We start from the raw sequence: 57671 nt of genomic DNA, 5'->3' as shown, positions 1-57671 counted from the left end.
ACAGCACCAATAACCTCACCTTCTCTAATGATGGGTAAAGTCGTGTTCAGTGCATGTATGGTCTTGCCTTTATATGTTGAATAGTCCTGCTCAAAGTCGTAAATTGCCTGCCCTGAGTTTAAAACCCTTAACAAGGTCGATGTTTTAGCTGTTAAGGAAGGATACACTTCTAAGAGGTGTTTGCCTAAGGAATCCTTGATATTGATATCGTCCAGCATAGCAACAATTCGATTTGAAAATATGAGTTGTCCATCCCTGTTAATGGCCTGGACACCACTCGATATATTATCTAATACAATATCTATTATGGCTGGTTCGTAAATTGATTTCATTTTTCTCTCCCAAGTGCAATAAGCATTTGACCTAGTAGCTCTGATATGCCGCCTAATTCTTTTTCATCATTTTCCCTATATATATAAGCATGGTCCAGTAATTTAAACACTTCTACTACAGCCTGGTCTAAATCAAAGGCATCACCTAAAGTATCTAATGAATGATTCAGTTCATTGACCTTCTTAACAAGGGGCAACCAATAATCATTTAGTATACCCGATTGATAACCTTCATGGACCAGACGATTGTAGATCACAAGAGCCCTATAAGGTTGATCACATACTTTTCCTGAATAAATCTTCAGTTCATTTGTTAAATAGATGTTTACATGGCCAGTCACTAACTTGACCTCAGAAATCAAAGGATGTGCCATTAAGTGCTCTATCAGATTCTCTGGATTCATTTTTTTCTTTAACAGAATATTGGTCGTGTAGTCACCAAAGTTCTTCTTAGGAACAGAGACCTCAACTTTATCAGAAATGTAATCTTCTAAGTAAGATTTTAGCCACATCATTTGATATTGATCTCCAAGTGATTTTTACTGCTTGATACCTGCTCTAGAACCATTTGATACTTAATATCAATGTGTCCTTTAAGCTTGTCTACATCAACTGAGTGCTCAAGAGATTCGGTCTCCACGTGCATATCAAAAGCACCATAAGGTGTGTGATAAACAGATTCCATAGGATGACCCACTTCAAATACAATCTTAGATTTAGTTCCCCCAAATCTTGTCATGGTAATCACATCATGATCTATCTTTAACATGGTTCTTGACCCTTCCATACCAGATACTTCCGATTCATGATACATCAAATAAATGGATCCATTTTTCTCAAACAACTCACCTTCAGTAAGCATTTCAATAACTTGCTCTTCACCATCAATCTGCTCAATGGTTGATTTTATATCTATCATTATTTTACTCATACAAACTCCTTTTTCACTTACTCTTAATCATAACCCATATTGCCTAACTATTCAATTTTGCTCATTATTATTTCTTTATCTTTATAAGTAGATTAAATAACTTTTCATATGCAATTTATTTTATTATGGTGTACAATCGACTTAGGAGGTAATAAGCATATGCCAGAAGAATTTAAAGTAGGCTGTGTAAGACCTACAAGTGAAGACCAAGTAGAAGTTGAAAAAGTAGTTATGAAAGAAGAAGAGGTGAAAAGATCTATGTTGCAAGTTGGTAAAAAAGCACCTGATTTCACTTTATCAGGTTATCAGAATGGCGGGTTCTACAATTTTAAATTATCAGATTATCTAGGTAAATGGGTAGTTCTATGTTTCTATCCAGGTGACTTTACTTTTGTCTGAGCGACCGAAGTATCAGCAGTTGCTGATTCTTATCCTGCATTTAGAGAACTAGGTGCAGAAGTTTTGTCTGTCAGCGTCGACTCAGTATTTGTACATAAAATGTGGAATGACAAGGAGCTGTCTAAAATGGTTGAGGGCGGTGTACCATTTCCTATGTTATCGGATGGTGGTGGAAAAGTCGGTTCACTCTACGGCGTTTATGATGAAATCGGCGGTGTAGAAAATCGTGGTCGATTCTTAATTGATCCAGACGGTAATATCCAGGGCTTTGAGGTATTAACACCTCCAGTTGGAAGAAATGTATCAGAAACACTTCGACAAATTCAAGCTTTCCAACATGTAAGAAACTCTGGTGGTACAGAGGCAACGCCTTCTGGTTGGAGACCAGGCAAGAAAACATTAAAACCAGGTCCAGACCTAGTAGGAAAAGTATATGAAGAGTGGTCAGTAGAAGATGCTAAAGAATAATATTTAAAAAAGTGCACGTCATGTGCACTTTTTATTATGTTTATTCATATCTTAAAGCATCAATTGTGTTGAGTTTAGCTGCCTTATTGGCTGGATACATACCAAAGAATACCCCGATAAGCGCTGAGAAACCAACTGCTATTAAAACGACTTTAGGATCTACTGCCAGTGGTACCTTCATAAGCTTGGTGCCTACATAAGCAAGACCAATACCGCATATGATACCAATAATACCGCCAATGCCAGATACAATAATCGACTCAATCATAAACTGCGACAGTATGTCTTTCTTTTTAGCACCAATTGCCTTTCTGATACCGATTTCACGAGTTCTCTCAGTAACAGAAACCAACATGATGTTCATGATACCAATACCGCCTACTAAAAGGGAGATACCTGCTATGGCTGATACAAAGAGAGTAATGGTACCTGTAAACTTGTTCATCATTTTCATCTGGCTTTCCATACTGTACATTTGGTACATGTTCTTACCTACTGCATCATGTTTTCTAGCCAGTATCTGTACAATCTTGTTCATGGTTGTTTTAACATCATGACCTTTTTTAACATTGGCTTCTAAACTTTCATAGCCATCCATTTCATTGATCCTCGTGCCTACAGAAAGTGGTGTATAAAGGGTAAAACTATTGCCACTTGATCTTTCCATAGAAGAAGCTTGTTTTGTATAGATACCGATGATCCTAAAAACTTCAGTCTGACCGTTTACATCCACTTGAATCATTTGTCCTATTGGTGATTGACCCTTATAGTAATCATCAACCATTTTCTGGTCAACTACTGCCACTTGTCTCTCACCTTCAACGTCATCCTTAGAAAAGAATCTACCACCTGTTATGGTCATGTTTTCAATTTTATTATAAGACTCAGCAACACTCTTAAATGATAATGTATATGTTTTTCTCCCCTGTACAAGAGAGCCTGCAAAGTTGGCAGAAGGAGAAATACCTTCTAACTTATCACCATAAATCCTGTTAATCATATCCAAATCCTGATTGGTAATCATATAAGGATCCATGTCCATGTTTTCCATTTCTTCAGAATAGTTACCTACATAAATAGTTGCTCTATTGGCACCCACTTGAGAAAACTCCTTGGTCATCATAGACTTTTGGCCATTACCCAAAGTAACAAGAGCTATAACTGAAGAAATACCAATAATAATCCCCAGCATGGTCAATAAAGATCTCATCTTATTTGATTTTATCGATGATACTGCCATTTTAATTGATTCTGAGATATTCATTAACTCACCTGCCTTTTATCACTTACAATCAGGCCATCCTTTACAGTAATCACACGGCTTGTTTGATCAGCAATTTCTGGCTCATGCGTGACGACTACAATGGTATTGCCCATCTCATTTAAGTCTTTAAGTATTTTCATAACTTCATCTGTTGTCTTAGAATCTAAGTTGCCCGTCGGCTCATCTGCCAGTATAATCGATGGTTCTGCAACCAAGGCTCTTGCTATGGCAACACGCTGACGTTGACCTCCCGACATCTCATTGGGTCTGTTGTTAAAACGATCTCCAAGTCCAACGAGGGTCAATGCTTTTTCTGCTTTTTTTCTTCTTTCACTCTTAGAATCTTTACCATAAATAAGAGGCAATTCTACATTTTCAACTGCAGATAGCTTGGGCAGTAGATTAAAAGACTGAAAAATAAAGCCAATTTTTTCATTTCTCAGCTCAGATAACTGGTCATCATTCATCTCCTTGGTCAATGAACCATCAAGGATATATTCTCCATCTGATGCATTGTCTAAGCAGCCTAATATATTCATTAATGTAGATTTACCAGAACCTGACGGTCCTATAATTGATACAAATTCACCCTTTTCAATGGCCAAATCTACGCCCTTTAAAGCTTCAAAGACAATTTCACCTGTCCGATAAACTTTTCTCATGTCTTTTACTTGAATCATGATGCCTCCTAGAATATACCCATATCTTCTTCAACGACTCCAAAGCTATTGTTTAGAATTATCACATCACCAACATTGATTTCATCACTGATGACTTCTACATATAAATCATTTGATAAGCCTGTCAAAATCATCACTTGTTTTGTAGTACCATCTGGATTTTGAACACTTAAGTATTCTTCCCCACCAGGACCTGTTTGAATGGCTTCAAATTTTACAGACTTCACCTGACTACGTGAATCTACAAGTAACTGCATGTTTACTGAGAAGTTCGGTCTTAACTCAGGTGCTTTTTCATCCAACATAACCTTAATTTCTACATATGCTTGTTTCTTGCCATCAATCTTTTTAGATCCTGGTGCTATAAATGAAACCTTGCCAGTGTAAGTTTTACCTTTAGAAGAATTTGCTGTTACTGTTACAGCCTGTCCTATTTCAATTTTATTGATGTCTGCTTCAGATACATTGGCTACGATCACGTTTTTATCAAAGTTTTCTATAATCATTAAGTTGTTTGAAACAGCCTCACCAACAATAGAGTTGATGCTTGTTACTGTACCATCAATAGGTGCTTTTATAAGGTTCTTTTCTATACTTTTCTTTAAGTTTTCAATCTCTAGCTCCAAAGATTCTATGGTCTTTTCTTGTGAAAACAAATCAAAGTCTCTACTTGAATTCTGTAAGTTAAAAGTTGCATTTTCATAAGCTATCTTTGCAGATTCATATGCTGATATGGATTGATCATAAGTTTGCTTTGTAATAACGCCTGCATCCAATAAAGCTTTATCATTGTTCATTTTTGTTTGCGCTTCATTTAGAGACTGCTTAGACGACTTCAAACCGTTTACCAAAGACACATCACCGTTCTTTTGCATTCTTTGCAGTTTAACATTTTCAATTTCTAATTGGTTTTCCTTTGATTTTAAGTTCTTGATCAAAGTATCAGAATCCATTTCTGCAATAACTGTACCTTTTTTGATAACATCACCAACATTTACAAAGATCGATTCAATTCTTTCTTGAGAAGCTGGCTTTACATTTCTTACTTCTTCAGTTTTGATAGAACCATTTAGGTATATTTTACTTTCTATATCCGTTGTCTCAATTTGTGTTGTTGGCATAACCATAGCTGTTTCTGCATTAGAACCACCCTTTAAAAAGAAATATCCTCCAACCAACAAAATTGGTATTAAAATCAGTGCTAATTTTTTCATTTTCTCCTCCAGTCTTTTGATACTCTTAGTCTAATGAACTTTTGTATCGAAAATGTATCCATCGTGTACAAGTCATGTAAATCGTTCTTATTGGTCATGTTTTTACTTGAAATACTGGTATAATAAAAATAGGAGGTAGATATGAATCAAATACTTATAGTAGAAGACGAAAGCCATATCAGAGAATTTATTGGCTTATATTATAAAGCAGAAGGCTATCAGATTACTGAAGCAGAAGATGGTGAAGAGGCTTTAGACCTTTTTAAGAAAGGTAACTTTGATTTGATTGTTTTAGATATCATGATGCCCAAATTAGATGGTTATGCCGTTTGTAAAGAAATAAGAAGTCAATCCGATGTACCCATCATCATTCTTACTGCCATCACTACAGAGGAAAGCGAACTCAAATGTTATGAACTTGGAGCAGATGACTATGTCACAAAACCACTTAAAGGCAAAACTCTAATTGCAAAATCTAAGAGAATGCTCGATCGATACAAAGCATCAGACATTTTCACCTACGAGTCTTTATCCTTAGACTTTAAGAGTAGATTACTAAAACTAGACGGCAACAACATCGATTTAACACCAAAGGAGTATGAGCTTTTACATCATTTAATTGAAAATAAAAACATCGCCCTTTCAAGAGAGAGTCTTTTAGATGCCGTTTGGGGTTACTCTTTCTATGGTCAAACCAGGGTTGTTGATAATCATGTGAAAAAGCTTAGAAAGAAACTTGGAGATTATGCACATTTGATACAAACCGTCTCAAAAGTCGGTTATAGATTTCAGTTGTAGGTGACTATGCTTAAGAAAATACAAGAAATGGTACATTCGAAAATAGCCAACAAAATATTTGTCACATCTATACTTTTGGTTTCAATCATACTCTTGATACAGGCTTTCCTTTATCTTTTTGTCATTGATGATGCCCAAATCATCAGTTCACAAGTTAAATTAAGTACCACCTTTGAATCCTTTATGAAAGAGCTAAAAGAAAGCAATTATGACAGAGAATATGCCAATATATTAACAGAGGATTTTTTTATCGATTCAGGACATGCCATCGCTATTATCGATGAAGATTACACAATTTATAACGAAGCTTATATTAAATCCACTTCTCATATGCTCACTTTAGAGAAAGATAATGTCGTCTACGATGTGGCAATCAACAACTCCCAATTCGATGCCTTGCAAAATGATAAGGTATCATTACTGGCTACAAAAGTATCTGAAAATATATATGTGACTCATATGATTGGAGACGATCTAAAAGATGTCATGGATGACGACGTTTTATCTTATTATGATACTCCTGAAGGCCTTATTCTAATTGATGCAGAAATTAGAGATATCACAATTAGTCAATGGGATAGCAATGATTCATTGTATAACCTTTACACCGCAGATGACTTCATAAAAAAATATGATTTTAACAGTCAAAAGAACAATCAAGCATTTGTTTATGACCACGAAAACCTCGATGCCAATACCTTTTATATCATCAGCCACTTTAAACTAGAAGGCAAACTTTACTATGTTATTGGCTACAAAACCATTATAGGTCTTAGAGATCAGCTAGATTTTATTACCCAGTTTAATGTTTTTGTTTTCGTCATCGGCATGATAGCTGCTATCATCATATCAAGGATATTTTCTAAATCTCTTTCAAAGCCTATGGTGGAATTAGAATCGATCGCCAATCAAATGGCCGATTTGGATTTTACTAAAAAAGCCATTGTTGAAAGTCCCGATGAACTGGGTTCACTGGCCAGATCTTTAAACAAGATGTCATCTGAACTCGATCAAAACATCAAAGATCTTCAAGAGAATTACGAACTAAAGGCAAAGGAAGAACAGAGAGCCAAAGATTTGATACTCCACTTGTCTCATGAACTTAATACGCCACTTGGTATTGTATCAGGCTTTACAGAAATCCTGTCGGATGGCATCAATGACAAGCCGCCTGAATATTATTATGAAACCATGACCTACGAGCTTGAACGTATGAAGACTTTGGTATCAGATATGTTGGAACTTTCGGTCCTTGAAAGTGGATCCTATGAAATGAAGCTTGAACCAGCTAGACTCAGTGACTTGATTAATAAGAGCATCAGAGACCATGCAGAAACATTTGAATCAAAAAACATTCGTATCACCAACCATGTCTCAGATGATTTGGTAGATGCCAACAATTCAAAAATAGCCCAGGTTATAGACAACTTCGTTTCTAATGCCTGTAAGTACACCCAGGAAAATGGTCACTTTAGAGTCAGCTCTATCAGACAGATAGACCATATTATTTATAGGTTTGAAAACTCGTGTGACCTAGAAGAAGATAACTTAAATCTTTTATGGGAAAAGTTCTACAGGACTAAAAAGTCTAATACAAGAAAAGAAAAAGGCAGTGGTATCGGTTTATCTATCGCCAAGGAAATACTAGAACTTCATGGAAGTCCTTACGACATAAAAAGGACACCTGATGGTATCGCCTTTGAATTTAGTCTAAAAACAAGCAGCTGATGATTCAGCTGCTTTTAAAATGTGCTTATTGATTTTGGCTTGTCAAAATAAAAATGTTTATCTAATGACCTTAAATCATCATAAGATGTATCTAGTCTTCCAAGCTCGTCAAGTTCAGATAGTGTGATGGCCCCTGTTACCCATGAAGAGAAGTCATTGATTGTAAGACCAATATCAAGCTTCTTTCCTTTACCAATCTTAGCAAGCTCAGTTTCTTTCTTTAAATGACTGATATGAAAGACAATGCATTTATCTGGTGCTTCTAGTCTATCTAATAAGTTTTGCGGATTGAGCGCAAGTGGCATGAGTCCAATAGACTTATCAGCTACCTTTAAAGATATGAAATCTTGAGTCTCTGCTTTTCTTGCAAAATAAGTATCAGCAAGTATATGGTGAAGTCTGTCGTCGTGACTTGGAAGTTGTATATATGAAACTTGATCCTTTTGTGCATAAAAGAAGGACGCAAAAGCTTTTAATGCCTTCTGGTTATAAAGCATTTCATGAACATGAATCTTCTGTGCTTGATGATTGTCTACATCAATACCATTGATGGTAAAAACCATGTAACCGATGATGGTATCATTGTCTCTTGCAATGAGCAGCTTGCCCTTTTTCTTTTTGTTGATTCGTCTTTTACAACCTGATGTTAACAAGCTCATACCATTATGTTTACTGGCAAAGTCATTGTAATAGTTAAATATCAATTCATAATCTTCCTCATAACCATAAGCTAACAAACTGCGATCACCTTGATCCATGAAGTCTTCAGGTCTTATGCAGTAGGTATAAACTGGTGAACCATAACCAAAGCCAAACTTTCTATAAAACCTGGTGTTAAAAGGATACAGATAAAACAAGTCAGCCCCTTCTGATTTTGCCTTTTCTAGAGATGCAGTAATCAGCTCATAAGCTACATGTTTTTTCTTGTGCAATAGATCAACTGCTAAAGAGCCAATCCCCCCTGTATGAATCATATTTCCATGAAAGTTTGTTTGAAAGTTATAATAAAGTAAACATCCCAACAAGTCCTTTTCATAAGCGCCATAGGCTATAATGTCACCTTCAGCTACCAATTCCTTATAGATTTCTTTTACCTTGTCGATTTCTTCTTTAGAACCATCAAAACTACTGGCATAAGCCATTTGCTGAATTCTTGTCATTTCTTTAAAATCTTCTATTTTTCTAATCTCCATATGAGTCCCCCCAAACCATTGTACAAGAAAATAAGAGTCATCGCAAAATGGCTCTTACTAAAGATGCTTCCACATCATCAATTTTTAGTGGCAGTCCTACAAACTCGTAAACTCCTTCTTCCACTTGACTTAAATCCAAACCTTCATATATCAAAATATCTTTAGAGAGCAAAAGTTTATGAGTCGGATGACCTGCTTGCTCTCTTTCAATACCTAAACCATCAATGCCAACACCTTTTATATCGGACTTAGACAAGTAGTCAGCAGCTTCTTCAGATAAGTAGACAAACTCAGGATTGAATGCTTCACTGAAAGAGTTTTTTGTCTTAAAAATTATAAAATCATAAGTGGATAAATTAATAGATGTGATGTCTTTCTTTAAAATACGACGGTTTAAAAATGTGACATCAACCACATAAGCCTTACCAACAAAATGATCAATACCATAGTCTTTTGATGTTTTACCATCAGGTATCATATGTTTTGGAAAATCAATATGAGTCCCTGTGTGTAAGTTTATAGAAAGGTCTGTTTCATAAACAGGTTTATCAGAGACTACTGTAAACTTAGGTTTCTTTTCTGCTTTGTTCTTATATACTTTCATGGACTCTTTGACGGTCATTGTAATATCAATCATATTTGTACCATCCTTTCTTAATGAGTAGATTTTCATGCCAATCACTATGTTTTTCGTAGATAAGAGGCTGAGGTTTAATTTTTTCTATTTTATCAATGGCGTGCCATGACGATTCTATTTCATCCCATGATGCAAACAAGGACTTATCACCTAAAATGACATCCAAAAGGAGTCTGCCGTAAGCCGAAGGTTCATCTCCATATTTTAAACATGAATGACAGTAGTCCATGGTCACATTGTCAATTTCATTAGACACACCTGGCTTTTTTGAGTTAATTTTCAACTTGATGCCTTCGTCAGGCTGAATTTGAATGATCAAGAGGTTTTCTGATACAGAAGACATCTTCTTAAAATGAACAACAACTTGGGCATACTTGTCTTTTAACGCCTTGCCTGTTTTCAAGTAAAAAGGGGTATCTTTCCACCGTCTGTTGTCTACATGTACTTCCATGGCCACAAAAGTTTCAGTTTCAGAGTCTGCCTTAACACCTTTTTCATCAAGATAACCCTGGTACTGGCCTACAACCAGATTGTGCATGACTTTAATCTGCTTAAGAATCTTAGACTTTTCTTCCTGGATAACCTCAGGTATCAAACTTTCTGGCAAGTCCATACTCAAAAGGGCAACAATCTGGAACATATGGTTTTGTACCATATCCTTTAAAGCACCTGACCCGTCATAATAACCTGCACGATTATGAACACCTGATTCTTCCGAAATAACAATTTCAAAATAATCGATGGCATCCTTATGCCATAACATCTCAATAAATGAATTGTAGGCTCTTGTTAACAAAATATTCTGAATCATTTCTTTGCCCAAATAGTGGTCTATTCTAAAAATCTGTGATTCATCTAATATCTTACTTATATGTTTGTTGATTTTCTTTGCATCTGAAAAATTAATACCAAATGGTTTTTCAAAAACAATTCTCCTAAAGCCAGCAGATTCATCAAGATAGCCATAATGGTCTAAGTGACTGGAAATCACCTCAAAGAACCTTGGAGCTGTCGCCAAGTAAAATACCCAGTTTTCCTTTGAAAGATAGTGATTTAAGGCTTCATAATCTTCCTGCTTAGAAAAATCCATCTGATGATAAGTCAAGTGGTCTTTAAAATTGTGAAAGGCTAATTGCTTGGTTACTTCCACATCAAGATCTTTTAAGTAATCTTCTAAAGTTAAAGACCTGCGGCCTATTAGAATCAACTTAAACTTATCGCACAACTCTCCTTCTTTATAGAGAGAGAATATAGCCGGTAAAAGTTTCTTATAAGTTAAATCGCCAGTCGCACCAAAAATCATGAACTGACATTTTTTAACCATTTGAACCTTCTTTCTTATAAAGGGCATGTCCGCCAAACTCATTTCTCATGGCAGCTACCATCTTTTCAGAATATTTCAAGTCATCTTTTGACTTAAAACGCATGCCAAGAGCCGTTGAAATGACTGGTGCGTATACCTTAAGATCCAAGGCTTCTCTTACAGTCCACTCGCCTTCACCAGAAGCATCTACAATGCCTTGAATATCTTTTAAATCTGGTGATTTCTCAAGTGCATTTAAGACCATGTTCATCAGAAGCCCCTCAATAATAGAGCCATTTGCCCAAACTTTTGCCACTTCCTTTTGGTTGATCATAAGTCTTGAATGTTCTAATATTTCAAAGCCCTCACCGATGGCCTGCATCATGCCATATTCAATGCCGTTGTGAATCATTTTTACATAGTGACCTGTTCCTGGTGCACCAACATGTGCAAAGCCATTTTCTACAGAAGTATCTTCTAAGATTTTTTCAACTCGCTTCATGTAAGTTTCTTCTCCACCAGCCATAAAGCATGCACCATAACGCGCACCCTTTACACCGCCACTTGTACCTACATCGATATAACCAATACCTTCTTCCTTTAACATTTCAAATCTTCTTAATGTATCCTTATAAAAGGAATTGCCACCATCCACGATTAAATCGTCATGTTCTAAATATCTTAGAAGTTCTTGAATCAAATGGTCTACAGTCTCACCACTAGGTACCATCAACCAAATGGTCCTGGGCTTTTCAAGTGATTCAACAAGAGCCTTTAAAGAATCCACGGTCTTAACGCCTTCTCTTTCAATAAGACGTCTTTTTTCAGGGCTTCTGTTATAGGCAATCACATCATGTCCGTGATCTTTCATATTTAATGCAAGTGGATAACCCATTTTTCCTAATCCAACTAAACCTAGTTTCATGTTAACCTCCTTTTAAATTCTAAATAAGGTTTGCGAAAACGCAAACCCAATCTAATTATTTCATTGATTCGACCACTCTCTCTACTTGTTCCCTAGTAACATTCAGGAAATCAAATACAGACTGGTCCAGTAAATTGTGAGTCCCATCAGGTGATAAGACTTTTGTTGCATAGTAATCTGCCAGATGAACAACTGACACCAACTCCTTGTTGATCACACGTTCATCCATAGGACGGTGATGGAACATTGCCGCTTCTACATAAGCATAAGGCAGTCCCCAGGAGTTCAGCAAGTAAGCACCAATGTCTTGGTGTGTGGTATGAAAATTCTCAAGTTCCAAGTTAACCAAGGTATATTCAGTCGATTCAGCTTCTTTAATCAAGTCATTGTAGTCATCATTATGGAACATGTAAAGAATCACACGACCCACATCATGTAAAAGTCCTGCCGATCCAAATAAAGATGGCATCCTCTTATTCAAACACTTTTCATAAAGCGCCAAACAAAGCCTGTTGGTGTCCATTGTATGTTGCCAAAGTTTGTCCATAGAATCTGACGACGTGGTAAAAAATGAATTGGTTAAAACTATATTTTTTACATTGTTCAGTCCTAGTGTCATCATGGCCTGAATGATGTTGCCCGTTTTTCGACCATAAAATGCTGAGTTCACCATCTTTAGTATTTTAGATGTAATGGCCTGGTCTCTTGAAATCAATTCAGCCACATCATCCATGTCAGCATCTTTATCTAGAAGGTCTGTTAACTCCATATACAAGCTTGGAAGTGATGGCAATTCCTCAAGGTTGTTTATTTTACCCAGATTTTCTTCATCCATCAAATAGACATTCATCTCTAATATATTTTTTATACTTAACTTCATTTCATAGTTGTTCCAAGGCTTGAACAAGTATTGTGTCGCTAGACCTCTTTCTATCAGCCTTGTAATTCTCTTGTTTTCATTTAAGTGGCTAAGAGCTACTCGAATAACTTTTGGATGGTCTGCCTTGACTGTTGCAAGCAGGGTTTCACCATCCATCTCAGGCATGGCGACATCAGAAATAATCATGTCCACATTCTGATTAGCCATATACTCTAGAGCGTCATGTCCTTTATTAAAACATGTGACTTTATAAGGTTCCTTCTTAAGTAATTTTTCGAAGTTTCTGAGGACGGTTCTTTCATCGTCAACTATTATTATTTGCTTTGTCATGTATCCTCCATTTAAACTCATCACATAACATTTTCTCTACATGATCTTTTTCCAGCTTTAAGAATGTGTATACTTTTAAATCTGCACTGTACTCTTCTTCTCTTCTATAACAGTTGGCATAATAATTTGCCAAATGAACTACTGCAACCAATTCCTTGTTAATGATCCTATGATCCATGGGTTTGTCATGGTGCATAGATGATTCAACGTAGGCAAAGGGTAAACCCCATAAGTTCAGTAAATATGCACCTAGATCCTGGTGGGTCACACCAAATAAAACTTTTTCGTATTCATTAATGGAAATACCTGTTTCACTTGCAAGGTCTATAATATTTCTATAGTCTTCATAATTATGGTAAAGCACAACTTTACCAATGTCATGTAAAAGACCTGCTGAAGCAAATATGCCTGGTATTGGTTTTTTCAAGCATTCAGAGTAAATAGCTGTCACCAGTTTGTTGACAAGAGTTGAATGCTGCCACATATCCATTAACATACCCATATCATCTGTCAACTCTTCAAATACAGAGTTAGCGATGATAATAGACTTTAAATTGTTGAGTCCAATATTCATAACCGCTTGATGTATGCTACCCGTTTTTCTACCATAATACGCAGAATTTGCAACTCTTAAAATAACTGATGCCGTCGACTGATCTTCTTCTATAAGTGCGGCAATGTCATCTACAGGTGCATCCATCGAAACCATTTCAACCAATGTTTCATAAATATCAGGTAGTGTCGGCAAAGAGTCTAAGGCCTGCAACATCTTCATCATCTCTTCTGTGTGAAGAGCCGTTTGCATCTTCATTATCTTTATGATGTTTGCCTTTAAATCTGTGTCGTTCCAAGGTTTAAATACATGAAGTTGTGCCAGATTTTCTAGCGATAACTTTCTTACTAAGTTCGGATGGCCGATATCTGTTAAAGCTATTCTCATGATCTTTGGATAATGCTTTTTTACATAATCCAATAGTTGAAAGCCATCCATGTCAGGCATGATAATATCTGTACAAAGCAAATCCACAGGATGTGCTTTTATATATTCGAGTGCATCGACGCCACTATTCTTAAAAACATACTCATACATATTGTCATCAAATATGTTTTTTAGGTTTCTAATTATTAAGTTTTCATCATCAACAAATAGTATTACCTTCATAGCGCCTCCTACCCCATTATCATACCCTTTTATTGGATATATTAAAACTGTAAAAGAAAAAAATCACGGCAAAAACCATGATTTTTTAACGTATATATTGATTTAATTCCATAGATTTTTCCAAATTTACTTCATCAGCCCTTAAATGATGGTGAATCAAAGCTTCAATGGTCATTGTATCATCACCATTTAAGTAATTTAAAAGTGATTTATGTTCTTCTAAGAGATCCTCTAGTTTTTTATAATCTCGCATATGAAGCGATCGGTATCTTAGATAATGTACATTGAACTGCTGAATCACATCCCATAAAAACAAACGGCCTGCAAACTCAAAGCATGTTCGGTGAAACTCATCATCGTAATCCAAAAAGCCTTTTAAAGATTTTTCTTGTATACAAGAAGCCTGTTCATTCAAAATCTTCATCAAATCATGTTTTTGAGAGATGGTAATCCGTTTTCTTAAGTCTCTGAAAATCTCCTTTTCAAGAGAATTTCTAAGATAAACAATCTGTTCCACAGATTCTAAATCAATGTAAGAAACCAAAGAACCTCTCTGTGGATATATTTTTACATAACCTTCTGAAGCCAACTGTTTTAGAATATCTCTTATAGGTGTTCTAGATAAGCCAAAGCGTTCCGTCAAAGTAGCTTCACTCAGCATGTCACCTGGCTTTAAGGTAAGTTCAAGTATTTCCTTTTTCAACTGACTGATTATATCTTTCTTGCTTAATTTCATAATGCCTCCAAATGTAAGATTAGTATACAACAGAATTATAGTGTTGACAAGGCTTTTATAGGCGTGTATTATTAAGAAAAACACAACTTGTATACAAGTTAAGAAAGGATAGACTATGAAAATGACATGGAGATGGTATGGCGAGAACAATGATTCCATTACACTGGATCATATCCGTCAAATACCTGGAGTAGAAGGCATCGTTTGGTCATTGCATGATAAAGTGGCTGGCGAAGTTTGGGAAGAGGATCGTATCAAGTCAGAGGTTGAATTAATTAGAAGCAGGGGTTTTAATGCAGATGTAGTTGAAAGTGTTAATGTCCATGATGATATTAAAATTGGACTTGATTCAAGAGACCATTATATTGATATCTACATTGATACCATTAGAAAACTTGCCAAATATGGCGTAAAGGTCATCTGTTATAACTTTATGCCGGTATTTGACTGGACAAGAACAGACTTGTATAGAGAGCTGCCTGATGGCTCGAATGCTTTATTTTATGAAAAAGATGCCATTGTAACAGATCCAAAGGAAATGGCAGCTAAAATATTAAAAGGTGCTGGCAACTTTACAATGCCTGGTTGGGAACCTGAACGTATGGCCAAATTAGATGAGCTTTTTGATAGCTATAAAAACGTTGACGATCAAGTGCTTACTGATAATCTAAAGTACTTCTTAGAAAGAATCATACCGGTTTGTGAGGAAGTAGACATAAAAATGGCTATTCATCCGGATGATCCACCATGGCCAATCTTTGGTCTACCAAGAATCATACGTTCTAAAGAACACATCGAAAGATTCTTAAAACTTGTAGACAGCCCATACAATGGTTTAACACTTTGTACAGGTTCACTGGGTCCCAACTTAAAAAATGATATCCCTGATATGATTCATTCATTTGCAGACAGAATTCACTTTGCCCACATTAGAAATGTTAAAGTTTATGACAATGGTGATTTCTCTGAAGTATCTCATCGTGGCAAAGATGGCCATGTAGATGTTTATGAAGTTTTAAAGGCCTATCATCAAAATGACTTTAAGGGGTATATCAGGCCCGATCATGGCCGTCACCTATGGGGTGAAGAAAAAGAATGCAGACCAGGTTATGGTCTTTATGACCGCGCACTGGGCGCTATGTACATGACAGGAATCATTGACAGTCTTGATAAAAGAAAGGCGGAACAATCATGAAACTGAATTACAATAGTCTAGAAGATAAAAGCTTTTTCGATAAAGCTGGCATTACCCTACCTGCTTACGATGTGGCAAAAGTAAAAGCAGAAAAGCCTAAATGGATTCATTTTGGCGCAGGTAATATTTTTAGAGCCTTTATTGGAAACGCAGTACAAAAGCTTCTTAATGAAGGTTTGATGACCTCAGGTATTCTTGCCGTTGACTCATTTGACTATGATGTCATCAACAAAATCTATAAGCCCTATGACAACTTAAGTCTTTTGGTGCTTATGAACTCCAATGGCAACTTTGATACTTCTGTTGTAGCCAGTATTACAGACAGTATTGCAACCAACACGGACTATGACAAATTAGAAGCTTTATTTACAAATGACGACTTACAAATGGTCTCGTTCACAATCACTGAAAAAGGCTATGGCTTGAGATTACCATCAGGTGATTATTTACCTGTAATCAAAAGTGATTTTAAAAAAGGGCCAAAAGACTGCATCCATACAATGAGTATGGTGACAGCACTTTTATACACGCGTTTTCAAAATGGACAGGCACCATTAACACTTGTCTCAATGGACAACTGTTCTCACAATGGAGACAAACTTAAGGCAAGTATTTTAGAGATCTCAGAATCATGGGTAAAAGCAGGTTTTGTTGATGAGGACTTCATAAGCTATTTAACTAATAAAATCTCTTATCCTTTAAGCATGATTGATAAAATCACACCAAGACCTTCTGATCATGTAAAGTCTTACTTACAAGGACTCGACTTAGAAGACATGGATATTGTTATCACAGATAAGAATTCCTATGTTGCACCTTTTGTAAATGCTGAGGTTTCAGAGTATCTTGTCATTGAAGACACCTTTATACATGGACGACCTCCTCTTGAAAAGGCAGGCATTATTTTTACAGATAGAGAGACTGTTAATCAAGTAGAGACCATGAAGGTAACAACTTGCTTAAATCCACTTCATACTGCACTTGCGGTATCAGGTTGCCTTCTGGATTATCAATTAATCGCAGATCAAATGAAAGATCCTGAACTTAATAAACTGGTTCATACAATTGGATATGAAGAAGGTTTAAAAGTTGTGGTTGATCCCAAGATCATTGACCCGAAGGCATTTATTGATGAAGTCATCAATGAAAGATTTTCGAATCCATTTATTCCGGATACACCTCAAAGAATTGCCACAGACACATCTCAAAAGGTGGCCATCAGATTTGGAGAAACCATTAAATCATATGACCGTCATCCAGATTTAAATCCAAGGGATTTAACAGGTATTCCACTTGCCATAGCCCTATGGTTAAGATATCTAACAGGTACAAACGACAAGGGCCTCCACATGCCTTTAAGTCCAGATCCTCTCATGGCAGCACTAAAAGAGACATTAGGTGATATCAAACTAGGTGACCAGTCTGTTGAAAGTATAAGAAAAATCATTTCTAATGAAAATATTTTTGGCTTAGACCTCTATGAGGTTGGATTAGGTGAAAAGATTGAAGACATGTTTGTTTCGTCTAATCAAGGTGTTGGTGCTGTCAGAGAGACACTCAAATCATACTTAGGAGTTTAAATGAGAAAATTTTTAGATAAGGACTTTTTACTGACTAATGAAACAGGAAAGTTTCTATACCATGACCATGCTCAGACACCAATCTATGATTACCACTGTCATTTATCTCCAAAGGAGATATTTGAAAACAAGCACTACAAAAATATGACTGAATTATGGCTTTCAGGCGACCATTACAAGTGGCGTCTTATGAGAAGTCACGGCATACAAGAAACCTTTATCACAGGTGATGGTGATGACTATATGAAGTTTTACCATTTTGCTTCTGTACTTGAAACAGCCATAGGCAATCCCATGTATCACTGGTGTCATCTGGAGCTGCAGAGATACTTTGGCATCTACGATACTATAAGTAGAAAAACAGCACCAGCTATCTGGAAGGCCTGTAATGAAAAGCTTAAGGAAGATGACTTCAGACCAAGAGGTTTAATCGTAAAGTCAAATGTTAAGGTCATCTGTACAACAGATGACCCTCTAGATGATCTTATTTACCATAGAAAACTAAAAGATGTCTTTGATGTAAAGGTTCTACCTACATTCAGACCAGATAAAGGCAACTATATTGAAAGGGATACTTTTCTACCATGGATTGATGATTTATCTAAATCACTTGGTTCTCCAGTAGAATCCTTTGATCAACTTCTTGACGCTTTAAAAGTGAGGATTGAATACTTCCATAAGCTTGGTTGTCGTCTAGCTGATCATGGATTAGACACAGTATCCTATAGGTCTGATTACACCCTTGATCAAGCTGATATCATCTTTAGGAAAAAATTAAATGGTCAAAATCTGACAGATGAAGATATTACAATCTATAAGTCTGCATTCTTTCATGAGCTGGGTAAAATGTACCACAAATTGGACTGGACCTTGCAGATTCACATCGGAGCTCTTAGGAATAACAACAAGAGAATGCTGAAGCTTATTGGACCAGATACTGGCTTTGATTCTATTTCAGATGAGACTTTTGCAGGACAGCTTTCAAACATGTTGTCTGATTTAGACGAACACAATCTTTTGCCAAGGGTCATCCTTTACGTTTTGAATCCTAGAGATAATTATGTTATTGGAACGATGATTGGCAACTTCCAGGGTCAGGATATCAGGGGTAAAATCCAGTTCGGTTCAGGCTGGTGGTTCAATGACCAAAAGGATGGCATGACCATGCAGTTATCGGCCCTAGCCAATTTAGGACTTCTAGGTAACTTTGTAGGCATGTTGACGGATTCAAGATCTTTCTTATCTTATACACGTCATGAATACTTTAGGCGCATCCTTTGCAACTTAATTGGTTGCTGGGTTGAAAATGGTGAGTTTCCTAATGATAGAAAATTATTAGGTTCAATTGTTGAAAACATCTGTTATAACAATGCAAATGATTATTTCAAGTTATAACCTTCAGAATAATATCCAAAATGAAAGGACTGCTTTTGCAGTCCTTTTAACGTATTCTAAATCCTTCTGGCAGTGGATCTTGTGGATCAAGTAATAACTTATTGATTCCCATAATATGAGCCGTTCCAGAAACTTCAGTAATAACACCTTTATAACCTGCTACTTCTGTTTCTTCTAGAACCTTACCACACATCAAGGTATCAATGATACTTAGGTTTTTAAGTGTGTCGCCTTTTTTCATTTCACCCTTATGGTAATGAAGTGCCACTCGACCACCAGTACCTGTACCAGTAGGTGACCTATCCACTTGGCCTTCTGCAAATATACAGACATTCTTGGTATCTAAAATCTGACCGTCTCTTACAACATCTTCATAGAAGATGGTACCGTAGATGCCAGTAATACCAGTATCAACAGGATGCATGATCTCCATTCTTGCTTCTACATCGTATTTCATTTTCATGCCTATTTCAGTTAAGATTTTACCATACTCAGGTAAAACAGATAAGTTAACTTTGTTGACATTCACATAGATGTAAAAAGCACCACAATAAACGATGTCACAAACAATATCACCGTATCCTTCTAAATGGATGCTGATATCTTCTTTATACATAAAACATGGTACATTTCTAAAACGTACTTGTTTAACTTCACCCTTTTCTACATCGGCAAAAGCTGTAATCCTACCTGCTGGTGAATCTATTCTTACGACATTTTCACCTTCTACAGATGGTATTCTTCCTAGTTCAATCATGGTTTTTGTCACCGCTATAATACCATGTCCACACATAGTTGATAGACCCTCATTATGGGTAAATAGCACGCCAAAATCACCATCGTCTGTCACTGGATCAACCATGATACAACCATACATATCATCATGACCTCTTGGCTCTAACATCATAAGTTTTCTCAAATGATCCAAATTTTCCTTAACGTAAGACCTTTTCTTTAAAATCGTATCACCTGGAATAGGTGGTAAGCCTGAAGTAATAATTCTAAGTGGTTCTCCACCAGTATGAGCATCAATACAATCAATCATCCATTTTGTGTTAAACATCTAAGCCTCCAATTCAATCCCTTTCTTTAACTCTACTGCCTTTAAATACAATTTTTCTGCTACAACATTATCAAACAATGCCATGCCCACCGATTTAAAAAATACAGTACCCTCTAGAAATTTAGGACTAAATAATTGAATGTCAGATTCTGAAATGATGCCGTCTTCTAAAGGCAACTTTAAATCTCCTGTCTCATCTTTAGCAAATGGCGTATCTACTAAAATATGATCCATATGTTTTAAGAAAGCATCTGAATACTCTCTCATATTTGGTTTAAACGAACCGATTCCTACAAATGTTTTACCTTTTACCTTGTCAGTATCAAAGATTGGATCATGCGACGTTGTTGCTGTTATGATAACATCCGCTTTTTCAACAAGTTCATTGGGTGAACCTGCTATAGATAGATTATCAAATGTTTCCTTAAAAAGCGGGTTGTAGCCATATGCATCATAGACTATTACTTCATCAAAATCTCTTACTTGACTGGCAAAAAGTGCTTGATAATAGCCTTGTACACCACATCCAATGACCCCTAATACTTTTACATCTTCTTTTGCCAAATGTTTAACAGCAGTCCCACCTACTGCACCTGTTCTAATGGCTGTCAGTACCTGACCATCGATCATGGCATTGACGACACCCGTGTGTTTGTCATTTAAAACAACAATACCATCTACAACTGGTAGATTCTTATCCTTGTTGCCTGGAAACACACTAACAAGTTTTGTTGCATAAGAACTTTCTATCACACAAGGCATATACAAAAGCGTATTATCATCATAATGTATATGCATTCTGTCAGGCATAATAAAGTTGCCTTTGTCTTGGATATCATATGCACGCTCTATGGCTGATATAATATCATTGCAGTCTAAAAGATCTAGCAAGTCCTTTTTACTTAAATATAACATACATCCTCCTAAGTTTAGTAATAGTACAATTATTCTTTGTATTACACTAAACACCACCCAATATTATTGTATTACTTAAACAATGTAATGTAAAGCGATTCCGATTAAATATGTGCTATACTTGTTGTAGGAGGTGGCAAATGATTCGTGGAAAATTAGTAGAACTAAGATTAATGAAAAAAGAAGATATTGAGCTATTTGTACAATTAACCAATGATACATCACATACAGGCCAGCACTTTCCTTACATAGTCAGAACATTATCTGACACCATCAAACACTACAATGAAGATGGCTTTTTTTCTCCAAGTGGTGGTAGATTGCTGATATTTGATTTAGAAGACAACCTAGTCGGTGCAATTTCTTACTTTAAAAATGCCCATTATGTAGAAGGTTATGAGCTAGGCTATCAGATCTTTAGACAGGAAAACCGAGGCAAAGGTTATGTTTCAGAAGCCTTGAAGTTATTCTCAGCATTTTTATTTGAACACTATCCAATCAACAGACTGCAAATATGCATGGAAAAAGATAATCTAGCAAGTGAGGCGGTTGCAAAGAAGTGTGGATTTGTGTATGAAGGCACGATGAGAGATGCTTGGACAGTCGGTGGTAGAAAAATATCCAATCTAACTTACAGTATGATACGTGATGAAGCACCTAAACTAAAGGATTTACTATAAAAATAGCACTTTCCATAATCGGAAAGTGCTATATATTTTCTATGATAACTTCAATTTGATCGAACATCTTGTTGTAAGCCTTCAACAAGGTTTTTTCATCCTTATTTTCTAAAGCGTCAACAATTTCGCTATGATAATCCAAGCCTTCTCTAAATGCTTTTCCAGCATCTAATGGATTGGACCACATTTCATTAAACCAACCTTCTAAATAACTTGTTGCATCTATAAGTACCTGATTGTGCGACGCTTCAAAAATACCGTAATGAAAAGCTTTATCTTCCTTTGCATGGGGCTCACCACTAATTTCTTTTTCTTTCATCAATTTGATAGCATGGCGTAGTCCCTCTATATCCTCATTCGTTGCTTCCCGAACAGCATTCTGTGCTGCTAAGATCTCAAGAGAGCGCCTAACACTTAGGATATCTTTCAAATGCTTTTTTCTGTCACTCACTACAGATTCATCGAAGTGGAAGTTGTTGTTGTGAACATACATCCCCTTTCCATTAATAATCTCTACAATTTTTAAAGCCTGTAAGGTCCTAAATGCCTCTCGCATGGAATTCTTACTTAAACCATACATCTTAACAAACTCTTGTTGAGAAGGTAACTTGTCTCCAATCTTTAATTGATTCTCTATTATGTATCTTTTTACTTCTTTAACGATTTTATCATGTACAACGATTCTTTCAAACATTTGCCACCTCTAGTTCATATCATTCTAAGAACATTATACATGAATCTTTCATCAAATGTAATTAACTTGCTTTTTTTAGACCTTTATCTTCTTTGGCAGACACACCAATACCTAAATATGCAATTACCATAGCCACAATGATTGTACCGTAGTTCATAACTGCCCACGGTGCAAATTTTGAAATAGGTACACCAAGCGTTGATGCAAAGAATATACCCGCAGGTGTCCATCCGTATAAAGGATTTAACATGGTGCCTGCATCTTCAATAGATCTTGATAATACTTTTCTAGGAATATTGTTTTCATCGTACTTCTTCTTGAATATATCAGCAGTTACAAATGTACATGCTATACCATTTGAAGCGACACCTAAGATTATTGCAGCAGTCCATAGCGTTGACGTGATAATCATAAACCTTGATTTAGCAAAGCTAAAGAGTCTAGTTACAACCTCTGTTATGGCATCTACAGTACCTATGGCTGAAACAAACATCAAAGTGGTAATAATCTTTGGAACCAATCTACCTAAAGACCAGAAACCACCTCTTTCAATGAACTTAACAACAGACATAGCCTGTTCATCGACAACATACCAGTCGATCATATTCACTTTAAAACCTGTTCCTAAAGACTCAAAAAGTGCATTTAAGGAAAATGGTTGAAAAATTATAGCCAGTAAATAGCCTGAAAGAGCTGCACCCATCATTGTTGTAACAGCTGATTTTTTCCTATATGACCCATAGACAACTACTGCGATAGGCAGTAATAAAAGTGGGTTAAATGAAAACATACTCTTTAAACTAGTCAGCGTCGAAGTAATTGCAGGACTATCTATACTTGTAATAGCAGGAGGATACATAAAGCCTGCTACTATATAAACAGTTAAGGCAATAACTGCAGTCGGAACAGTTGTCCATAACATGGACTTAACGTGGTCATACAAATCAACTTCTGCAGCAAGTGCAGCAAGATTTGTTGTATCTGAAATCGGTGATAATTTATCACCAAAGTATGAACCTGATACAACAGCACCCGCTGTGATAGCCAAGTTGGCATCTATAGTTGTTGCAATACTCATTAAGACCACACCTATTGTTGCGGCAGATCCCCATGAGGTACCTGTGCACAAAGAAAATACAATCGGTAGTATAAAGGCAATCGCATAAATAAATGATGGATTGATCATTTTAACACCATAATATATGAGCATTGGTAATGTGCCAGCCATGATCAAGGCTGCAATTAAAATACCTATTGCAAGAAGTATGGCAAGTGTTGGCACTGCTGAACCGATTCTCTGCTTCATGGCTTCTTCAATATCTTCCCATTTAACTTTTGCAAATATCATTAAGTACATAGATGTGAAGGTCGTCAATATCACCATCATAACCTCAATAGATATACCCGGCTGATCAAATACAACTGGTCTTACACCAAAGCCATAAATAATCATAACCATAAAGAATATAACTGGTATCAGTTTATGTATGTATTTTACATCTGTATATTTCCTCTCCATTTTTCCCCCTCTTTTAATTGTTTATTCTATCATCTTCAACTGAAGAAAACCAATCATCTAGCTTTTCTTCTAACATTTTATCTCTAAGTTTGTTCCTGCCGTATAAGTTGACTTTTTCGTGTGGGTCGTCTTTCAAATTAAATACATGTGTATCTGGACATGGTGTTTGTAATTTAGGTGTTTCTAAATCAAGTATGTCTGTGTATTTTTCAGGAAATGCTTTAACATCATCATCTAAATCAGAATCTAACTTAAGACACTTGATATGAAGTGCTTCTATGGCTGGATTTAAAAGTTTATAGCCATCACTTCTGACAGCAGCATTACCTTCTACAATTGGATGATATCTTGACCACTGCCAAAACATATCTACATCTTTTAGAAGATCTCCTTTCATACATGAAGAAATGTTTCTACCATCAATGTCTTTTTTGAAATCAAATTCAATCTCTGCCATAGACATGAAAGTTGGCAACCAGTCCATATGGTTCACTAAAGAATGATTTGTATGACCTTGAAGCGTCTTACCTTTCCAGTAAACAAGAGCCGGTACCTTAATGCCACCTTCCCAAACAAGATTTTTATAACCTCTTAAATCAGCATTGTATCTGTTTGTGTTTGACTCTCCTTCACCCCATAATTCGGGGCCATTATCACTGGCAAATACAACAATGGTATCTTCTAGTTTCCCAGATTCTCTAAGTGCATCTACTACCTTTCCAATACCCTTGTCCATCACTTCAATCATGGCATAAATGGTGCTAACTGCCCTTGTATACTTACCTGTCGAATGATATTTCTCAATCAAGTCTTCTGGTGCTTGAAAAGGAAAATGTGGCGCATTGTATGCCAAATGAAGCAAGAAAGGTTTATCTCTTTTAGCTTTAACATATTCTATAGCCTCTTGTGTAAAGAGGTCTGTCATATAGTCACCTCTACATGGTAAAGTCTCACCGTTTCTCTGAAGTGTCTTATAATCATAAAAGTCGCTCCATCCGCCTGTAAAGCCATAGAAGTAATCAAAACCTCTTTTGTTTGGATGGTAAGACTTATCAAAACATCCTAAATGCCACTTTCCAATTAATGCTGTATCATAGCCATTTGCCTTAAATACATCACCCATCGTCACTTCATTAAGTTTTAACCTGTCTGTACCTCTATATTCTAATGTATCGATAACACCAGTTCTTTGAGGATATCTTCCTGTCATAATGCTTGCTCTTGCAGGCGCACACACTGGAGAAGACGAGTAACAATTTGAAAATGTCACGCCTTCTTTAACCAACTCGTCTAAGCAAGGAGTACAAGTCATTTGATCATTAAAGGTGCCAAAATCTCCATAACCCATGTCATCGGCGAGTATAAAAAGTATATTTGGTTTCTTCATATTACCTACTTTCTTACTTGTGATATGTCGACCTATCACCTATCACCTATCCTATAGGTAGAATATCATTCAAAAAATATTCTGTCAATTCAATAAAAAACGATTTCCCGTAAATGTCGGTTTTTCATAAAAAAAGGTTCAAAAAAATAAAATCCTTTGTTTTCAAGGAAAAAAAATAACTGCCTGAGCAGTTATCTTAAAACATTATTTATCATTTTATCAATTAATGTACCGTAGTCTATGCCTGTTTGTTCAAACAAACATGGGTACATAGAAAACTGTGTCATACCAGGTAAGGTGTTTATTTCATTTAATATAACATTACCTGATTTCTTTTCCACAAAGAAATCGATTCTAGCAAGGCCATTACAACCATGTTCTAAAAATGCCTTATGAGCATAAGCTCTAATGGTCTCTACTGTTTCATCTGAAATATTTTTAGCTGGTACAGCCATCTTTTCCTGGCCATCGTCAACGTATTTGGCATCATAATCATAGAAATCATCACCAGCGATGACCTCACCAACACCAGAAACCAAAATACCATCTGATTCTAAAACAGCGCATTCAATCTCTCTTGCATCTACACCAACTTCTATTAGAACACGTCTATCATATTTAAGTGCAAGCTTTAAGCCGTCAAGGAGTTCATCTTCATTATGTACCTTTGAAATCCCAACACTAGACCCCATATTGGAAGGCTTTACAAACAAAGGATAACCTTTTATCCATGACTTAAGTGCTTTCATATTATCATCTGTGACCGCTTCATATAGTTCAAAGAAATCAACGGTTGGAATACCAGCCCTATTTAAAATCTTTTTAGAAATGATCTTATCCATGCAAACAGCAGAACCTAAAACCTTTGAACCCACATATGGTATTTCAAGGGTTTCGAATAAACCTTGAATAGAACCATCTTCCCCATGAGGTCCGTGAAGAATTGGAAAAACGACATCCTGTTTATACAAGGCATCTAAAACATGAGCTGAAATAGCCTGTTTAGACAAACTCTTATTTATTTCATCTGGACCTTCGACGATTTCCCAAATACCTTCTTTAGAGATAAAAAACAATGTAATATTGTACTTATCATGGTGAAGCTTATCAAGTGCCGATTTAGTCGACATAACAGATACTTCATGTTCTGCAGACTGGCCACCAAATATAATACCTAAATTAATTTTCATGAAAAAACCTACTTATTCTTATTTAAAGTTACAACAGCTTTTTCTATTAATTCTACATGTCTTTTGGCAACTTCTCCAGCTTTTTTTGCATCTTTCTTTTCAATAGCATCGTAAATCTTCTTATGCCATTCTCTTAACTCATCAAAGTTGTTGACTTCTGTGAAATAAGACAATCTATATCTTTGCACTTGTTCTGTCAGTGCAGTTGCAATCTCAATCAGTTTAGAATTGTCTGAAGCCTGTAAGATCATATCATGGAATTCATTGTCCAAACTCACCATTGACTCTGTATCCCCATCATCTAAAGCTTTTAAAAACGCCTTATGTGTTCTTAAGAGTGAAACCAAAGCTTCATCTGTCATACGTTCAGCAGCAAGTTCAGTTGCAAAACCTTCTAACAACTTTCTTACTTCTAATACATCTAACATGTCCTTTAGAGATGTAGATGAAACATAGGCACCTTTTCTTGGTACCATTTCAATAAACTTCTCTTTTTCAAGTTTTCTGATTGCCTCTCTTACAGGTGTTCTAGATACACCTAACTGCTCTGCAATGGCGATTTCCATTAAACGCTCACCAGGCTTTAATTCGCCTGAAATAATTGCATTTTTTAAGTAGTCAAAAACAATCTCCCCTAATGGTTTATAATTCCTAATGTCAATCTTATTCATGCCTTCCCCCATCATACGCTTGTACTAGAAACACATCTTTATATTTCCGCCTCAAGTGTTTACTAGCCGTTTCTGCTTTTTTATAATTTTTAAAAATGCCGAAGACAGTTGGACCACTCCCACTCATCATGGTGCCAAGAGCTCCATATTCACGCATTTTACTTTCAATTTGCCCTATAATTGAATGTCTTTTAGATGTTACTTCTTCTAAAACATTGTACATATTTTTTGCAATAAACCTATAGTCGTTTTTGTGCATGGCTTCTATAAGCTTTTCATTATCTGGATGCTTTTCAACTTTATCTAAATCAAAGTTCTTATAAACTGATTGAGTTGAAACACCAATTGGTGGTTTAACCAGTACCATCCAAGTATTTTTCAAACTTGGAATCACTTCAAGTTCTTCACCAATGCCTCTGGCAACGGCAGCACCACCCTCAATACAAAATGGTATATCTGCACCATGTTTAACTGCAATCTCTTTCATCTCCTCTAAAGACATGTTTAAGTCAAACAAGATGTTTAAACCCATGATAACACCTGCTGCATCGGCACTACCGCCTGCAAGGCCAGCTGCTACTGGGATGACCTTCTTAATCTCAATATGAATACCCGATTCAATATGCTTCATCTCCAAAACATCCTTTGCAATCTTATAGGCTATGTTTCTAGAATCACTTGGAACATAATAACAGTCGGTATGAATGGTTATGTCCTGATCGGTCTTTCTAATTTCTATGTCATCATATAATGTAATTTGCTGCATAATCATTTCAACATCATGATAGCCATTGGGCCTTTTACCAAGTATATCTAGAGATAGATTTACCTTGGCATATGCCTTCATTTTTATTGTGTCCATTCTCACCTCATGTTTTTAGTATACATAATACATTGTGCAATTTAATTATAATCAAAAACGGCAAAAAAAGCCACAAAAAAGCACCTAATACTCCATAAATATAACAATCTATCGTATTTAAAAGGTCAAAAAAGAGTACTTGCTAAGAAGTACTCTTTACAACCACTTTTTTTAGATGTTTTTGAGGAACTTTTTCATCAACTTTTTTGCTGGTCAGTTTAAGTAAAAGAGGTGTCAAAACGGATGATACAATCACTAAAAGAATGATTCCTGTGAAGATACCTTCTCCAATAAAACCTGATTTTAAGCCTATATTGGCAATGATTAAGGCAACTTCTGCACGAGGCACCATACTGATGCCTATCTGTAAGGCATCTCTTTTATCAAAGTCAGACAAACGACCGCCTATATATGATCCAATGACTTTACTAACTATACCTATAGTGGTTACAAATAAAGCCATCCATATATGTTCTCCTATAATCTTTAAGTTGACGCTCATACCGATATTTACAAAGAATATTGGAATAAAAAAGCCAGTACCGAACTTTTCGATTTCACCAAAAACTTTGTGTTTAATTGGCGTTGTAGAAATAATCAAACCTACAAAGTAAGCACCAATTATTGCAGCCATACCAAACTCACTGGCTGTAATGGCAAATAACAAAGTCAGAAGAAATGATCCTGCTAATAAGTGGCTAGAAGATATTTTGTTAAACCACTTCTTGTTCTTAAAGATAAACTTTGAAATTAAGCCACCTACAAGGGATATCAAAACAAAGAACAAGATGATTTTACCTACTAAAAGCGCAATGCTAGATTGTGATTTTCCAAATATACCAAGGGCTATGGCAAGTATCAAAACACCCGCCACATCATCTATAATAGCAGCACCTAAAATGCTCATGCCAAATCTGGACTTTAGCCTGCCCATTTCAGATAAGGTTTGAATGGCAATCCCCATACTGGTTGCTGTTAGAATTACACCTAAGAAGACACCCTCTTGCACCACAAAAGTATCGCTAACAAGATAAAGACCTAAAAAGCCCATACCAAATGGGACGATAATGCCGCCTAGAGCGATTTTGGATGAATTCTCGAAGGATGACTTCAGTTCTTCTAAATCTGTCTCTAGACCCGCTAAAAACATGAGGAGAATGACCCCTAACTCTGCTAGGTGACTGATAAAGTCACTTTGTTCTACAAAACCTAAAAGTGACGGTCCTATCAATACACCTGCCAGTATCTGACCCAATATTCTGGGTTGACCTAAATGTTTGCTTATCATACCTCCTGCTATGGCAGCAAATAATATGATGAGTAACTGAATCATAAAGCCTGTATCCGCGTGCATAATGCCTCCTTTTTTATTTAGTTAGAATAAAACTAAATAATATAATAAAAAATTTATTTAAGTGCTTTTTCTAACAAAGCTATTAAAGTCTCTTGTTCCTTTTTATCTAAGTTATCCAACAGTTCTTCTGTGGCTCTATAAAATGCATCTCTTTCAATTGAAATCACATCATTACCAAGTCTTGTTAATCTAACATGGAAAATACGCTTATCATGGTTATCCTGAACCTTTTCAACAAGTCCTTCTTTTATAAATTTATTGACCATCACTGTTACAGAAGGATTGGATAACTTCATTTCTTCTGCTAGTTGAGACAGTGTCGGCTCGTCCATTTCAGATATACGATGCAAATATTCATAGTGGTTGAATGTTAAATGACTCAGTGACGTATGAGATAATCTAGATTTTAAATACTCTATACAATATGCATCATAACGCTTGTATAACTTCTCAAATGCTTTCATGGGGCTCCTTAATTAGTTTTAAACTAACTAATATTTTATAGACCAAAGGCCTTTTCGTCAAGTTCTTTTATAGATTGATAAGAAAAGGCAGCCTAAGCTGCCCGTAACTACATCTTAATTAATGTACCTGTCTTACCTGCAATACCATCTGCAGCTTTTTCTAATGAAGTGATTAATGCTCTTCTACCTGGCTTTGACTCAGCAAATGCCATACAAGCCTTAACTTTAGGAAGCATTGATCCTGGTGCAAAGTGACCTTCTTCAATGTACTGGTTACACTCTTCCATATTAAGCTCTGCTAGCCATTTTTCATTTTCTTTACCGAAGTTGATTGCTACTTGCTCAACAGCAGTTAAAATGATTAAGTAATCTGCATCAACGATTTCAGCTAATTTTGAAGAAGCGAAATCTTTATCGATTACTGCTGGTACACCTACAAGCTTGTTGCCTTCTTGTACAACTGGAATACCACCACCACCAACAGAGATAACCACGTGGTTCTTCTCTACTAATGCCATTACTGTATCTTTTTCTGCTACATCAACTGGCTTTGGTGAAGGTACAACTCTTCTCCAACCTCTACCTGCATCTTCAACCATGTCATAACCTTTAGTCTCGATTAAAACATCAGCTTCTTCTTTTGAATAGAAAGCACCAATTGGCTTTGTAGGGTTTTCAAATGCTGGATCGTCTTTATCAACGATTACTTGTGTGATTACTGTTGCTACAGGGATTTGCATGTCTCTGTTTAATAATTCTTCTCTGATAGCATTTTGTAGATGGTAACCGATGTAACCCTGGCTCATTGCACCACACTCTGGGAATGGCATATCTGGTGTACCCGAATCTGAACCTGCTGATGTTGCCATCGCTAAGTTGATCATACCAACTTGTGGACCGTTACCATGTGCTAAAACAACTTCATGACCTTCAGCGATAAGATCAACGATTGGCTTAGCTGTCCTTTTAACTAACTCTAACTGCTCTACTGGCGTTTTACCTAAAGCGTTACCACCAAGAGCAACAACGATTTTATCTTTCATATTTTCCTCCATACAAAAACAACAAAAACAACCCTAATAAAACTTAATAGAATTGATCATGATGCTCTCGTCAAAATGTCAATTTTATAAATATGACAGCCCATAAGGGCTGTCATAATGTTTAAAGGTTGTTTCTTATAAGTTACCCATAGTTGCACACATAACAGCCTTGATTGTATGCATTCTGTTTTCAGCTTCATCAAATACCACTGAGTTAGGCATTCTGAATACTTCATCAGTAACTTCCATTTCCTTAATACCAAATTTCTCTTCGATTTCAGCACCAACACCTGTTAAGTTGTCATGGAATGCTGGTAAACAGTGCATGAAGATTACATCTGGGTTTTCAGTTTTCTTAACCATATCCATGTTTACTTGGTATGGAGATAATTGCTTGATTCTTTCTTCAAACATATGCTCTTCACCCATAGATACCCAAACGTCAGTGTAAAGTACGTCAGCACCTTTAACATCATCAACGTTTTCAGTTAAAGTGATTGTACCACCTGTAGTTTTACAAACTTCTAACATTTCTTCAACTAATGCTTCTTCTGGGAATAATTCTTTTGGCGCTAAAGCAACAAAGTCCATACCTAATTTAGCAGCACCAATCATTAATGAGTTACCCATGTTGTTTCTTGCATCACCAGCGTATACAAACTTAACTTTGTTAAGTGGCTTAGCTACGTGCTCTGTAACAGTTAAGAAGTCAGCTAAAATTTGAGTTGGGTGGTAAAGGTCAGTTAAACCATTCCATACTGGAACACCTGCATGCTCAGCTAATTCTTCTACAGTTTTTTGAGCAAAACCTCTGAACTCGATACCATCATAGAATCTACCTAATACTTTAGCAGTATCTTCGATAGTCTCTTTTTTACCCATTTGGCTACCTGTTAAGAAAGTTACATTTGCACCTTCATCAAAACAAGCTACTTCAAATGCACATCTAGTTCTTGTTGAGTTCTTTTCAAAGATTAAAACAACGTTTTTACCTGATAAAAGGTCACCTTTGATTCCAGCTCTCTTCTTTGCTTTAAGATCAGCTGATAAGTTTAACATGTACTTGATTTCCTCTGTTGTGAAATCTTTTAAAGTTACAAAATTTCTTCCTCTTAAATTTACTGGCATTTTGGATCCTCCTTAAATTTATAAAACTCATTTAATTTATTTTTATAATCCTTAGATTATTTGTTAATAGGTTCTCTTTCTAGTGGCATTGACATACATCTAGGGCCACCTCTACCTCTTGATAACTCAGAAGAAGGCATGATGTGTAATTTAACGCCCTTCTCTTCAAGAAGTTTATTCGTTACGTGGTTTCTTGAATAAACGATTACTTCACCCGGTGCAATAGCAAGTGTGTTTGAACCATCGTTCCACTGCTCACGACCTGCATCAATACCAGGACCGCCACCACATCTGATTAAGTCTACTTTTTCTAGACCTAAATGTTTAGCAAGTACATCTTCAAGAATCATTGTTTCTTTTTCTATTGTATATTCACCATTATCTCCAGCCTTTTTAATCGCAAATACAGTTAAAGGACCTTCGATTGCTGGATGAATTGTGAATTTGTCGTAGTCTACCATTGTGAAAACAGTATCTAAGTGCATAAATGCTCTTGTTTTAGGAATATCAAACGCTAATATTGTATCAAATGATTGACCATCTGAGAATAGTCTCTTAGCAATTGTATCAATAGCAGCCGCTTGAGTTCTTTGAGATACACCAATAGCAATGACTTTGTCAGATAAGACTAATTCGTCCCCACCTTCGATTGAGTACTCATAATCTCTTTCATACCACTTCTTCACTTCTTCATTTTCAAAGTTTGGGTGGTAAGAGAAAATATACTTAGCGAAAATAGTTTCTCTGTTTCTAGTAACAGTTGCCATATGGTTTAATGAGATACCCGTACCAATTGTTGCAAATGGGTCTCTTGTGAAATATAAGTTTGGCATTGGGTCAATGATAAATGGATAATCACTTTCACACATATCTGCTAAAGTGTTATGCGCTGTAAAAGTTACTTCTTCTTTTCTAACACCAGCCATCATCTTGTCTACCATATCTCTCAGATTATCAAATCCTAAGAAATATTCTTTCATCGCAGCTTTTTTAGCATCACTTTCAATGCTAGTTTCTGATAAAAATTCATCGATGAACTGATGCTTAATTGTTTCATTTTCCAAAGTTTCTGCAATGAGATCTTCTAAATAAAATACTTCTACACCATTGTCTCTGAAAATCTTAGCAAAAGCATCATGCTCTTGTCTTGCGATTTCTAGATATGGAATATCATCAAATAACAATCTTTCCATTAAATCTGGTGTTAAGTTTTCAATCTCATAACCTGGTCTATGAAGTAATACTTTCTTCAACCGACCAATTTCAGAGTTTACCTGTAGCTTGATCTTGCTCATTTTACACCTACCTTTTATCCCTCTATTAACACCATGCATAAATTGACATAAAATGTTAATATATTCACTTTCCGTGTCTTCCATTCAAGTATACAAAATGATTAAAATCTTTGCAAGCCTTTATTTTGCAATATTTACACAGTTTTTATCAAACTTATGCAAAGTACGGATATTCATGCAATGCATACGTTGACATATTATACCAGTTATTCTGAAATCCGTGTATAGCAAAGGGAAAACATTTTCCTCTAAGGGTATAGATGTATTTTTATTCAGCCATGCTAATAAATATTACACAACTTTCTGAAAATTTAATATATTATAACCATAAATGATTCAAACAACCTCACCAATACTCATAAATTCTCAAGTAAAGGCTAATAACTTATGCATTTAATTATTTTGTGCTATATTAATACAGAAGCGAGGTGATTATAATGATACTATTCTATATACTTACACATTTACCTTTACAAATGAACAACATCCATCAAAATATATACCTTATATTAGGTGAAGTTTCTACATTACTTCTTTTAATATACATGATTTTTCAATCAAAAAAAATCATCCATAGAGATGATGGCTACAAACTTATCAGCTGTCTCTTTATTATATACGGTATCATGACCTTTCTAGGCAATATAGATCATATACTAAGACCAACACATATACTAGGCTTAGTTGTTAGTAAATATACCCTTATCAATCAGCAACCTTTGATTGTCATCATACTTATTCTCAATCTGACTGCCAAAGACAGTCGAAGGGCATCTAATTGGATTCCTCTTGCAACATGTTCTTTATATCTATTAATGATTCTTTTCATGCAAAATCCTTTTGTAAATATTAGTCTAAAGTATTTTCAAGAAAGTAGATTCATTCTTTCCATATACAATCTTTCTATTGGTATAACCTCTTATCAAACGTTAAAAAGCAGAGCCTGAGCTCTGCTTATTTAAACCATTTAATTGCTTGCGTCATAACCAAGCTCATTTCTTCTTCTTGATCGTAGAAATTGAATTGGTGCATTGGAGCTGGTAAAAGTTCTGTATCTAACCAGATAAGCTTCTTATCTTCTGTTTGAATCTCATCAAAGTAAATCTTAGTATAATCAGGTAATACACAACCATCTGAGTGAATCATAAGTGTTGGTGCTGTTAATGATTTAGCTGATTTTCTTGGGTTAAATGTTAACCAATCTTCCCAAGTCATTACTGCAAACTTATCGTTTGACCACTCTTTGATACCACCTCTTTCAGGATTTAAGTAGTAGTCGTATGGACCATACATAGCAGCACCTTCATTTGTTGTAGAAATTGTTTCAATGTAGTCAATCTTTCCAGTTTCAGAGTATTTTTCTTTAGCCTTTCTAGCTTTAGAGATTTTATCCTGAACACCTTCCTCACCACCGTAGAAAAGTCTTACGGCTTCTTCATCGTGAATCCAAGATGCTGCAGTTGCAACCTTCTTGATTCTATCGTCCTGTGATGCAGCAACTAATGTATAACCTGCACCTGCACAAACACCAAATGCTACAACTTCATTTACTTCTGAAAGTGACGATATAAAAGTTACAGCACTTTTTACGTCTTCAATCTTCATATCAGGACTTTCAAAGTACATGATGTCTCCTTCACTTTCACCATAACCTCTTGGGTCATAAGCCAAAGCGATAAAACCATTATCAGCAAATCTCTTTGCATAACCGCCTGCCATTTGCTCTTTTACGGTAGTCCATGAACCGGTCACTACAACACCTGTGTATGTTCTTGATGCATCATAGTCTTCTGGTAAATATAAGTTACCTACTAAATTTTTTCCCTTTGAATCAAACGATACTTTTTTAATCATATTATGCCTCCTTTAAAGCTTCCATCGCCGCTTGCGGTAAATTTGTATTGCCATCTTGATACTTGAAGTTAAACTTCATTTTAGAAATTCTCCAAGTACCTTTTTCTTCTACTAAATCTAAATCATATGTGCCAACAACAGTCCAGATGTTGCCTGCTTCATTTTCTAAGTAGTGTGTCGCTGTTCCATAACAAAATACTGACGCCAAACCGTCTTTTTCAACAGATAAGATGTTACCAATCTGGTGATGTGTATGTGTAAATCCTGGTAATAAACCCTTCCATGAGTCAATGATATCACTTGCCTTTAACTCTGCAGCAGGCTGACCACTCAGGGATGAATAATCAAGTTCTACTTTGTCACAAAATACCTCTTTAACAGTTTCCCAATCGCAAGAATCTGTTGCAATAAATAACCTCTTTACCTGACTCTCAAACTTCATAATGTCTCCTTTCATTTATCTATCTTATGCCTTAATTCTACTCTTATTTATATGTAATAAATTGAAGATTCTTGTCCTGGTGTTGTAGATTCTTGTTAAGAATGTCTCGCTTTATTGTTAAAAGCCTACTAGATGGATATAATACTTATAAGAACGGAGGTCATATGAAAACATCAATCCCCTTTTATCACAAGGTCACAGGTATAAAGTCAGACTGTGGTAATCCTTTAGACATTTCCTTATCCAGTAAAGATTTGAACTGGGAAGGCATCCTATTAGAAAGAGGCACATCACCTCACTTTTATCCAAAGGATGTTGTTACACCAAACTTTTATTTTGCCATTGAAATGGAAAACACCTATTCTTGGCGAGCTCTTAAAGATGGCGAACAAATCAACATTTCAACTGAACCAGGTGATATTTGGATCAATCCTCCTAATACACCTTTTACCCATAACATCGACGTGCCGTGTAACTTCTTGATACTTAATATCTCTGAAAAAGTCATGCTTGATAACTTCGATGGACATTTACCGGAAAAGCTTGAGTTTCTTAACAACTACAGTATCCAGGATAAAACACTTGAAAACTTAATCCATCTCTTATTTATAGAAATGGAGTCGAGAGGTCAAAATGGCAAATGGTTTATAGACCATGCCATCAAGCTTTTCTCTAATTACTTTATTAGGCATTACTCCAATTATTACGATCTAATAGACAAGGTTTCTAGATCTTCTATTATTGGACCTAGTGAAATGGATCAAATTGATGAGTATATTGAAGAAAACATCTCACTGCCTATAGCCATAGAAGACCTTGCTAATGTCTTGAATGTCAGTAAGTTTCATTTCTTAAATGAGTTCAAAAAATACAAGGGCATAACACCTTATCAGTACATCTTAAATAGAAGAATTGATAGAGCTAAAGACATGTTAAGAAATCCTGAAAATAAAATAACCACCATCGCATTTGAATTGGGGTTCAGCGACAGCAGTCATTTTTCTAGAACCTTTAAAAAGGTTGTCGGACTTTCTCCAAAGTCATTTAGAGAAGACTATTGATTATTCAAAAGAGGTATTACCGTCCATTATCTTAAGGTTGAAAGAGAAAGCATCAACTTTCCACATATCATCAGCCTTAATTAAGCCTACTTGGTAGGTTCCGATAAATGTACGTGTATTATTGCCCGACTCTGTTGTTTGGTATTGAGTGGCTGTACCATATTGGAATACAGTCGCTCTATCACCATCTACTTCAATTTGCAAATTACCTGATTGGTGATGAACAGATTCTATACTAGAGAAACCTTGTTCCCAACCTTCTACAATTGATTGTGACGTCACATCACCTGCTGAACCGCCAACTGATGTCATGTCAAAGTAAACAGTTTCAGTAAAAACATCATTTACTAGTGCATCCCAATCCATATTATCTGTTTGAATAAATAAGTTATTCACTACTTTTTCTACAGCATTTGTATCTTCAAGAAGCGTAATTCTTTGAGATAAAGCTTCATTCTGACTTAATACAGCATTTAAATCTGACTTTTCAACAAAATCTTCATTTGATCCACATCCCACAAACATAAGCATACTTACAACCACTAATCCTAAAATAAACTTTTTCATCTTTTTCTCCTAAACTAATTCTGTTTTATAATCCTCTATAATAAAGGTCTCGTCATCTCTGACTAACCATCTTTCATGAATCAAATCATCAATTTTCTGACCATTTTTTGTTGATGCTATAAAACGCACATCAAAATCTACTTGATACAGTTCACCTAATTTTTTCACATCAAAATTGGTCACATGATGTTGTATGCCTTCCTTAAGAAGCTGTTTATTCACACCTTGATACCAAGTTTTAAATCCTTCTATACCTTCAAACACTTGGCCTGCAAAATCAAATTTTGACGAATCGCTTACATGCTTTAAGTAAGTATCTATATCAGCCAATACATCAAAACCTTTGAAAATCTCTAAGACAAATGATTTAAGATGCTCATATTTAAGGCCATCTCTCCAGCCACTACCTACTTGGTCTCCAATTCTAAAATACTTGTTTTCATACATTGAAAAGACCAGTGGGTTGATTTTTTCAATATCAGGAAACTTGCCAGTCATCACGGTTTCTTTGGCGTGGACTTCTTTTATCTCAGAAATGATTATATTGTCTACACCACCAAGATCTAAGACTTTGATTATTTCAAGTTCTAAGTTGATAGGTGCCTCTTCAATTAACTCTGCACCATAATCTCCAGTAAATGTTTTAAAAACATCACTTTTGTCAACTTTATGACCGGATCTTAAACCGACATAATCTGCCTTTATTAGCATGCTTTCGTCTGCTAGTGATAAGCCGATCACATTGCCTTCCTCTAGACCATTTGTTGTAAAGTGTGTCTTTGAAATACCAAGTGACACCATACCGGGATTGGCATTGACTATGCCTGAAAAACCAACCTGCATAAAGTTCTTTTTACCTTCAATGACTGTTGTCACTATCGTCACTGGATAAGGATACAACATAGATTGATTACCTAATTTAACTCTTTTCATAGCCACCTACTTAATCTGATCAATTAATCCGAAGCCTCTAGCAGCCACAATTGGATTAAATATTTCTACATACTCGATAATTTCGTGATTGTCGTCAAACTTAAATGTTGAATAGTAATCATTTGAATAAACACCGCCATCTTTTAAGTTGATGTTTCCTGTAAACTTTACAAAGACAATTTTCTCATCTTCCATTGCATAAATTTCATCAATTGGAAATGTCATGCCATCAAAGTTTTCTATTGGACCTTCCCAATACTTCTTGATAGCATCTCTGCCTTTTACACCTTCTGGAAATAAACCAGATGCATAGGGATTGATATGAAGGCCATCTTCTGCAAACAGATTAGCAACACCTTCAGCACTGCCTTCTTCTAAGTTCATAAAAAACTCTCTTACCAACCTTTTATTAATATCTTTAATACTCATGTTTTCCTCCTCGTCTTTTGTTACATTCATCATATCAATCTTTTAGAAACGAGACATGAACATTCTTGGCTAGTAAATGTAGATAATTGAAAAAACTTCACCGAAGTGAAGTTTCTCTTATCTTATTACTATTTCAAATATTTTTGCAACATCAGAACCGTATGTTTCACGCGGCCTAAAAACAACTTTATCAGCATCAATACTTAACTCATGTTTGTTCATTCTATAATGGTTATTATTTATCTTAATTGATTTTATAAGTTCACCTTTACAGTAAAAATCCAAGTCATAAGATTTGATAATTTCATGTGACAAACCTTCTAATTGATCTTCACTACCATTTCTAAAATGGGTAATCATTATCTGCCTAGATAAGTTGGTATCCATGTATAAATAGATTTCTTTCATAAACTTAGGCCCATCCCATTTGGCTTCAATAAAGGCATCAGAAAGCTTGTCTTGCCATCCATGATTTTCATCAAAGGCATCCCTTAAAACACCATCTCTGATATTTTCTAGATTTTCCATCTTAGAAGCATTTAACTGAGCTGATCGTATCAAATTATCTCTTAAATCTAATTTCATTTTTGGAAGAAAGGCATCATCTAACATCAATGTCTCTTGTAAATCACGAACATCCAAATCTCTAATTGAAATATTTTTCATTTTACTCATACCTGCTGCAGTACCTGCTGCTTGTCCAACTACAGCACATGTTGCCATAAGTCTTGTTGAGCCAAAAGCCATTCTGCTGACACTAATGGCACGTCCACCTATTAAAAGATTCTTGTGCACTTTCGAGATCAAAGATCTATAAGGTATACCATAAATTTCTGGTACATCAATAAACTCAGTCGGTTCATGTTTAGAAAATATACCGCCAACAGCATGCATGTCCATAGGCCAGCCACCATAGGCAACAAGATCTTCAAAGTGGGTCGTTTCCTTTAGATCATTTTCTGTAAGAATATAATCACCAACAACTCTTCTAGATTCACGCTTACCTGGCAAAAAACCCACCCAGTCCAAGGCATAATTTTCTGCACCATGGTCACCCTTATTTTTTATATGGTCCCATACGCCATATACACACTTAAGGAGTTCATCTCGAATGGTCTCACCGTCAAAGATTGTATGAAGTTTATCACCACCCAGTTCAATCCACCAGTAGTTACTACCATAGGCACTGTGGCCGCGCCCTTTCAATTCCTCTTCTGTAAACTCATAAGCCCAATCCGGCTTTTCAAAGGGTGCTGGTTTACCAAGATCTTTTGTTGTAAACATCAGTGTCAATCCCATGGTTATATCATCTGCTAAATCTGGTGCATGTTCTTCATTGAAGCTTGCCTTATCATCACGACCATACATGATTTCAGCCCCAGCTAAAGAGGCTACAGTCGCATCACCTGTGGTATCAATAAAAATATCACCTTCGAAAGTCATGATTTTTTCTGTCGTGTTTTGGATACCTATAACTTGCTTTACTGAACCATTCTCTGTCAGTACTTCATGTATATTTGTATTTAAGTGAAGTTCCAAATTATCTTGGAATCTTGTTTTTTCCCATAAGACTCTGTCAAATTCCGAATAAGATTTTTGTGGATTCACTTTTTTATTATCCAGTAGTATTTCCTCTATAATACCTGTTTCTCTCGAATTGGTCCTAGACGAATGAAAATCTGCCCCACCAATATGCATTCTAACTTCAGAACTGGCATTACCACCGAGTACTGAACGATTTTGTATAAGTGCTGTCTTTGCACCCTGTCTAGCAGCAGAGATAGCAGCACATACACCAGACATACCACCGCCAACAACAACAACATCATACTTATAACTTTGAGTTTTCATAAGCCCTCCTTGTTTTCTTACATCAAGTATACGGACTCATAAATGTAAATAAAATGGCTTTAGAATACCTCTTTACCGTCAAAATGTGACACGAGTATATTCTACATCACATTTTCACATCAAAAAAAATCTCTGACAAAACGTCAGAGATTACTCTATAATTCGTTACCAGTTTCTTGCATCTCCTTTAGAATTCTTTTCAACTCTACTTGAGGATCAAGTTCAGGATCTGTGATGTGCTTTACATAATCCTCAGCAGATTTTTCTAAATCCTCATCAGATATAACAACTGCTGAATGAATTTTAAATGCTGGTAAAAAGTTCATACCTGCTAGGTTTGCTGTTTGCTGCATAGGTTTTAAAAACTCACTTACTGTAAAAGTATTGTAACCACCTGCCTGGTAAGACACTTCCGGTCCACCGATAGAAGTTGCTACTACATAATCTTTACCGGAAAGCTTGGTACCACCTGGACCAAAGGCAAAACCATATTCTAATACAGTGTCTTGCCACTTTCTTAGTAGAGGTGGCATGTTGTACCAATACCAAGGGTATTGAAATACAATTCTGTCATGTGAAAGAAGAAGTTCCTGTTCTGCTTCTTTATCAATAACTTCATCTGGATACTTGACGTTTAAGTTATTAACTGTAATGCTTCCCTCTTTTTCTAGTTCTTCAATCCATCTTCTGTTCACTCTTGATTCAGCGTAGTTTGGATGCGCTGTTACAACCATAATCTTCATAATCAAATTCCTTTCTTATCTTTTAGCTGTCTATAGCTTAACAATTATAGAAGAAAAAAAAATGAAGATAGTTGCTTATAACATGTATAAAATTGAAAGTTATTCTCTAGTCCACATATTCTTAAATCCCTCACCAAACATCATATTGAAGACGTCTCTTAAGAGTTTTTTTGTTTCATCATCCAAACCGGAATAAGCCTTGGTCATGGCAAATAAACTCTTGAAGTGACCACCTTGAATATCTAATAAATTTTTCTGATTGTTTGTAGAAAGCACATCAAAGAAGGCGTTTGTAAACTGTTCTCTTTGTTCAATGGTCATAGAGTTTAAGACACCTTTGATGGTTTTACTCATAAGCTTGCTTTCACCATCTACATCAGGCATATGAATAAAAGAAGTGCCAACGACATGCCAGGTAAAACCATCATGCTGTAACAGTCCAGAACGTTTATATCTACACTCTACCACTTCATAGGATTCCTCATGTTCTAAAAGCATGCCGACAACAGATGATTTTGGAACCAGGGTATGAAATCTGTCAGCCACCATATGATACTTTTCAGATTGAGTCATCGACTCTTTAAAGCCCGGACCATCATTGTTAAAAATGCCAAGAATTTGATCCTTATAGTCTGTATGAACGGAAGCATAAACAGCCAGATTACCGCCCTTAGAATGACCACCCACATAAAACTTGCTTGATGGGTTGTTCTTTATGACCATATCTATATACTTCAAACTTTCTATCTGGGCAGGCACAGTTTCTAAAAAGCTCATCATAAAGTCTTCTTTCCATCCAACAAGTGTATCGTCTGTCCCCCTAAAAGCGATATAGCTGATATGATCACTTATTTTAAATGTCATGGCGGCAAACTGTATGGTTGTTTCTTCACAGGTATACTCAACAAGACGGCTTACACTTACGTTTTTAAAACGATTGCTCTGTCCTGCTATCATCAAAAGCTTTACGAAATTCTCATTTAATAAGGCACCTAGTTTTTTTATGCCTTTGCTTTCGTGATATAAATCAGCAATTTGGCCTATGGTCATTTCCCCTTCAGCTACGATATCATCTATGTCTAAATAAACCAGTTTTGAAAAAATCAAATTGTCTACTTCATTCAAAGGTGAAAGGTCAAATGATAAATCACCACGCCACTTTATATAATCAATAATATTGGTCATAATACCTCCGTCATCTTTTATAGTAGCATTATATCACTCACTCCAAAAAAAATAAAAGATGTTTTCAATTAAGAAAACACCTTATAATTTTAATTACCGTCTAACATATCACCAAGGGCGCCTAGTAAAGAACCTTCACCCTGTCTAGAACCACCTGTAGCCGGTGCATTCTTGTAAATTCTATCAGCTAGTCTAGAGAAAGGTAATGATTGTAACCATACTTTACCTGGACCAGTTAATACAGCAAAGAATAAACCTTCACCACCAAAGAATGCAGACTTTATGCCTTTAACCATTTCGATATCATAATCTACCGTTTGCTCTAAAGCAACTAAACAACCTGTATCTACTTTAAGTTTTTCTCCTGCCATCAATTCTCTCTCAATGATTGTACCACTGGCATGAACAAATGCCTTGCCATCACCTTCTAGCTTTTGCATGATAAAGCCTTCACCACCGAAGAAACCAACGCCAACTCTTTTTTGGAATTCAATGCCGATGCTGATACCTTTGGCACAACATAAGAAAGCATCTTTTTGACAAATAATCTTTTCACCGTGTTCTGCTAAATCAAGTGGCACAATTTTACCTGGGAATGGTGCTGCAAAAGATACGTTTCTTTTACCATTACCACCATTGGTAAATGCCGTCATAAATAATGATTCACCAGTCATCATTCTTTTACCAGCTCCCATAAGTTTACCCATTAAACCAGAACCTTGATTGCCTGAACCGTCACCAAAGATAGATTCCATTTGAATTGGATAATCCATGTACATCATAGCACCTGCTTCTGCGATAACCGTTTCACCTGGATCCAACTCAATTTCTACAAACTGCATATCATCGCCGTACAGTGTGTAATCAATTTCATGTGATTTCATTAATAAATCTCCTCTCATATGTAATAGTCAATGTCTTCATACCCAATCTAAGTAGTTTCTATCATACCAAACAAATCTTAACAGAACCTTAAATAAAAAGAAAAAGAGCAGAATTAAATCTACTCTTTAAACCTTATATATGTTTCTGTAACATCACCTTGCACAAATGTAAGGGTGTCTCCTTTAATCTTATACTTAAAAGATTTTCTACCTTCCATATCATTGATGTATATGGTATCGCCTTCTATTTCATAGGGAATTGGAATATCCATAATGATAATTGCCTCTTCAGTGATGACCATATCAGGCACATCAGATTCAAGGTTCTCTAAAGACCATTTACCTATGATACTTTCCTGGCTGCACGAAACAAGTATAATGACCAATAATATAAGTACACTCACTTTTTTCATTGACTCAACCTTTCTAAAACTAGATCGGAATCCTCTAAAAACAATATCAGCTTGTCATCTTCTAACTTATACTTAAACTTAACGACTTCTGTACCTAGCGTCATTTCAATCTTGGAAGCTCCAGCTTTATAAGTACCTTCTACACCAAAGAAGACAACTTTTTCATCTTCAAAGGTCATCTCCACAAGACCGTTCTTATCTATCCAAGTACCAGTAATATCATTTGTGCATCCTACCAGCATAAGAAGCAGTAGGAGGAGTATCATTTTTTTAATCATTTTGCTTATTAAAATAGAGTACTTCATTTAATTCAGGAATGCTGATTACTAGAATATCCTCATCGAATTGATAATAGTATACTTGTTCTATCCCATCTACTGTCATAATTATCTTATCATCCTCAATCCTATATGGATGAGTTTGACCAACAAATGAACACTCATCACCTTCAAAAATCATTTCAATACCTGCGGTGTCTTCCTTCCAAGACCCCTCTAATGGATTTTCCGAACAACCTACTAAAAGTATAACCACCATCATGATCAATAAAACTTTCTTCATATGCCCTCCTTAAGTTCAGTTAATCCATTATATCATATAAATTATTAGATTACTTATTTAGTAGTGAATAAGCTTTGGCAATTTGTCCCCCCACTCTTGCATTGTTATAAACAAGGGCGATATTGGTCTCTAAAGATCGACCCTCAGTCACTTCTTTGATTCTTCCAAGTAAAAACGGTGTGATGTCTTTTCCCTTGATGCCTTTTTCATCACATTCCTTTAAAGAAGCTTCAATGGCCTCATTAATAGAAGCATCCATCGCTTCAGCTTCAGGCACTGGATTGGCAATTACAAGACCACCCTTTAAATCCATATCCCACTTAACCTTTAAAGTTTTAGCCGCTACCTCAGCATCGTCTAAACTGTATAAAACTTGGTAACCACTTTCACGTGTGTAAAAAGCGGGGAAATCTTTAGTTTGATAACCCAAAACAGGTACACCCTGAGTTTCTAAGTATTCAAGTGTTAAACCTATGTCGAGTATAGACTTTACACCAGCGCAAACAACAGCAACATCTGTCTTAGCAAGTTCCTGTAAGTCTGCAGAAATATCAAAGGTTTCACTCGCACCTCTATGAACACCACCGATGCCACCAGTTACAAAAACTTTGATGCCTGCCATTTGAGCAATGATCATGGTTGTCGCTACAGTTGTTGCCCCATGTAGGCCACCTGCCACAATAAAAGGTAAGTCTCTTCTGCTTGCTTTTAAAATATCGCTTGATTGGCCAAAAAATTCTAATTCCTCATCTGTTAAACCAACCTTTAACTTACCTCCAATAACAGCAATCGTTGCAGGTACTGCCCCTTGCTCTCTTACAATCTCTTCTACACGTCTTGCTGTTTGAACATTTTGCGGATAAGGCATGCCGTGACTGATTATAGTCGATTCTAAAGCCACAACCGCTTGATTATTTTTAAGTGCTTCTTTTACTTCTTCATTAATCTCTAAATATTGATTCATGATGCCTCCAATGTATTCTCATTTAATGTTTGACTCACCGTTGTTAAACTTTCAACAGTAAGTTTTGATAGTTTTAGTCCGTCATTAACAGAATCAGCAAATGATTTATTCTTTACAAAACCATATACCAAGCCTGCTACAAAAGCATCACCTGCACCTGTAACATTTATTAGGGATGCTTTTAAGGCTGGCGTTTGATGAAGTCTCTTATCATAGAAAACAACACCCTTTTCACCTAAGGTAACCACAACATGGGCAGCACCTTTTTGAACCACATTCGTTAGCTTTTCTTCTAAGTTTTCACCAGAACCTATAACATCTAGTTCATAGGCATTCGGTGTGATGCAGTATGCTTGATTTAAAGCTTCATTGATCTTATCTGCTTTAGTTATAGATACAGGATCAATAAATAATTTGTCACTATAGTTATCAGATAAATATCGAATAATAGGTCCGCTAACATTGCAGTCGACAACGATGGCCTTGGCTGCACTCAAATAATGGTGATAATCCATAATGGTTTCCTGTGTCAACTTGTCTAAGACAGCCATATCTGAAACTGCCACATCCAACTCACCAATTTCATTTAAAACCTGCATGTATATCGATGTGCGTTCACCACTGTATTTTTTAGCGAGCGACATATCAATACCCACGTTTTCACAGTATTTTATCATACGGTCACCATGGTAATCGTCACCAAGGGCTGTGATCAACTTAACTCTTAAACCAAGTCTTGCTAAATTTTCTGCTATATTTCTACCAACACCGCCATAGGTGGTGTTGATTTTACCAGGATTGGAGTCGTATCTTTTAACATCGTTCGATACATGACCAGACATATCGACATTTGCCCCACCAATCACAACAATATCATCTACACCCTCTGTTAGAACATAGCCCTTGCCCTTGATAAAACCCTTCCTTATCAAGTTGGAAATATGGACTGCAACAGATGAACGGGTAATGTTCAGTTCTTTGGCTAAATCATTTTGTGAAATAAGGGGATTTCTTCTGATGAGATTCAGTATTTCTTTTTCTCTATCCGTCATATAAGTCTCCTCTTAACAATTGTTTATTCCTTTAACATGTGTTTATGGTATCATAATCGCAAAAAAAAAGAAAGGTTACCACCTTTCTCATAGAAACTATTTGTCAAGTTCTACTAATACACACGCATGGAAGACAACTTCTAGCCCGTTTGATTCTGCATAGTCAATCACTTCTTCATCAAAAGCGCCTGGTTGGAACCATATATACTTAACACCCATTTCAATGGCTTCTATTACAACAACCATAGCACGTTTAGGTGATACAACTACATTGACACAATCAAAAGGCTCTGTCACTTCCTTTAATGATGGTACAGTTTTAACGCCTTCAACCTCTTCATAAACAGGATTTACTGGAATCACATGATGACCATGTTTTAGTAATTTATTGTATATCTTGTTGCCAAACTTTTCTGGGTTAGGATGCGCACCTACAACAACCCAATTCTTTTTATCTAACATTGTTTTAATTAATTTTTCCATATTTCCTCCTACCCCCTCTGCTTGGGGTATTTTCATTGTAGCCAATCTCTTCAATTTATACAATACCCAATACATGAATCTTTATGCTTCCTTAATGCAAAATAGGTTGATTCGTGGTAAAATAATGTGATAAGAACTTAGGAGGTTTCCCTTGAAAAACAAAGCAGTTATACTCGGTGCAAACTATTATATCGGTTTAAGTGTTATTCGTTGTTTAGGAAGAAATGGCATCACAACAGTAGCCATTGAATACCAAGAACAAGGCACTTATGGCTTTAAGTCTAAATACCTTAGTGAAAAACATATTGCACCTCATTATAGAAAAGATACACAAGGCTTTATCAAGTATTTAATAGATTATGCAAAAAAACAAACAGAAAAACCTGTACTATTTCCATGTGCAGATCCCTATGTAGAGATCATTGACGAGCATTTAGATGAACTGAGAAACTACTATCTGATCAACCAGACTCAACAAGGTTTGTTTACAAAACTGATGGACAAGAACTCACTTTATGATATTGCTTTAGAGCATGGGGTTAAGGTACCTGAAACCATCAAAACAAGCGATCCTGAATTTGAGAGTAAAATCTCTGACTTTCAATACCCATGTATTGTAAAGCCTTCTGATTCACCTGCCTTTGTAGATGTTTTCAGAAAAAAAATGTTCAAGGTAAACAATAAAACTGAGCTTTTAGAAGCTGTTAGGAAGGCAAATGATAAAAACTTAGAAGTATTTGTACAGAGAATCATTCCAGGATTTGATAATCATATGTATACTTACGACTGCTATTTAGATCAAAATTCTAAGGTCACACATTATACAACTGCTAATAAAAACAGACAATATCCAATCAACTTTGGTGCTTCTGTTTATACATGGCAAATTCATGTACCATCACTTCATGAAATAGGCAAGCCATTCTTAGAAGCTGTTGGTTTTAAAGGCTTCGCTGAAATTGAGTTTAAAAAAGATGCAGTTACTGGTGATTTTTATCTGATAGAAATCAATGTCAGAACCACCAACTTCAATGTCCTTCTTGAAAAGGTAGGCCTTAACTTCCCTTGGATAGCCTATAAGGAACTAACAGGACAAGAAATTGGCAGTCAGGCATTGGTAGATTCAACTAAAAGAACCTTTGTATATGCCTTTGAAGATATACTGGCTATAAAGGGTTACTTGCAGACAAGACAATTGACTTTAGGTCAGGTCTTTAAGTCTTTCTTTAGAAAAAAGGCTTATGCTATTTGGGCTTTTGATGACCCAAAACCTTATTTCAATGTGATTGGTATACTCATTGGTAAGGTATTTAAGAAATTAACAGGAAAATAAATATAAAGGAAGTGGTCTTATGAACATACATACATTGTTACAAGCTATAGATGTCATTGACTCAAGAAATGAAGCATCTATCGACATAAAAAACATTCAGTATCATTCTAAGAAAGTTACAGAAGGCAGTCTCTTTGTGTGTGTAAAAGGCTACAAAGTTGACGGTCATGATTATCTGAAGTCTGCTAAAGACTCAGGTGCTCTCGCAGCCATCGTTGAAGACTATATGGATATAGATATCATGCAGTTTAGAGTCAAGGATTCTAGACTTGCCCTTGCCCTTCTTGCAGATAAGTTTTACAATCATCCATCTTCTGAAATGAAGTTGATTGGTATTACAGCAAGTAATGGTAAAACATCTACATCTTTCATGCTTAACTCAATACTTGAGGCCCATCAGTTAAAAACAGGCCTTATTGGTACTGTTATTGTAAAAATAGATGATGAACAAATACCATCTGTTTTAACGACACCTGAATCATTGGATTTGCATCATTACTTTAGAATGATGAGAGACAAGGGTGTTAGCCATGCAACCATGGAGGTTTCTTCTTCTGCACTAGAACTTAAACGATCTGCTGGTGCTGATTTTGATATTGTTACTCTTAACAATATCACTAGAGAACATATAGATAATCATGGTTCATTTGAAGCTTATTATAACTTCAAGGCTGGCCTCATTCGAGATGCTAAAGCAGATGCTGTGGCTATTTTAAATCTTGATGATCCAATGAGCATTCAATTAAAAGACCAAACCCAGGCACAAGTTATTACCTATGGTGTTAATGACAAGTCTGGCCATGTTTGGATTGAAAATCTTGATTTATCTACAGGACGTGCAAGGTTTACACTGCATAATAAGCTAGGCTATCAGCCTTTTGATATTCATGTATCTATACCAGGTTTCCACTGCGTCTATAACTCTTTGGTAGCTATTTCAGCTGCTATGATATTAAAGATTCCAACAGAAGACATTCAAAAGGGCATTTCAAGTCTTGAAGGTGTTGAAAGAAGATTTGAATACATCTTTGAAGATAACTTTAAAATTATTGATGACCACTTTGCAAATGCAGGTAATATTGATGTTACCTTAGAAACACTGGATTATATGACCTACAAGGATTTGCATTTTGTTTATGCCATAAGAGGCTCAAGGGGGGTCACTGTTAACAAGGAAAATGCAGAGGCCATTGTTAAATGGTCTAAAAAGCTCGGTGTTAATGAAATTATTGCGACCAAATCCATTGGCCATGTCATTTGGAAAGACGAAGTCACAGATGAAGAAGAAAAAGTCTTTTTAGATGTCATGAAAGAAGCAAATATCAAAGTACATCTTTATGATAAACTAGAAGATGCCATCTCAAAAGCACTCAATGAAGTGAATGATGATGATTTGATACTTTTAGCTGGTTGTCAAGGTATGGACTACGGCTGTAACATCGCGCTGAATCAAATAGAAAAAATGAGACCTGACATACCAAGAGATGTTTTAAGGAGACCTTTAAAACACCGTGTAGCTGGTCTATTGGAAGGTGAAATAAATGAATGATAGAATATTGGGGATCATCGGTGGTATGGGCCCGGAGGCAACGGTAAGTTTTTATAGACGTATCATTGCACTAACTGAGGTCACATGTGATCAAGACCATTATAGAGTAATTATAGACAGCAATCCGAAAATCCCTGATCGAACGTCTTCTATATTAAAAGGTACACAGTCACCGCTTCCAGCACTCATAGATACAGCAAAAAATCTTGAAAAACTTGGTGTTGTCACAGCTGGTATTCCTTGCATCACTGCACACTATTATATAGATGAACTCAGAAAGCACACATCTATTGATATCGTATCAGCCATAGAAGCAGTAGACTATAAACTGAGAACAAAACACAAGGGAAAAACCGTTGGTATTCTAGCCACAACGGGTACAGTCAAAACTGGACTCTTTAGCAAACAACTAGAAAATCCAATCATCTATCCTACAGATGACAGTCAGGAAAAGAAAGTAATGGAGGCCATTTACGGCAAAGAAGGTATCAAAAATGTTGGCATCACCAAAAGGAGTCTAAATCTTTTAATTGCTGCCGGCAATGAACTTATTGAAAGAGGTGCAGAAGTGATCATCGCAGGCTGTACTGAAATAGGTGTCATTTTAAATCAAGATCATGTCAATTGTGCTTTTATAGATCCTATGGATGTATTGGCAGAAGAAATGTTAAAAGACGAGTAGAAATACTCGTCTTTATTTATCACTATTCATAACAGCACCTATATATAGAAGCATAGGTGATAAAAGTATCATAAGTGTCATGCCAAGCAAGTCTGGAATATTCATTGTCAAAAGCGCATAGAAACCGTAATTAAAATAAATACCAGCTGATAATATCCATGAGCCAAGGGCCTCGCTTATATTATGTATGAAAAATCCAGAGCCCAACAAGAGGATATTCATCCCTAATATGACGCGCGATGAAAACATGAGCCTGTCACGGTTGATGCCTCTCATCAGCCTGAATAAAATGACATAGGAAACAATGGTCACCACCAGTACTGTCGGCAGCCATGTTAAAGAATGACCTATTGCCAACCAAAACAAGGTGCCTATTATATGTGAAACAATATGAATGGTATAACCGCTAATAAGATATTTCCTCATAGTCCCCCTAGATATAATACATATACTCAGAATTCGTTTTTAATTTATAAGCCTCTATTAACTTAGATAGTTTAATTGAAGACAAGTGTTCTTTGATGCTTTCATCTAATGGTTTAAAGACCAACTCATCAAGAACTGTTTCTAAAGCTTCAGAAAAACTATGGTCACCATCTATGGCTACTACAACATCATAAACACTTATTTGATCTGTAGAGCCTATAATGGCATAACCGCCACTTGCCCCCTTGACACTATCCACCATGCCGTGCTTCTTTAAGCTTGCTATGATCTGTTCAAGGTATCTTACTGACAAGTCGTCTTTCTCTGCTATTTCACGTACAGACAGTCTCTTATCTTCTGCACCTAATATGATGAGACATTTAATGGCTACTTTTGATTTGCTTGTAATCTTCACTAAGTCCTCACTTTATATTTTGTTTGGCATCCTTTACACGTTAATAATATGGTGCCCTTGTCTTTAGGTACACGCATTTTCGTCTGACATTTTTCACATGTAAAAATTTTAAAGTCAATATGCTTTAAGAGAGCCTGTTTATCAAAGCCTACAATGACTTCACCATCTATATAAAAAGATGGGACGCCTCTCATATTGTATTTCATCATCTCTTGTTGATTAGATGGATCATTGGCATCTTTAATTTTGTACTTAAAACCATGACTGTTAAGGAACTCCTTAGCCGTATGACAATGTGGTCATGTTGTACTTGAATACATAATAATTTCTTTCATAATTTACCTCTTATAGTGAATCACTTGATCTATTCGTTTAAAGCCTAAGCTTTCATATAATTTTCCTGCACCCTTATCATCATACTGAAGATAAACTGAGTCTTCTGTCTCAAACATGGTTTTCATGAGTGCCATCATACAAGCTCTAGCATAGCCCATACGCTGACAAGCTGGATCTGTTGCCACACCAACTATCAAACGTTTGAAATCACTTTGAGCAACGGAGCAAATTTTTTCTTTTACGATTTTATAGCCTGTGCCTCTATTTGATATCAACTTGTCTTTCATATAAGAAACCTTTGGATAACCAGAAAAAACTTTCTTATACAAGCCTTCAATATCTTCCAAGTCATCTAGACCTATAATGGATGCTGACGTGTCTTCATAAACAAAGTCATCTTTTTTTAGTTCTGATATATAAGCACCCTCATGATCAATGTCCAAACCAAGTACATGACACATGGTTTTCGAACCAATGAGATATTTAAAATCTAGAGTCTTGATCAAATCCTTAAAACCACCATCATCTTCCCTATAGTTGGCAAACTGTAAATTACCTGATGCTCTATGAAATAAGATGGCTTCATCACCCATATAGATATCTTTAAAGGTAGAGTAACCCTTTTCTAGACCTAAGGCAATAAAATAGTTTCTTGCATAGTCTCTTGATACAAATGACTTTATATAAGATAGATCATCAATTGTTGCTTTTCTAATCATAATTTATCTCCTCAGATAAATTATATCATATGCTGAGCTTCTTTAGTTTTGCCCCTTCTAAAAATTTTGAAATTGCCACATGATCTTTGTTGATGATATGGTCTTCAAGTTCAGAAAGTACCTTTTTAAACTCATTAATTTCATTTAAAACAGGTTGGCGATTGTCCATAATCAACTCTGTCCATAGACCTGCGTTGATATCAGACACTCTTGTTATATCTCTAAAGGAACCAGCTACACAGTGTTTTGTTTTTTCAAAACGGTCGCATGTCATATAAGCAGTAGAAAGTATATGAGGCATATGACTTGTATAGGCTATAATATCATCATGACTTTTGGCATCTAACACTTCAATATGGCCACAACCCAAGTCTGATATGATGGCTTTTAAAAGATGAACTTCCTCACATGCTTTATCAATGACCAATAAATAATTGGCGCCATAAAAAATGCTCTCTGTAGACTGTGAAAAACCACTACCTTCTCTACCCGCCATTGGATGTCCACCTATAAAACAGACATCCTCTCTGATAAAGTCTTGAATGGAAGTCATCATAAATTCCTTTAATCCCACAACATCTGTTATAATGGCACCTTTTTTAAAAAGGTGCATATGGTCTTTTAAGTAGTCAATTGTCTTCTCTGGGTACAAACATACAAATACAACATCCATCTGATCTAAGGAAACTGGCCCCTGATTGATTATAATATTTTCTTTATAACATAGTTCAACAACATCCTTATTTATATCATGTCCATAAATCTTATGGCCCTTATTTTTTAAACCCTTTACAATTGATCCACCAATTAATCCTAAACCCACAACCAAAATGTTCATAATGCCTCCAAAATATAAAAAAAGGACCTAAAGGTCCTTTTTAAGATTCTTAACCTATTAGATAAAATGTGTACATGAAATTAGCCAGCGTTATAATAACCCCAGTAATAATACGTATACACATTTTTTGTCCAATTTGATTTCATAATATTCACCTATTTGTATTTTTATACATTAAACCATAATTCGATTGCTTTGTCAATCTTCTATTCGATATAATCTACCAACTCTATCTCTATAAGCCAAATCCAAACTGATATCATCATCTAAGCTCAGACCGCCCTCTTCTAAAATGGACTTAACCGTTTCAAAGGCAAGCTCAGGTGTGTTGTTATCCTTACTTAAATGGCCCAGTATAACATGGCCTAGACGGTCACTATAAGACCTAACTCTTAAGATGGTTTCTGCACAAACTTCATTGGAAATATGACCTTTAGTTGATAGTATCCTCTGTTTTAATACATATGGATATGGACCTGATTTTAGCATTTCCACATCATGGTTTGACTCTAACATAATTAAATTTGAATCGATCAAATTTGAAAGCAAATCAAGTGGTACATGACCTAAGTCTGTTACAACACTTACTTTCAAAGCATCCTTTTTAAAAGCATAGGCAACCGGATCTGTTGCATCATGAGAAATTGAAAATGGTCTAACCACAATATCACCAACAGCAATATCTTTTTCCTTTTCTATAAAAACAACCTTGTCCATAGAATATTTGCCCAGCTTACTTTCTATCTTTTCAAATGTCTTCTTTGTTATATAAAGGGTTAATCCGAATTTACGCATCAATATGCCGGCACTTTTTACATGATCACTGTGTTCATGGGTAATAAAAAGTGCTTTTAAATTTTCCAAATTTGCATCTATGTGCATCAAGCTATTTTGTATGTATTTGCCGCTTAAACCAGCGTCTAATAAAATACCAGTGGTATCACTAGCTATATATTGACAATTACCGCTACTACCACTGGCTAAAGAACAAAAATAAATCATTGAACCTCTTTCTATTTTGCTATGGCATTAACCAGATAGGTCTCACCATCAGATGTTGTTATTTCATAGAATATATTGGCTTCACCTTCAACAACTGCTGCACCATCATCATCAGAATTTAATTGATATACCAATTGAAAATCAATGATCTCTAGTGCTCTTTCACGATTTGGATTTCTATTATAAAGAATCCTAACAAAATCATAAAGAGCATACTCAGGCGAATTAAACGTTTCTTCAACTTTGCCAGTACCTTCTACATCGTACCACACCCTGCTAAAACTAAGCAAGTTTTCATTGTTGTAGATAAGGATCATATGAGAGTCTCTGATAACCCTGTCTTGAAATTTTTGTCCAAACTCCAAAATAGTCTTTTTACCGGTGTAACCTACATCTTTAAGATAGACATCATCTCTTGAAATCTTTAAATCATCCATAAGTCCATAAGCCTGACTTATTATTTTATCATCCGATAAAACAGTGGCTTCTAGAATGCCATCTTCTAATGCCTCATATAAAAGTTCGCCTTGTCTAGGAAACTCTAGTGGCTGAAAGGCAAGTCTATCATCTGGATAGTCACTATGAGAGGTAAAAACACTTGTCATAAACTCTTCGTCATAACTTTGCATGTTGAGCTTAATGTTGTCAATATCCTGATTAATAGAAATAATATCAGGATCAAGGCTAACAGATTTATCTTCAAGCAAATCAAGAATTAAGTTACGATCGATGCTTGCAGTTTCTATTATTTTATTTTCACTATACAAGGTCCATGCCAGTAGGCCGTTGATAAAAATTAGGGCTACTATTAGAATCAACTTTATTCTTTTCCAATCCATTAATTTTCGACCTCTCCATCGATTGTCATTATTTTTCTATTTAAGAGGTTGATTACATAATCAGTCTCTGCAATTCGTATATGCCAAGTTGGAATCAAAAGTTGATCAACAACTGTATAACGCGTTTCTAATACCGTCATTTCCTGTAAACACATTAAGAAATAATCAGCCTTCTGAATTTCAGTATCAGGTCGATCTTCTTCATACTTTCTTACAAACATGGTTTCATTAACAGTAAGAATCTGTCCAAAACTCTGCTCTTGCGGATAGTCTAGTTCTTCATAAGTAATTAACGGCGTCATTCTAACTCTAACCAACTCATCGTTGGTAAACTTAACCTCTATCAAAGAGCCATCGCGCGTTGAATCAATATAATAAGGTATACCATCTTTTGTGTAGTTAAAGGAATAAACGGTCTCAACTTCATTGGGTGATTCTATTTGAGAATACCCCGATAAGTACAAGGATGTACCTAAATCGTGCATCTTGTTGATTTGGTTCAAACTTTCTCTTAAGCCATCATTAAAATCTAATTTCAGCTTTTGAGGATTCTCGCTGACTTTTGCAGTGTACTCAAGACTACCGTCATCATTTTTACGTAGAACCTTATCACCGTAGCCATACATGTAAATGATTTCATTATCCGAATAGACCGATTTCTTAACAAAACTCAAGTCATAATCAAAAACCTTCTCAGCTGATTTTTCAATATCCACACTAGAAACAATTCTAAAGGCTGGATAGTTGATTTCATTAGTAAAAGGTGTTAAAAGCATATTTTCATCTAATAGATCATATTTTTTTAAACCCGTCTTTAAAAGTGCATAACGTTCTTCAATTGGCTTGTAATAGTCTTTGGTCGATTTTCTCTCATCCACCTCATTGTAGACTTCATCTATCCACACATCTGGTGAAACACCATACAGCTTAAAATAAGCCTCGTTCTTTGCATCATAAAAATAGATAACATCTTTGGTGTTAACCAACATAATAATAGATGATATCCTATAATCTGATTCAGATACGACATCATCATAGTCATTATACATTTTTAAAAGTGAATCAAAGGGAATATCAACAGGATAGTCTGCTTTGATATAACGTCTTGTTTTTAGGTCTCTCCATAAACTTTCACTAATTGGTTCAACTTGAAGCTTATAAACATCATCAGTTGGTGTCATAGAAAGTTCAATAAACTTTCTTAAAACCTCCTCATACTGTTGTCTTATTTGAACACTGTTATAAGATCCCTCAGGTGTGTACTCATCGTCATAAATCTTGATAAACAAATCCCCAAAACTAAAAACATAATTTTGGGGTCTTATCATCTTCAATATATCGATTTTTTCGAGTTCTTGAGGTAGCTCAGTTGGTGATTCAGCTTCTGGTTCAGTCATAAAGACAGCGCCAGTAAGTATAATCGCTGAAACAGTTAATGAAATTAAGAGAAAACTCTTAAATAGTTCTTTCATTAGTCCTCTATTCAAAAATATCTTCACTATTGAAAACATCATTGTCTATAATGTTTTCGAATACATTTGTATTTTCAATAATCTTGTCTGCAATGACTTGCTCTGAAACAACTTCAAAATCTAACTGCTCAACAATCTCATTTAAATCATTGGTAACAATTAGCTTGTATGAACCTGGCTCAACGTCTGAAACAGTATGCTCGAAATATGGTAATGATGAATCTACAACCATTTCTAGTTTTTCGAAAACATCTTCTTCGAATAATTTATCATACTCTTTTTTCCACTTTTCATAATTAGCAAGTGCTTCATTGTATCTAACAGTTACATCATCTAAATAATTAGCTGCTTCGATGTCTTCTTCAGTCAACTGATATGACGGATCATATTCAGGTGAAGTCTCATCTACAAAAGTTTCAATGTTAGCAGCAGCTTTTGCATTTGCCAGCTCTTCTTCAACAATTTTAAAGTCGTCCTCGGCAATTGTGTAAGATGCTACAACTTCATCTTTTGTTAATGGTTCTTCTTCGATAATTTCAACTTCAGCTAAAGAAATCTTTTCCTCTTCTACCTCTACCTCTTCAACAGGTAGTGCAGGTACAAGTGGTATCATTTCTACATACTCTTTTTCTTCCGCCTCTTCGTCAAAATTAAAAGATGGTACGACCTTCTTTAAATTAAGATACATTGTGTCGTCAGTTTGAACATATATAGAAATAAACAAAGCCTCGTTTAATATCATTTTTCCTGATTCGCCCACTTCTGGACTGATAATGTGTACATACTCTTCTGATGTTTCATCATTCGCAAATACCATTATATTTGCAGATAATGCCATTATAAGAATCAAAAGAAGTATCATGAACTTCCTCATCATAGTCGCTCCTCCCGCGATTTTAGTAATTTCATTATACACAAGATTTATTACAGTCGTATTACAGCACATTTAAAAGTCTATAACATCAAGTGGAATACTGATAGTTACTGTGGTTCCTTTTCCGAACTCGCGAGTTTGACGGCTATTTCTAATAACTAACAGCATTCTATTCGTTGGAACAGCATCATCACAGCTTATTTTTTTGTCAAATTTTAATTCTTTTTCTTGTACTTCTATGTAATTCTATGGTATAATATTAATAGACAGAAATGAGGTTTTTCAATGTTTTTAAAGAAAGATAAACGAGCTAACGGTAGGATTTTCCTATCTATTTTTAAAAGCTATC

Annotated in this window: 61 protein-coding genes and 1 pseudogene (1 of these 62 running past the window's edge); 12 read left to right on the top strand and 50 right to left on the bottom strand. The window is 35.7% G+C overall.

What is annotated here, in order from left to right; genetic code table 11:
- The 3 genes in view from EZV73_RS05200 to EZV73_RS05190 are tightly spaced (each overlapping or abutting the next) and all read right to left on the bottom strand, a layout consistent with a single transcriptional unit that may run on beyond the window.
- Window positions 1-332 carry the 5' portion of a sigma-54-dependent Fis family transcriptional regulator gene (locus tag EZV73_RS05200; RefSeq protein WP_240838985.1) on the bottom strand. The gene continues 1057 nt to the left of window position 1, outside the view, so only the first 332 of its 1389 coding nucleotides appear in the window; the start codon lies at window positions 330-332; its stop codon lies off the left edge, out of view.
- Window positions 329-847 (bottom strand): hypothetical protein, encoded by a 519-nt coding sequence (locus tag EZV73_RS05195; protein WP_240838983.1) that lies wholly within the window; start codon window positions 845-847, stop codon window positions 329-331. Before EZV73_RS05195 ends, EZV73_RS05200 begins: the two co-directional genes overlap by 4 nt.
- Window positions 844-1263: a DUF1934 domain-containing protein gene (locus EZV73_RS05190; protein ID WP_240838981.1), complete on the bottom strand. Its 420-nt coding sequence runs from the start codon at window positions 1261-1263 to the stop codon at window positions 844-846. The genes EZV73_RS05195 and EZV73_RS05190 overlap by 4 nt, the downstream gene beginning before the upstream one ends.
- A gap of 159 nt (window positions 1264-1422) precedes the next feature.
- Here EZV73_RS05190 and prxU point away from each other — a divergent pair, with 159 nt between their 5' ends.
- Complete coding sequence (gene prxU / locus EZV73_RS05185) at window positions 1423-2130, top strand: thioredoxin-dependent peroxiredoxin (protein ID WP_255812852.1); 708 nt, start codon at window positions 1423-1425, stop codon at window positions 2128-2130.
- Window positions 2131-2170: 40 nt separating this feature from the next.
- Here prxU and EZV73_RS05180 read toward each other — a convergent pair whose 3' ends face one another.
- From EZV73_RS05180 to EZV73_RS05170, 3 genes are read right to left on the bottom strand one after another with little or no spacing between them, the layout of a single operon-like run.
- A complete protein-coding gene (locus tag EZV73_RS05180) occupies window positions 2171-3394 on the bottom strand; it encodes an ABC transporter permease (protein ID WP_240838979.1) in 1224 nt (407 codons plus the stop codon).
- Window positions 3394-4074, bottom strand: a complete 681-nt coding sequence (locus EZV73_RS05175; RefSeq protein WP_240838977.1) for an ABC transporter ATP-binding protein — start codon at window positions 4072-4074, stop codon at window positions 3394-3396. The genes EZV73_RS05180 and EZV73_RS05175 overlap by 1 nt, the downstream gene beginning before the upstream one ends.
- 8 nt (window positions 4075-4082) lie before the next feature.
- Entirely contained in the window at window positions 4083-5288 is a 1206-nt protein-coding gene (locus EZV73_RS05170; protein ID WP_240838975.1) for an efflux RND transporter periplasmic adaptor subunit, read from the bottom strand.
- Window positions 5289-5429: 141 nt separating this feature from the next.
- Here EZV73_RS05170 and EZV73_RS05165 point away from each other — a divergent pair, with 141 nt between their 5' ends.
- Both EZV73_RS05165 and EZV73_RS05160 read left to right on the top strand, forming a co-directional pair.
- Window positions 5430-6086: a response regulator transcription factor gene (locus EZV73_RS05165; RefSeq protein WP_240838973.1), complete on the top strand. Its 657-nt coding sequence runs from the start codon at window positions 5430-5432 to the stop codon at window positions 6084-6086.
- 6 nt (window positions 6087-6092) lie between these two features.
- A complete protein-coding gene (locus EZV73_RS05160; RefSeq protein ID WP_240838971.1) occupies window positions 6093-7814 on the top strand; it encodes a HAMP domain-containing sensor histidine kinase in 1722 nt (573 codons plus the stop codon).
- Between the two features lie 14 nt (window positions 7815-7828).
- Here EZV73_RS05160 and eis read toward each other — a convergent pair whose 3' ends face one another.
- The 7 genes from eis to EZV73_RS05125 form a co-directional block, all read right to left on the bottom strand.
- On the bottom strand, window positions 7829-9007 hold the full coding sequence (gene eis / locus EZV73_RS05155; RefSeq protein ID WP_240838969.1) for an enhanced intracellular survival protein Eis: 1179 nt from the start codon (window positions 9005-9007) through the stop codon (window positions 7829-7831).
- A 37-nt stretch (window positions 9008-9044) separates the two neighbouring features.
- On the bottom strand, window positions 9045-9644 hold the full coding sequence (locus EZV73_RS05150) for a cyclase family protein (RefSeq protein ID WP_240838967.1): 600 nt from the start codon (window positions 9642-9644) through the stop codon (window positions 9045-9047).
- The gene (gene zwf, locus EZV73_RS05145; protein ID WP_240838965.1) at window positions 9637-10968 is read right to left on the bottom strand and encodes a glucose-6-phosphate dehydrogenase; all 1332 of its coding nucleotides are present in this window, start codon (window positions 10966-10968) and stop codon (window positions 9637-9639) included. Before zwf ends, EZV73_RS05150 begins: the two co-directional genes overlap by 8 nt.
- A complete protein-coding gene (gnd, locus tag EZV73_RS05140; RefSeq protein ID WP_240838963.1) occupies window positions 10961-11872 on the bottom strand; it encodes a phosphogluconate dehydrogenase (NAD(+)-dependent, decarboxylating) in 912 nt (303 codons plus the stop codon). The genes zwf and gnd overlap by 8 nt, the downstream gene beginning before the upstream one ends.
- Before the next feature lie 55 nt (window positions 11873-11927).
- Window positions 11928-13082 carry a response regulator gene (locus EZV73_RS05135; protein ID WP_240838961.1) on the bottom strand — a complete coding sequence of 385 codons (1155 nt, stop codon included), beginning with the start codon at window positions 13080-13082 and terminating at the stop codon, window positions 11928-11930.
- Window positions 13057-14244, bottom strand: a complete 1188-nt coding sequence (locus EZV73_RS05130; RefSeq protein WP_240838960.1) for a response regulator — start codon at window positions 14242-14244, stop codon at window positions 13057-13059. The genes EZV73_RS05135 and EZV73_RS05130 overlap by 26 nt, the downstream gene beginning before the upstream one ends.
- Window positions 14245-14329: 85 nt before the next feature.
- Window positions 14330-14980, bottom strand: coding sequence for a GntR family transcriptional regulator (locus tag EZV73_RS05125; RefSeq protein WP_240838958.1), 651 nt, complete (start codon window positions 14978-14980; stop codon window positions 14330-14332).
- Window positions 14981-15095: 115 nt separating this feature from the next.
- Here EZV73_RS05125 and uxuA point away from each other — a divergent pair, with 115 nt between their 5' ends.
- From uxuA to uxaC, 3 genes are read left to right on the top strand one after another with little or no spacing between them, the layout of a single operon-like run.
- The gene (gene uxuA, locus EZV73_RS05120) at window positions 15096-16175 is read left to right on the top strand and encodes a mannonate dehydratase (RefSeq protein WP_240838956.1); all 1080 of its coding nucleotides are present in this window, start codon (window positions 15096-15098) and stop codon (window positions 16173-16175) included.
- Entirely contained in the window at window positions 16172-17755 is a 1584-nt protein-coding gene (locus EZV73_RS05115) for a mannitol dehydrogenase family protein (protein ID WP_240838954.1), read from the top strand. Before uxuA ends, EZV73_RS05115 begins: the two co-directional genes overlap by 4 nt.
- Window positions 17756-19150, top strand: coding sequence for a glucuronate isomerase (gene uxaC / locus EZV73_RS05110; RefSeq protein WP_240838952.1), 1395 nt, complete (start codon window positions 17756-17758; stop codon window positions 19148-19150). It begins immediately after the preceding gene.
- 46 nt (window positions 19151-19196) lie between these two features.
- Here uxaC and EZV73_RS05105 read toward each other — a convergent pair whose 3' ends face one another.
- Together EZV73_RS05105 and EZV73_RS05100 are read right to left on the bottom strand one after the other, a co-directional pair.
- On the bottom strand, window positions 19197-20213 hold the full coding sequence (locus EZV73_RS05105) for a proline racemase family protein (protein WP_240838950.1): 1017 nt from the start codon (window positions 20211-20213) through the stop codon (window positions 19197-19199).
- Window positions 20214-21128, bottom strand: coding sequence for an ornithine cyclodeaminase family protein (locus tag EZV73_RS05100; protein WP_240838948.1), 915 nt, complete (start codon window positions 21126-21128; stop codon window positions 20214-20216). It lies immediately after the preceding gene.
- 140 nt (window positions 21129-21268) lie between these two features.
- On the opposite strand from EZV73_RS05100, the gene EZV73_RS05095 reads away from it, so the two are divergent.
- Entirely contained in the window at window positions 21269-21808 is a 540-nt protein-coding gene (locus tag EZV73_RS05095; protein ID WP_240838946.1) for a GNAT family N-acetyltransferase, read from the top strand.
- 28 nt (window positions 21809-21836) lie between these two features.
- Here the strand turns inward: EZV73_RS05095 and EZV73_RS05090 are convergent, their stop codons facing one another.
- The 11 genes from EZV73_RS05090 to arcA all read right to left on the bottom strand — a co-directional run bounded on the left by EZV73_RS05090 (window position 21837) and on the right by arcA (window position 33415).
- Window positions 21837-22502: a FadR/GntR family transcriptional regulator gene (locus tag EZV73_RS05090; RefSeq protein WP_240838944.1), complete on the bottom strand. Its 666-nt coding sequence runs from the start codon at window positions 22500-22502 to the stop codon at window positions 21837-21839.
- 61 nt (window positions 22503-22563) lie between these two features.
- Window positions 22564-24021 (bottom strand): Na+/H+ antiporter NhaC family protein, encoded by a 1458-nt coding sequence (locus EZV73_RS05085; protein WP_240838942.1) that lies wholly within the window; start codon window positions 24019-24021, stop codon window positions 22564-22566.
- A 13-nt stretch (window positions 24022-24034) separates the two neighbouring features.
- The gene (locus EZV73_RS05080; RefSeq protein WP_240838940.1) at window positions 24035-25408 is read right to left on the bottom strand and encodes a sulfatase-like hydrolase/transferase; all 1374 of its coding nucleotides are present in this window, start codon (window positions 25406-25408) and stop codon (window positions 24035-24037) included.
- 191 nt (window positions 25409-25599) lie between these two features.
- A complete protein-coding gene (locus EZV73_RS05075) occupies window positions 25600-26598 on the bottom strand; it encodes a D-alanine--D-alanine ligase family protein (RefSeq protein WP_240838938.1) in 999 nt (332 codons plus the stop codon).
- 8 nt (window positions 26599-26606) lie between these two features.
- Window positions 26607-27269 (bottom strand): GntR family transcriptional regulator, encoded by a 663-nt coding sequence (locus tag EZV73_RS05070; protein WP_240838936.1) that lies wholly within the window; start codon window positions 27267-27269, stop codon window positions 26607-26609.
- Window positions 27262-28131: a 4-(cytidine 5'-diphospho)-2-C-methyl-D-erythritol kinase gene (gene ispE, locus EZV73_RS05065; RefSeq protein ID WP_255812842.1), complete on the bottom strand. Its 870-nt coding sequence runs from the start codon at window positions 28129-28131 to the stop codon at window positions 27262-27264. Before ispE ends, EZV73_RS05070 begins: the two co-directional genes overlap by 8 nt.
- Window positions 28132-28273: 142 nt before the next feature.
- Window positions 28274-29485, bottom strand: coding sequence for a cation:proton antiporter (locus EZV73_RS05060; RefSeq protein ID WP_240838934.1), 1212 nt, complete (start codon window positions 29483-29485; stop codon window positions 28274-28276).
- 53 nt (window positions 29486-29538) lie between these two features.
- Window positions 29539-29949 (bottom strand): MarR family winged helix-turn-helix transcriptional regulator, encoded by a 411-nt coding sequence (locus EZV73_RS05055; protein ID WP_240838932.1) that lies wholly within the window; start codon window positions 29947-29949, stop codon window positions 29539-29541.
- Window positions 29950-30056: 107 nt separating this feature from the next.
- On the bottom strand, window positions 30057-30992 hold the full coding sequence (gene arcC / locus EZV73_RS05050; RefSeq protein ID WP_240838930.1) for a carbamate kinase: 936 nt from the start codon (window positions 30990-30992) through the stop codon (window positions 30057-30059).
- Window positions 30993-31127: 135 nt separating this feature from the next.
- Window positions 31128-32120, bottom strand: a complete 993-nt coding sequence (argF, locus tag EZV73_RS05045; RefSeq protein ID WP_240838928.1) for an ornithine carbamoyltransferase — start codon at window positions 32118-32120, stop codon at window positions 31128-31130.
- Between the two features lie 56 nt (window positions 32121-32176).
- Complete coding sequence (gene arcA, locus EZV73_RS05040; RefSeq protein WP_240838926.1) at window positions 32177-33415, bottom strand: arginine deiminase; 1239 nt, start codon at window positions 33413-33415, stop codon at window positions 32177-32179.
- A 437-nt stretch (window positions 33416-33852) separates the two neighbouring features.
- Here arcA and EZV73_RS05035 point away from each other — a divergent pair, with 437 nt between their 5' ends.
- Window positions 33853-34362, top strand: a complete 510-nt coding sequence (locus tag EZV73_RS05035) for a hypothetical protein (protein ID WP_240838924.1) — start codon at window positions 33853-33855, stop codon at window positions 34360-34362.
- 7 nt (window positions 34363-34369) lie between these two features.
- Here the strand turns inward: EZV73_RS05035 and EZV73_RS05030 are convergent, their stop codons facing one another.
- Window positions 34370-35269: an alpha/beta hydrolase gene (locus EZV73_RS05030; protein WP_240838923.1), complete on the bottom strand. Its 900-nt coding sequence runs from the start codon at window positions 35267-35269 to the stop codon at window positions 34370-34372.
- 1 nt (window position 35270) lies between these two features.
- The gene (locus tag EZV73_RS05025) at window positions 35271-35711 is read right to left on the bottom strand and encodes a nuclear transport factor 2 family protein (RefSeq protein WP_240838921.1); all 441 of its coding nucleotides are present in this window, start codon (window positions 35709-35711) and stop codon (window positions 35271-35273) included.
- A gap of 164 nt (window positions 35712-35875) precedes the next feature.
- Between EZV73_RS05025 and EZV73_RS05020 the strand changes: the two genes are divergently transcribed.
- Complete coding sequence (locus EZV73_RS05020; RefSeq protein ID WP_240838919.1) at window positions 35876-36772, top strand: helix-turn-helix domain-containing protein; 897 nt, start codon at window positions 35876-35878, stop codon at window positions 36770-36772.
- Here EZV73_RS05020 and EZV73_RS05015 read toward each other — a convergent pair whose 3' ends face one another.
- The 13 genes from EZV73_RS05015 to EZV73_RS04955 all read right to left on the bottom strand — a co-directional run bounded on the left by EZV73_RS05015 (window position 36773) and on the right by EZV73_RS04955 (window position 46837).
- Window positions 36773-37339 carry a nuclear transport factor 2 family protein gene (locus tag EZV73_RS05015; RefSeq protein WP_240838917.1) on the bottom strand — a complete coding sequence of 189 codons (567 nt, stop codon included), beginning with the start codon at window positions 37337-37339 and terminating at the stop codon, window positions 36773-36775.
- A 9-nt stretch (window positions 37340-37348) separates the two neighbouring features.
- Window positions 37349-38272, bottom strand: a complete 924-nt coding sequence (locus EZV73_RS05010) for a flavin reductase family protein (protein ID WP_240838915.1) — start codon at window positions 38270-38272, stop codon at window positions 37349-37351.
- Between the two features lie 6 nt (window positions 38273-38278).
- Window positions 38279-38701 carry a nuclear transport factor 2 family protein gene (locus tag EZV73_RS05005; RefSeq protein WP_240838913.1) on the bottom strand — a complete coding sequence of 141 codons (423 nt, stop codon included), beginning with the start codon at window positions 38699-38701 and terminating at the stop codon, window positions 38279-38281.
- Between the two features lie 117 nt (window positions 38702-38818).
- Window positions 38819-40552: an FAD-dependent oxidoreductase gene (locus tag EZV73_RS05000; protein WP_240838911.1), complete on the bottom strand. Its 1734-nt coding sequence runs from the start codon at window positions 40550-40552 to the stop codon at window positions 38819-38821.
- Between the two features lie 155 nt (window positions 40553-40707).
- Window positions 40708-41295, bottom strand: a complete 588-nt coding sequence (locus tag EZV73_RS04995; protein ID WP_240838909.1) for an NAD(P)H-dependent oxidoreductase — start codon at window positions 41293-41295, stop codon at window positions 40708-40710.
- Window positions 41296-41394: 99 nt separating this feature from the next.
- Window positions 41395-42480 (bottom strand): Mbeg1-like protein, encoded by a 1086-nt coding sequence (locus EZV73_RS04990; protein ID WP_240838907.1) that lies wholly within the window; start codon window positions 42478-42480, stop codon window positions 41395-41397.
- 89 nt (window positions 42481-42569) lie between these two features.
- Entirely contained in the window at window positions 42570-43364 is a 795-nt protein-coding gene (locus tag EZV73_RS04985) for a TIGR00266 family protein (RefSeq protein ID WP_240838905.1), read from the bottom strand.
- Window positions 43365-43483: 119 nt separating this feature from the next.
- A complete protein-coding gene (locus EZV73_RS04980) occupies window positions 43484-43777 on the bottom strand; it encodes a hypothetical protein (RefSeq protein ID WP_240838903.1) in 294 nt (97 codons plus the stop codon).
- A complete protein-coding gene (locus EZV73_RS04975) occupies window positions 43774-44055 on the bottom strand; it encodes a hypothetical protein (RefSeq protein ID WP_240838901.1) in 282 nt (93 codons plus the stop codon). The genes EZV73_RS04980 and EZV73_RS04975 overlap by 4 nt, the downstream gene beginning before the upstream one ends.
- Window positions 44048-44338, bottom strand: a complete 291-nt coding sequence (locus EZV73_RS04970; protein ID WP_240838899.1) for a lipocalin-like domain-containing protein — start codon at window positions 44336-44338, stop codon at window positions 44048-44050. The genes EZV73_RS04975 and EZV73_RS04970 overlap by 8 nt, the downstream gene beginning before the upstream one ends.
- Before the next feature lie 49 nt (window positions 44339-44387).
- Window positions 44388-45302 (bottom strand): pseudouridine-5'-phosphate glycosidase, encoded by a 915-nt coding sequence (locus tag EZV73_RS04965; RefSeq protein ID WP_240838897.1) that lies wholly within the window; start codon window positions 45300-45302, stop codon window positions 44388-44390.
- Window positions 45299-46354 carry a carbohydrate kinase gene (locus EZV73_RS04960; protein WP_240838895.1) on the bottom strand — a complete coding sequence of 352 codons (1056 nt, stop codon included), beginning with the start codon at window positions 46352-46354 and terminating at the stop codon, window positions 45299-45301. The genes EZV73_RS04965 and EZV73_RS04960 overlap by 4 nt, the downstream gene beginning before the upstream one ends.
- A gap of 96 nt (window positions 46355-46450) precedes the next feature.
- Entirely contained in the window at window positions 46451-46837 is a 387-nt protein-coding gene (locus tag EZV73_RS04955) for a CoA-binding protein (RefSeq protein ID WP_240838893.1), read from the bottom strand.
- Window positions 46838-46988: 151 nt separating this feature from the next.
- Between EZV73_RS04955 and EZV73_RS04950 the strand changes: the two genes are divergently transcribed.
- From EZV73_RS04950 to EZV73_RS04940, 3 genes are read left to right on the top strand one after another with little or no spacing between them, the layout of a single operon-like run.
- Window positions 46989-48170, top strand: a complete 1182-nt coding sequence (locus EZV73_RS04950; protein WP_240838891.1) for a carboxylate--amine ligase — start codon at window positions 46989-46991, stop codon at window positions 48168-48170.
- A gap of 19 nt (window positions 48171-48189) precedes the next feature.
- Window positions 48190-49719, top strand: coding sequence for a Mur ligase family protein (locus tag EZV73_RS04945; protein WP_240838889.1), 1530 nt, complete (start codon window positions 48190-48192; stop codon window positions 49717-49719).
- A complete protein-coding gene (locus EZV73_RS04940; RefSeq protein ID WP_240838887.1) occupies window positions 49712-50401 on the top strand; it encodes an aspartate/glutamate racemase family protein in 690 nt (229 codons plus the stop codon). The genes EZV73_RS04945 and EZV73_RS04940 overlap by 8 nt, the downstream gene beginning before the upstream one ends.
- Window positions 50402-50413: 12 nt before the next feature.
- Here the strand turns inward: EZV73_RS04940 and EZV73_RS04935 are convergent, their stop codons facing one another.
- The 9 genes and pseudogenes from EZV73_RS04935 to EZV73_RS04895 form a co-directional block, all read right to left on the bottom strand.
- Window positions 50414-50827: a hypothetical protein gene (locus tag EZV73_RS04935; RefSeq protein WP_240838885.1), complete on the bottom strand. Its 414-nt coding sequence runs from the start codon at window positions 50825-50827 to the stop codon at window positions 50414-50416.
- Window positions 50828-50834: 7 nt separating this feature from the next.
- Window positions 50835-51242, bottom strand: coding sequence for an Rrf2 family transcriptional regulator (locus tag EZV73_RS04930; RefSeq protein ID WP_240838883.1), 408 nt, complete (start codon window positions 51240-51242; stop codon window positions 50835-50837).
- Window positions 51242-51529, bottom strand: a pseudogene (locus EZV73_RS04925) (glutaredoxin domain-containing protein); the annotation flags it as partial. The gene EZV73_RS04930 and the pseudogene EZV73_RS04925, both read right to left, overlap by 1 nt.
- Window positions 51530-51580: 51 nt before the next feature.
- The gene (locus tag EZV73_RS04920) at window positions 51581-52297 is read right to left on the bottom strand and encodes a GNAT family N-acetyltransferase (protein WP_240838881.1); all 717 of its coding nucleotides are present in this window, start codon (window positions 52295-52297) and stop codon (window positions 51581-51583) included.
- A 25-nt stretch (window positions 52298-52322) separates the two neighbouring features.
- Entirely contained in the window at window positions 52323-53135 is an 813-nt protein-coding gene (locus tag EZV73_RS04915) for a prephenate dehydrogenase/arogenate dehydrogenase family protein (RefSeq protein ID WP_240838879.1), read from the bottom strand.
- A 198-nt stretch (window positions 53136-53333) separates the two neighbouring features.
- A complete protein-coding gene (locus tag EZV73_RS04910) occupies window positions 53334-54137 on the bottom strand; it encodes an MBL fold metallo-hydrolase (protein WP_240838877.1) in 804 nt (267 codons plus the stop codon).
- A gap of 11 nt (window positions 54138-54148) precedes the next feature.
- On the bottom strand, window positions 54149-54976 hold the full coding sequence (locus EZV73_RS04905) for a hypothetical protein (RefSeq protein WP_240838875.1): 828 nt from the start codon (window positions 54974-54976) through the stop codon (window positions 54149-54151).
- Window positions 54976-56448, bottom strand: a complete 1473-nt coding sequence (locus tag EZV73_RS04900) for a hypothetical protein (protein ID WP_240838873.1) — start codon at window positions 56446-56448, stop codon at window positions 54976-54978. The genes EZV73_RS04905 and EZV73_RS04900 overlap by 1 nt, the downstream gene beginning before the upstream one ends.
- 7 nt (window positions 56449-56455) lie before the next feature.
- Entirely contained in the window at window positions 56456-57325 is an 870-nt protein-coding gene (locus tag EZV73_RS04895) for a hypothetical protein (RefSeq protein ID WP_240838871.1), read from the bottom strand.
- Between the last annotated feature and the right edge of the window lie 346 nt (window positions 57326-57671).

The sequence above is a fragment of the Acidaminobacter sp. JC074 genome (assembly GCF_022496765.1).
In the GTDB taxonomy this organism is placed as follows: Bacteria; Bacillota; Clostridia; order Peptostreptococcales; family Acidaminobacteraceae; genus JABXKX01.
The sequence above is the reverse complement of the archived record's forward strand: the minus strand, read 5'-3'. Positions and strand labels throughout refer to the sequence as shown.

Excerpts from the sequence above, each read along its gene's own strand:
- EZV73_RS05195 (WP_240838983.1), bottom strand. The coding sequence starts at position 847 with ATGATGTGGCTAAAATCTTACTTAGAAGATTACATTTCTGATAAAGTT.
- EZV73_RS05190 (WP_240838981.1), bottom strand. The coding sequence starts at position 1,263 with ATGAGTAAAATAATGATAGATATAAAATCAACCATTGAGCAGATTGAT.
- EZV73_RS05180 (WP_240838979.1), bottom strand. The coding sequence starts at position 3,394 with ATGAATATCTCAGAATCAATTAAAATGGCAGTATCATCGATAAAATCA.
- EZV73_RS05175 (WP_240838977.1), bottom strand. The coding sequence starts at position 4,074 with ATGATTCAAGTAAAAGACATGAGAAAAGTTTATCGGACAGGTGAAATT.
- EZV73_RS05170 (WP_240838975.1), bottom strand. The coding sequence starts at position 5,288 with ATGAAAAAATTAGCACTGATTTTAATACCAATTTTGTTGGTTGGAGGA.
- EZV73_RS05165 (WP_240838973.1), top strand. The coding sequence starts at position 5,430 with ATGAATCAAATACTTATAGTAGAAGACGAAAGCCATATCAGAGAATTT.
- EZV73_RS05160 (WP_240838971.1), top strand. The coding sequence starts at position 6,093 with ATGCTTAAGAAAATACAAGAAATGGTACATTCGAAAATAGCCAACAAA.
- eis (WP_240838969.1), bottom strand. The coding sequence starts at position 9,007 with ATGGAGATTAGAAAAATAGAAGATTTTAAAGAAATGACAAGAATTCAG.
- EZV73_RS05150 (WP_240838967.1), bottom strand. The coding sequence starts at position 9,644 with ATGATTGATATTACAATGACCGTCAAAGAGTCCATGAAAGTATATAAG.
- zwf (WP_240838965.1), bottom strand. The coding sequence starts at position 10,968 with ATGGTTAAAAAATGTCAGTTCATGATTTTTGGTGCGACTGGCGATTTA.
- gnd (WP_240838963.1), bottom strand. The coding sequence starts at position 11,872 with ATGAAACTAGGTTTAGTTGGATTAGGAAAAATGGGTTATCCACTTGCA.
- EZV73_RS05135 (WP_240838961.1), bottom strand. The coding sequence starts at position 13,082 with ATGACAAAGCAAATAATAATAGTTGACGATGAAAGAACCGTCCTCAGA.
- EZV73_RS05130 (WP_240838960.1), bottom strand. The coding sequence starts at position 14,244 with ATGAAGGTAATACTATTTGTTGATGATGAAAACTTAATAATTAGAAAC.
- EZV73_RS05125 (WP_240838958.1), bottom strand. The coding sequence starts at position 14,980 with ATGAAATTAAGCAAGAAAGATATAATCAGTCAGTTGAAAAAGGAAATA.
- uxuA (WP_240838956.1), top strand. The coding sequence starts at position 15,096 with ATGAAAATGACATGGAGATGGTATGGCGAGAACAATGATTCCATTACA.
- EZV73_RS05115 (WP_240838954.1), top strand. The coding sequence starts at position 16,172 with ATGAAACTGAATTACAATAGTCTAGAAGATAAAAGCTTTTTCGATAAA.
- uxaC (WP_240838952.1), top strand. The coding sequence starts at position 17,756 with ATGAGAAAATTTTTAGATAAGGACTTTTTACTGACTAATGAAACAGGA.
- EZV73_RS05105 (WP_240838950.1), bottom strand. The coding sequence starts at position 20,213 with ATGTTTAACACAAAATGGATGATTGATTGTATTGATGCTCATACTGGT.
- EZV73_RS05100 (WP_240838948.1), bottom strand. The coding sequence starts at position 21,128 with ATGTTATATTTAAGTAAAAAGGACTTGCTAGATCTTTTAGACTGCAAT.
- EZV73_RS05095 (WP_240838946.1), top strand. The coding sequence starts at position 21,269 with ATGATTCGTGGAAAATTAGTAGAACTAAGATTAATGAAAAAAGAAGAT.
- EZV73_RS05090 (WP_240838944.1), bottom strand. The coding sequence starts at position 22,502 with ATGTTTGAAAGAATCGTTGTACATGATAAAATCGTTAAAGAAGTAAAA.
- EZV73_RS05085 (WP_240838942.1), bottom strand. The coding sequence starts at position 24,021 with ATGGAGAGGAAATATACAGATGTAAAATACATACATAAACTGATACCA.
- EZV73_RS05080 (WP_240838940.1), bottom strand. The coding sequence starts at position 25,408 with ATGAAGAAACCAAATATACTTTTTATACTCGCCGATGACATGGGTTAT.
- EZV73_RS05075 (WP_240838938.1), bottom strand. The coding sequence starts at position 26,598 with ATGAAAATTAATTTAGGTATTATATTTGGTGGCCAGTCTGCAGAACAT.
- EZV73_RS05070 (WP_240838936.1), bottom strand. The coding sequence starts at position 27,269 with ATGAATAAGATTGACATTAGGAATTATAAACCATTAGGGGAGATTGTT.
- ispE (WP_255812842.1), bottom strand. The coding sequence starts at position 28,131 with ATGGACACAATAAAAATGAAGGCATATGCCAAGGTAAATCTATCTCTA.
- EZV73_RS05060 (WP_240838934.1), bottom strand. The coding sequence starts at position 29,485 with ATGCACGCGGATACAGGCTTTATGATTCAGTTACTCATCATATTATTT.
- EZV73_RS05055 (WP_240838932.1), bottom strand. The coding sequence starts at position 29,949 with ATGAAAGCATTTGAGAAGTTATACAAGCGTTATGATGCATATTGTATA.
- arcC (WP_240838930.1), bottom strand. The coding sequence starts at position 30,992 with ATGAAAGATAAAATCGTTGTTGCTCTTGGTGGTAACGCTTTAGGTAAA.
- argF (WP_240838928.1), bottom strand. The coding sequence starts at position 32,120 with ATGCCAGTAAATTTAAGAGGAAGAAATTTTGTAACTTTAAAAGATTTC.
- arcA (WP_240838926.1), bottom strand. The coding sequence starts at position 33,415 with ATGAGCAAGATCAAGCTACAGGTAAACTCTGAAATTGGTCGGTTGAAG.
- EZV73_RS05035 (WP_240838924.1), top strand. The coding sequence starts at position 33,853 with ATGATACTATTCTATATACTTACACATTTACCTTTACAAATGAACAAC.
- EZV73_RS05030 (WP_240838923.1), bottom strand. The coding sequence starts at position 35,269 with ATGATTAAAAAAGTATCGTTTGATTCAAAGGGAAAAAATTTAGTAGGT.
- EZV73_RS05025 (WP_240838921.1), bottom strand. The coding sequence starts at position 35,711 with ATGAAGTTTGAGAGTCAGGTAAAGAGGTTATTTATTGCAACAGATTCT.
- EZV73_RS05020 (WP_240838919.1), top strand. The coding sequence starts at position 35,876 with ATGAAAACATCAATCCCCTTTTATCACAAGGTCACAGGTATAAAGTCA.
- EZV73_RS05015 (WP_240838917.1), bottom strand. The coding sequence starts at position 37,339 with ATGAAAAAGTTTATTTTAGGATTAGTGGTTGTAAGTATGCTTATGTTT.
- EZV73_RS05010 (WP_240838915.1), bottom strand. The coding sequence starts at position 38,272 with ATGAAAAGAGTTAAATTAGGTAATCAATCTATGTTGTATCCTTATCCA.
- EZV73_RS05005 (WP_240838913.1), bottom strand. The coding sequence starts at position 38,701 with ATGAGTATTAAAGATATTAATAAAAGGTTGGTAAGAGAGTTTTTTATG.
- EZV73_RS05000 (WP_240838911.1), bottom strand. The coding sequence starts at position 40,552 with ATGAAAACTCAAAGTTATAAGTATGATGTTGTTGTTGTTGGCGGTGGT.
- EZV73_RS04995 (WP_240838909.1), bottom strand. The coding sequence starts at position 41,295 with ATGAAGATTATGGTTGTAACAGCGCATCCAAACTACGCTGAATCAAGA.
- EZV73_RS04990 (WP_240838907.1), bottom strand. The coding sequence starts at position 42,480 with ATGACCAATATTATTGATTATATAAAGTGGCGTGGTGATTTATCATTT.
- EZV73_RS04985 (WP_240838905.1), bottom strand. The coding sequence starts at position 43,364 with ATGAAATCACATGAAATTGATTACACACTGTACGGCGATGATATGCAG.
- EZV73_RS04980 (WP_240838903.1), bottom strand. The coding sequence starts at position 43,777 with ATGAAAAAAGTGAGTGTACTTATATTATTGGTCATTATACTTGTTTCG.
- EZV73_RS04975 (WP_240838901.1), bottom strand. The coding sequence starts at position 44,055 with ATGATTAAAAAAATGATACTCCTCCTACTGCTTCTTATGCTGGTAGGA.
- EZV73_RS04970 (WP_240838899.1), bottom strand. The coding sequence starts at position 44,338 with ATGAAGAAAGTTTTATTGATCATGATGGTGGTTATACTTTTAGTAGGT.
- EZV73_RS04965 (WP_240838897.1), bottom strand. The coding sequence starts at position 45,302 with ATGAATCAATATTTAGAGATTAATGAAGAAGTAAAAGAAGCACTTAAA.
- EZV73_RS04960 (WP_240838895.1), bottom strand. The coding sequence starts at position 46,354 with ATGACGGATAGAGAAAAAGAAATACTGAATCTCATCAGAAGAAATCCC.
- EZV73_RS04955 (WP_240838893.1), bottom strand. The coding sequence starts at position 46,837 with ATGGAAAAATTAATTAAAACAATGTTAGATAAAAAGAATTGGGTTGTT.
- EZV73_RS04945 (WP_240838889.1), top strand. The coding sequence starts at position 48,190 with ATGAACATACATACATTGTTACAAGCTATAGATGTCATTGACTCAAGA.
- EZV73_RS04940 (WP_240838887.1), top strand. The coding sequence starts at position 49,712 with ATGAATGATAGAATATTGGGGATCATCGGTGGTATGGGCCCGGAGGCA.
- EZV73_RS04935 (WP_240838885.1), bottom strand. The coding sequence starts at position 50,827 with ATGAGGAAATATCTTATTAGCGGTTATACCATTCATATTGTTTCACAT.
- EZV73_RS04920 (WP_240838881.1), bottom strand. The coding sequence starts at position 52,297 with ATGATTAGAAAAGCAACAATTGATGATCTATCTTATATAAAGTCATTT.
- EZV73_RS04915 (WP_240838879.1), bottom strand. The coding sequence starts at position 53,135 with ATGAACATTTTGGTTGTGGGTTTAGGATTAATTGGTGGATCAATTGTA.
- EZV73_RS04910 (WP_240838877.1), bottom strand. The coding sequence starts at position 54,137 with ATGATTTATTTTTGTTCTTTAGCCAGTGGTAGTAGCGGTAATTGTCAA.
- EZV73_RS04905 (WP_240838875.1), bottom strand. The coding sequence starts at position 54,976 with ATGGATTGGAAAAGAATAAAGTTGATTCTAATAGTAGCCCTAATTTTT.
- EZV73_RS04900 (WP_240838873.1), bottom strand. The coding sequence starts at position 56,448 with ATGAAAGAACTATTTAAGAGTTTTCTCTTAATTTCATTAACTGTTTCA.
- EZV73_RS04895 (WP_240838871.1), bottom strand. The coding sequence starts at position 57,325 with ATGATGAGGAAGTTCATGATACTTCTTTTGATTCTTATAATGGCATTA.